Raw genomic sequence first — 57,671 nt, 5'->3', positions numbered from 1 at the left:
TCGGCGCAATCCCCGAATCGGGTACGGATGACCGCCCGGGTGATTCGAACTGCGCATCACGGCCGCCTCACCCGGACCCTGCGGGCACACCGGCCGCGTGATCGAACTTTTGCTCGGCATGCACCCCGTTACGCCTCGCTGATCAGCAGCGTTGGTCAGACTCCAGCGCAGCACCCGACAGCCGAGGAGAGTTGATGCATCCCTCTACCCCTGTGATCGGCGTTCACCTGGCGTTCGAGTGGGACAGAAAGGAACTCCTGGGAGCGGGGTGGCGCGCATGAGGCGCCGCTCGCCCCGCACGACGGACACATCGACGAACACATCGACCGACACGTCGGACACCACGGGCACCACCGACTCGACGGACGGTTCATCGGACACCTCGACAGACGCGTCGGCGGCGGGCGCGGAGGACGTGTCGGAGTCCGAACGCCTCCTCTTCGGCGGCCCCCTCCGCTACGACATGGGCTGGAACCAGCATCACGGCTCCTTCCTGGAACTCGACCTGCGCACGATGGTGGCGCGCATGCCCCGGCTGATCGCCTCCACGATCCGGCTGGCCCACCGGGCCGACCCGCGCGCCCTGCGCTGGGTCGCCGGCGCGGAACTCGGAGGCGGCATCGCCCAGGCTGTCGGGCTCGTCGCGGTCAGCCAGGTCCTCACGCACGTCCTGAACGGCGGCAAGACCAGTGAACGGCTCACCGATGCCCTGCCCGCGTTCCTCGCCGTCGCGGTCACGGCCCTGATCGGCGCACTGCTGCGGTCCGCCTCCACCGCCGGCACGGGCCGCCTGGAGCCCAAGGTCTACCGGGTGGCCACCGAGGAGTACCTGGAGCGGGTGGCGCGCGTCGAACTGGCCGCCGTCGAGGACGAGGAGTTCCACAAGCTGCTGGACTCGGCGCAGTGGGGCGCCGAGTCGGCCCGCCGGATGATCAAGTTCTGTACGTCGGTGGTCACCGCGGCCATCTCGTTCATCGCCGCGGCGGGCGTACTGACCGTGCTCCACCCGGCCCTGCTCCCCCTCCTCGCCCTCATGACCCTGCCCAGCGCCTGGAGTTCACTGACGATCGCGCGCCGGCGCTACATCTCCTTCCACACCTGGATCCAGCACGCCCGCGCCGGCCAGCTCCTCGGCCGTCTGCTCATCGACGCCCAGGCCGCGGCCGAGGTGCGCGTCCACAACATCGGCCCGTTCCTGCTCAGGCACTTCCGGACGATGGCCGAGACGGGTGAGAAGGAGCAGACCCGCCTGGCCTCGCTCGCGGCCCGCACCGGCCTGGTCGCCTCCGGCTGGACGGGCGTCACCACCGCGGCGACGTACGCCACCCTCGGCGCACTGCTGTGGACCGGAGCCATGGACCTGGCCGTCGCCGGCACCGCGGTCATCGCCGTCCGCACGGGCTCCGCCAACCTCGAAGGGCTGGTCGTGCAGCTCAACTTCCTCTACGAGGAGAGCCTGTTCGTCGCCGACCTCGACCGCCTGTGCCGGGAGGCCGACCGCCGCCTGATCCCCGTGTCCGGAGTCCCACTGCCGGAGAAGGTCCACACGATCCGCTTCGAGAACGTCTCGTTCACCTATCCCGGCACCACCGATGACAAGCCGGCACTGACGGACGTGGACGTCACGATCCCCGCCGGCCGGATCGTCGCGCTGGTCGGCAACAACGGCAGCGGCAAGTCCACCCTGGCCAAACTGCTCTGCGGTCTGTACGCACCCGACTCGGGCCGCATCCTGTGGGACGACGTGGACACCACCGAGGCCGACCGGACCGCACTGTTCGACCGTGTGGCCGTGGTAGCCCAGGACTTCTACCGCTGGCCGTTCACGGCGCGCATCAACGTGGCCATCGGCCGCCCCGAAGCCCCGCACGACGAACCGCTGCTGGACGCGGCGGCCGAGTACGCGGGCGCCGACGAGACGGTGGCCTCGCTCCCCCGCGGCTGGGACACCCTGCTCGCCCGCGGCTACAAAGGCGGCCACCAGATCTCGGGCGGTCAGTGGCAACGCCTCGGCATCGCCCGCGCCCGCCACCGCGACGCCCAGATCCTGGTGGTCGACGAACCGACGAGCGCACTGGACGCGGAGGCGGAGCAACGGGCCTTCGACCAGATCCGCGCCCTGTCGGCGGAGGGCCAGACGGTCATCCTGATCACCCACCGCCTGCACAGCGTCCGGCACGCGGACGAGATCTACGTCCTGGACGAGGGCAGCGTGACGGAACACGGCTCGTTCGACGAGCTGATGGCGGTGGAGGAGGGGGCGTTCCGGAGGATGTACCTGATCCAGTCGAGGCAGTACGTGCACGAGGGCCCGGCACAGGTCCCGGGGCAGCGGGGGGAGGGTGTGCGGGAGACGCCGGGCCGGGGGGACTGAGCCCGGCGGGGGCTGAGCAGGCTGGTCCGGCCTCAGGCTGTGATGTGCTGCTGCGCGCGGGAGGACGCCGAGCGCCGGAGCCGCAGAGCCCGGACCAGCCGTCGGCACCCCGCTTCAGGCGCTCGCGGGCTGCTCCAGCGCGACCCCGGCCATGACCGGGCGCCCACTCCTGGGCCGTGAATCTCGCCGCCGCGCCCTCGGGGGTCGGCGGGGCAAGGGAGTCAGCGGGACAAGGGCTCCGGGCTCTTCCCGCATCGTGTTCACGGCAGCCATGAGCCAGTCGTCCGTCAGTTGTAGTACCGCTCGCCGGCGACCAGGACCGAGGTGACGTGGATCGGAAGCCCTTGTGCAGTGCGGGGAACCTCTTGGCTGGTCTGCCGGGTGAAGCCGAGGGAGACGCCGGGAATGAAGGGGTACTCGGCCTCGGAGGTGTTGACGGTCCAGCCACGCTCGGCCGCCCGGCGGAGCAGGTCCTCGGCGGGCGTGGCGAAGACGTCGTCACCGTCGAGCAGGACTCGCACGTCCGCCTCCCGGCCCTCACCCGGCCACCACAACTCGACCGCGGTGACTGCCTTGCCCGACTCCTCCAGCAGGATGTTGACGCGCACGTTGCCGCAGGAGGTGTAGATCGTCCTCTCGTCGTCGTCCTGCTCGACCTCGTGGGACCCCCACGGGGACACCGCCGCGACCGCTTCGTCGAGGGACATTCCCAGCCGTACAGGGCCGGCGCCGTGGGGCGGGTCCAGAACGCCCCGCGTCGATCAGCGCTCTCTGACCGGCCCGCGCCACTTGATCGACTTGTGGCACAGGAACCCGCCTCGCTGGCGGAGTGCGCGCCCCTTCATCCCGATGGTCGACGCGACTGCACGAGAGCTCAACTCGTTTGCGTGGCAGTGAGGTTGGTGCGCCGGGGAGCCCGGTCTGCGGGCGAAGTGTACCCAGCAGCCAGCAGCGGCCGAGGAGTTGGCGACCGTGCCGTGGAAGGGCAGCGAGAACCGGCACCGCCGCAAGGCGAGGAAGGTGGCGATCGACGCGGTGTGCTCCGCTCGGGGATCCTCCGGCATACCCGGATCACCCGGATCCGGCGATGGATGCGGGGCGGATCACACCTGCCGAGAGACGCCCTGCGGGGCAAAGGGCGAGTGCTTCGTACCCGCTCCCCGGACCCGTCCCGGGCCCACTGGGACCAGAACTGAGACTGGGGACCGGCGCACGGCCCGTGCACGGCGCCGCCGTCGTATCCAGTAAAAGCAAAAGCCCCAGGTCACGGCGAGTGAGTCCTGGGGCTTCCACAGAGCCGCCTTCGGGATTCGAACCCGAGACCTACGCATTACGAGTGCGTTGCTCTGGCCAACTGAGCTAAGGCGGCAAGCTGCCTGCAGCGATACCTGTCCTGGCGAGAACACGTTCGCATCAGCAGCGGCGCCAAGTCTACAGGGTTGTTTCGGGTGCCCCGAACCACCTCCCGGGAGCCCCCGCCGAGGCCCCCGGGTCACTCGCCACGCGTCAGCTGCAGGTCTTGTTCTTCGGCGGGGTGGTGCCCTCCAGCAGGTAGGTGTTGATCGCCGTGTCCACGCAGTCGCTGCCCCGCCCGTACGCCGTGTGACCGTCGCCCTCGTACGTCAGCAGCGTGCCCGACGAGAGCTGGCCGGCCAGGCCCTGCGCCCACTTGTAGGGGGTCGCCGGGTCGCGTGTCGTGCCGACGACCACGATCGGGGCCGCTCCCTTCGCCTCGATGCGGTGCGGCTTGCCCGTGGCGGGGACCGGCCAGTACGCGCAGTTCAGTGAGGCCCAGGCGAAGCCGCGGCCGAAGACCGGGGACGCCTTCTCGAACTCCGGGAGGGCGGACTGGACCGCCGACGGGCCGCCGAAGGCCGGCGGCAGGTCCACGCAGTTCACGGCGGCATTGGCGTACATCAGGTTCGCGTACGAGCCGTCGCCCTCACGCTCGTAGTAGCTGTCCGCCAGGGACAGGAGCGGTGCGCCCTGGCCCGCCATCGCGTCGGTCAGGGCCTGGCGGAGCTGCGGCCAGGCCGCCTCGTCGTACATCGCGGCGATCACACCCGTCGTCGCCAGCGACTCGCCCAGCGCGCGGCTCTCGCCGGTCGGGACCGGCTGGGCGTCGAGCTTGGTGAAGAAGGCCTTGAGCCGGGTGGACGCGTCCGCCGCGGACGTGTTGCCGAGCGGGCAGTCCGGCTGCTTGACGCAGTCGGCTGCGAAGGACTGGAACGCCGTCTCGAACCCGGCGGTCTGGTCGCGGTTCATCTGCCGCGACGGCAGCGACGGGTCCATCGCGCCGTCGAGGACGAGACGGCCGGTGCGGTCGGGGAACAGCTCGGCGTACGTGGCGCCGAGGAAGGTGCCGTACGAAGCGCCGACGTACGAGAGCTTCTTGTCGCCCAGTACGGACCGCAGGATGTCCATGTCACGCGCCGCGTCCACCGTGGACACATGCGGAAGGATCTTGCCGGAATGCTGCTCGCAGCCCGCCGCGAAGTTCTTGAGCGCCCCGGACAGCTTGGTGGCCTCGGCGGCGTCGTCGGGGGTCTGGTCCACCTGCGTGTACGCGTCCATCTGCTTACCGCTGAGGCATTCGACCGGTTCGCTGCGGGCGACCCCGCGGGGGTCGATGGCCACCATGTCGTACTGGGCGCGGACCGGCGCGGGGTAGCCGACGCCCGCGTAGCTCTGGAGATAGCCGATCGCCGAGCCGCCGGGCCCGCCCGGGTTGACCTGGAGCGAGCCGAGACGCTTGCCGGGGCCGGTGGCCTTCTTGCGGGCGACGGCCAGCTTCACGGAGTCGCCGTCCGGCTTCGCGTAGTCGAGGGGGGCCTTCATCGTGGAGCACTCGAAGCCCTCCACTCCGCAGGCCCGCCACTTCAGCTTCTGCGCGTAGTACGGCTGCAGGGCGGTGCTCGGGGCCGGGCCGCCGCCCGGTGTGGACCCGGCGGCGCTGGAGGACGAATTCCCGTCCGTGCAGCCGGAGATCAGCAGGCCGGCGGTCGCCAGCGCGAGAGCGGACTTGCGGAACCAGCGCCTTGTGTCCATGCCCGGAGCGTAGGCGACGAGACCGGAAGATGCCCGTCCGCGCGCGTACGAGTGAGCCGGTCAACCACGGACGGCCCCACCGTCCGGGACTCGTCGTCCGGTGCGATGAAAGAGACCGCCGGTGCGCCCGGTCAGCCCGCCCGCAGCGCCATCGTCATGGCCTCGACCGCCAGCAGAGGCGCCACATTCGCCTCCAGCGCCTCACGGCACGCGGTGATCGCGTCTATACGGCGCAGGGTGCGCTCGGGGGTGGACGATCCGGCGATCCGGTCCAGCGAGTCCTGTACGTCGCCGTTGGCGATCGCGATCCCGGAACCGAGCTGGAGCGCGAGGACATCGCGATAGAAACCGGTCAGGTCGCTGAGGGCGAGGTCCAGGGTGTCGCGCTGCGTACGCGTCTTGCGGCGCTTCTGCCGGTCCTCCAGGTCCTTCATCACACCCGCGGTCCCGCGTGGCATGCGTCCGCCCTGCGCCGCGCCGAGGGCGGCCTTCAGCTCCTCGGTCTCCTTGGTGTCGACCTCGTCGGCGACCTGCCTGGCGTCCTCGGCCGCGGCGTCGATCAGTTCCTGCGCGGCCTTCAGACAGCCTCCGACATCGTCCACGCGCAGCGGCAGCTTGAGCACGGTGGCCCTGCGCGCCCGGGCCTTCTCGTCGGTCGCGAGGCGGCGCGCCCGCCCGATGTGGCCCTGTGTGGCCCGCGCGGCCGCGGCCGCCACGTCGGGCTCGATGCCGTCCCGCCGGATCAGCACGTCGGCGACGGCGTCGACCGGCGGTGTCCGCAGGGTGAGATGCCGGCAGCGTGAGCGGATGGTCGGCAGCACGTCCTCCAGCGACGGCGCGCACAGCAGCCACACGGTGCGGGGCGCGGGCTCCTCCACGGCCTTCAGCAGGACGTTGCCGGCGCCCTCGGTGAGCCGGTCGGCGTCCTCCAGGATGATCACCTGCCAGCGGCCGACCGCAGGGGAGAGCTGGGCCCGGCGGACGAGCTCGCGGGTCTCCTTGACGCCGATGGACAGCATGTCGGTGCGGACGACGTCGACGTCGGCATGCGTCCCCACGAGGGCGGTGTGACAGCCGTCGCAGAAACCGCATCCGGGCGCCGCGCCGAGGGCACGGTCGGGACTGACGCACTGGAGCGCGGCGGCGAACGCCCGCGCCGCGGTGGACCGCCCCGATCCCGGCGGCCCGGTGAACAGCCAGGCGTGGGTCATCTTCGAGGCGTCGGGGGCGGCTTCGCCGCGGGACTCGGCGCTGACCAGGGTGTCGGCGTCCTGCGCGGCGGCACCGAGCTGCACCTGCACCCGGTCCTGTCCGACCAGTTCGTCCCACACGGTCATGCGCCGTCACCTGCCTTTGTCCTGGGGCTCCCATTGTGGGGCAGGGGTCCGACACTCAGCGCACGCGCTCGATCGCGTGAGTGCGTGAAAGCGGGCTTCGAGGGAGCCAAGACCCTGGCACCGGGCCGTCCGGGGGCCGGGCCGAGCCCGGCCCCCGGACGGAGATGGCGACAACTCGCCTCAGCGGCCGCCGCGCCCCCGGCGCCCGTCGTCGTCCTCGTCGTGCGGACCCAGCAGTTCGTCGGCCAGCGTCGGCAGATCGTCCAGCGGGGTCTCCTCCGCCCAGTCCGAACGCCTTCGCGGACGGCCCGTCGCCGGGTCGACCTGCGGCAGTTCACGCGTACGGTCCGACCCACCCTCGCGCGCGGGCCCGCGGTCCCGCACCGGCTCCTGGTCCCGCACCGGGGGAAGCACGGCCGTCTCGTCCGCGTCCCGCACCGGCGGAATGACCGCGGTCTCGTCCGCGTCCCGCACCGGCGGCACCGGCGGAATCACGGCGGTCTCCTCCGCGTCCCGCACCGGCCGCAGCACAGCGGTCTCGTCGCTGTCCCGCACCGGCGGAAGGACCGCCGTCTCGTCCGCCGCGGCCGCCGGAGGCTGCGGCACCTCCTGCGTCACCTCGTCCGGCCGCACCACCGGCGTCGCAACCGTCACCTCGGCGGCAGGCGCGGCAGCCGCGGCCGCCGCCTCCGCCAGCCGGCGCGCTTCCTCCGCCCGCAGCAGGGCCTCCTCGGCCTTGCGCTGCTTCTCCAGACGACGCTCGTCGGCCTCGGCGCGCAGCCGGGCCTCCTCCTCCGCCTGCTTGCGCCGACGCTCTTCCTCCTCGCGGCGGGTCTTCTCCTCGGCCTCGCGGCGTCGGCGTTCCTCCTCCGCGAGGCGTCGCGCCTCCTCGGCCCGCTGCCGGGCCTCCTCCGCCTGCCGTTCGGCCTCGCGCTGCCGCGCCTCCTCCAGCTCGCGGCGCTTGCGCTCCTCCTCCTCGGCACGGAGCCTGGCCAGCTGTTCCTGGCGCTCGCGCTCGAGCCGCTCCTCCTCCGCCTTGCGCGCGGCCTCTTCCTCGGCCTTGCGGCGGGCTTCCTCCTCGGCGGCCTTGCGGGCCTCCTCCTGCGCCTTGATCTCGGCGTCGGACAGGGGCAGCAGCTGGTCGAGGCGGTGGCGTACGACGGTGGTGACGGCCTCCGGCTCCTGGCCGGCGTCCACCACCAGATAGCGCCCCGGGTCGGCGGCGGCGAGCGTCAGGAAGCCCGACCGCACCCGCTGGTGGAACTCCGCCGGCTCGGACTCCAGCCGGTCCGGCGCCTCCGTGAAGCGTTCCCGCGCCGTCTCCGGCGAGACATCGAGCAGCACCGTCAGATGCGGCACGAGCCCGTCCGTGGCCCAGCGCGAGATCCGTGCGATCTCCGTCGGCGACAGGTCGCGGCCGGCGCCCTGGTAGGCGACGGAGGAGTCGATGTAGCGGTCGGAGATGACGATGGCGCCGCGCTCCAGGGCGGGCCGGACGACCGATCCGACGTGTTCGGCGCGGTCCGCGGCGTACAGCAGCGCCTCGGCGCGGTTCGACAGACCGGCGGACGAGACGTCGAGCAGGATGGACCGCAGCCGCTTGCCGACCGGTGTCGCGCCCGGCTCGCGGGTGACGACGACCTCGTGGCCCTTGGCGCGGATCCACTGGGCGAGGGCCTCGACCTGGGTGGACTTCCCGGCTCCGTCTCCGCCCTCTATGGCGATGAAGAACCCGGTTCCGGCGGGTGCCACGGCCGGGTCGGCCCCGCCGCGCAGCGCGTCGCGCAGATCGCGGCGCAGCGGCACGCCGGAGCGGTCGTCGGTCTTCGCGAGGACGATCGCGGCGACGGGCAGCAGCAGCGCGCCCACCAGCATCAGGGTGAATCCGGCGCCGCCGTGGGCGAAGACGAAGTCTCCGCTCGCCAGCCGGTGCGGCCCGATGGCCGCGGCGAGCAGCGGGGCCGCGACCGCGCCGACGGCGACGGCGACCCGGACGACGGCCTGGAGGTGCTCGGTGATCCGGGCCCGGCGGAAGTCCTCCGCCTCCTGGTCGATGAGCGTGTGGCCGATGTTGGCGGCGACTCCGGCCGAGAAGCCCGCGAGCAGCGCGAGCAGCAGCACGGTCGCCGTGTCCGGCACGAGTCCCATCGCCAGCAGCGCCACTCCGGTCACCGTGAGGGCCAGGACGAGGAGACGACGGCGCGAGAGCGACGGCAGGACCGACGCGGCGCCCCGGATGCCGAGCCCGGTGCCGCCGGTCAGCACGAGGACCAGCAGGGCGAAGGCGACGGGTCCGCCGCCGAGGTCGACGGCGTGCAGGACGGCGACGGCGACGGACGACGAGATCGCAGCGGCGACCGCCGCACAGGCGATGACGAACAGCGGTATGGCTCCGGTGCGCCCCTTGTCGAGGGCGCCCCCGGTGGACGGCCGTCGCAGCCCTTCGAGCGGCGAACGCGGCCTCGGCGTCGGGGAGCCGGGCAGCTCGATGAAGTAGAGCGTCGACACGGAGGCGGCGAAGAGTCCGGCGGCGACGTACGACCCGAGGGCCGCCTGGTGCAGCGAGAACCATTCCAGGCCGGTCGCGAGGAGGTTGCCGATCAGGGTGGCGACCAGCAGCACCGCGGCGCCGAGGGGGATGACGGCGAAACCGGTGCGCTGCCAGAGCCTGCGCAGCGCGTCGAGGTGGTCGGGCAGCGGGCGTACCGCCGCGCCTTCCGGCGGCGGGGCGGGCAGCAGCGCGGGCGCGGCACCGTCGCGGGCGACGGTCCAGAAGCGCTCGGCAACTCCCGTGACGAACACCGTGATCAGCAGGATCGCCGCCGCGTTGTCGAGCGTCCAGTCCACCCACAGCGGGGCGACGATCAGCAGAACGGCCCGCAGTCCGTCCGCCCCGATCATGGTCCAGCGGCGGTCGAGCGGGCCCTTGGCCGAGGTGAGGGTCGTGAGCGGACCCAGCAGAACGGCTCCGAAGAGCAGCGTGGCGAGGACGCGGGCGCCGAGGACGGCGGCGACGGCGAACGCCGCGCCGCGATAACCGTCGCCGAACGTGCCCGCCAGCACCGCTGCCTGAAGGGTCAGCAGCAGAAGGACGAACACGGAAAGGGCGTCGCCGATGCCGCCGACGATCTGCGCGTTCCAGAGTCTCCTCAGCGGAGGGAAGCGCAGGAGAGCGCGCACCGCGCGCTCACGGGAGTCTGCGGCAAGGGTGTCGGAGTCTGAGGCAGTCTCTGAGGCGGTGCTCACGACCACCTGCTGCTCGGCTGGCTGCTCGGCTCGCGTCATCCGCCCAGCCTATCCGGAGCGTACGAGTCCCCGGAGGCCCGTCCGAACAAACGGGCGCTTTGTACGGAGGGGTCGGCATCCACCTGCCGAACCCCCGCACAAAGCGCCCCTGCGAATCCGTACGGAAACCACACGAAGCCGAACGAACCGGATCAGGCCCCGGTCCTCGACCGACGGCCTACGCGTCCTACTCGTCCGAAGAAGCGGCCGGCCCGGACGTCGTCCTCGCCATCGCCGCCGACTTCTTGGCGACCGTCTTCTTGGCCGCCGTCTTCTTCGCGGTGGTCGTCTTCTTGGCCGCGGTCTTCTTCGCGGCCGTCTTCTTCGCCGGCGCCTTCTTGGCCGGGGCCTTCTTCGCCGTCTTCTTGGCGGGACCCTTGGCACGCTTCTCGGCGAGGAGCTCGTAGCCGCGCTCCGGCGTGATCTCCTCGACGCTGTCGCCGGTCCGCAGGGTCGCGTTCGTCTCGCCGTCGGTGACGTACGGGCCGAAGCGGCCGTCCTTGACCACCACGGGACGCTCGCTCACCGGGTCGGTTCCCAGCTCCTTGAGCGGCGGCTTGGCGGCGGCGCGGCCACGCTGCTTCGGCTGCGCGTAGATCGCGAGAGCCTCCTCCAGCGTGATGTTGAAGAGCTGGTCCTCGGTCTCCAGGGAGCGCGAGTCCGTGCCCTTCTTCAGATACGGGCCGTACCGGCCGTTCTGCGCGGTGATCTCCACGCCCTCGGTGTCGGCGCCGACGATCCTCGGCAGCGACATCAGCTTCAGCGCGTCCTCGAGGGTCACGGTGTCCAGCGACATCGACTTGAAGAGCGAGGCGGTGCGCGGCTTGACCGCGTTCTTGCCGGTCTTCGGGGTGCCCTCGGGCAGGACCTCCGTCACGTACGGGCCGTAGCGCCCGTCCTTCGCGACGATCTCGTGGCCGGTCGACGGGTCCGTGCCGAGCGCGAAGTCACCGCTGGGCTTGGCCAGCAGCTCCTCCGCGTACTCGACGGTGAGCTCGTCCGGCGCCAGGTCGTCGGGGACGTCGGCGCGCTGGTGCCCCTCGGAGTCCTTCTCGCCGCGCTCGATGTACGGGCCGTAGCGGCCGACACGCAGCACGATCGCGCTGCCGACCGGGAAGCTGGAGATCTCCCGGGCGTCGATGGCGCCGAGGTCGGTCACCAGTTCCTTGAGGCCGCCGAGGTGGTCGCCGTCGCCGTTGCCCGCGGCGGACGCGGCACCCTTGTCGTCGCCCTCGCCGAAGTAGAAGCGCCTCAGCCACGGCACGGCCTGCGCCTCGCCCCGCGCGATGCGGTCGAGGTCGTCCTCCATGCGGGCGGTGAAGTCGTAGTCGACGAGCCGGCCGAAGTGCTTCTCCAGCAGGTTGACCACGGCGAAGCTCAGGAACGACGGCACGAGCGCCGTCCCCTTCTTGAACACATAGCCGCGGTCGAGGATGGTGCCGATGATCGAGGCGTACGTCGACGGGCGGCCGATCTCGCGCTCTTCCAGCTCCTTGACCAGCGAGGCCTCGGTGTAGCGGGCGGGCGGCTTGGTGGCGTGGCCGTCGACCGAGATCTCCTCGGAGGTGAGCGCGTCACCCTCGGCGACCTGCGGCAGCCTGCGCTCGCGGTCGTCGAGCTCGGCGTTCGGGTCGTCGGCCCCTTCCACGTACGCCTTCATGAAGCCGTGGAAGGTGATCGTCTTGCCGGACGCGGTGAACTCGGCGTCCCGGCCGTCGGCGGCGACCCCGCCGATCTTCACGGTGACGGAGTTACCGGTCGCGTCCTTCATCTGGGAGGCGACGGTCCGCTTCCAGATCAGCTCGTAGAGCTTGAACTGGTCGCCCGTCAGGCCGGTCTCGGCCGGGGTACGGAAACGATCGCCCGAAGGGCGAATCGCCTCGTGCGCCTCCTGCGCGTTCTTGACCTTGCCGGCGTACACCCGCGGCTTGTCGGGCAGGTAATTGGCGCCGTACAGCTGCGTGACCTGCGCCCGGGCCGCCGACACGGCGGTGTCCGAGAGCGTGGTGGAGTCCGTACGCATATAGGTGATGAAGCCGTTCTCGTACAGCTTCTGCGCGACCTGCATGGTGGCCTTGGCCCCGAAGCCGAGCTTGCGGGAAGCCTCCTGCTGCAGCGTCGTCGTACGGAAGGGGGCGTACGGAGACCGGCGGTACGGCTTGGACTCGACCGAGCGGACCGCGAACGTGGCGTTCTCGAGGGCCGCGGCCAGCGAACGGGCGTTCGCCTCGTCGAGGTGGAGCACCTGCGCCGACTTGAGGCGGCCGTCCGAACCGAAGTCGCGGCCCTGGGCGACACGCTGCCCGTCGACCGTGTTCAGGCGGGCGGTGAGCGTCGAGGGGTCGGAGGCGTCACCGGCGCGGCCGGTGGAGAAGGTGCCCGTCAGATCCCAGTACTCGGCGGATCGGAAGGCGATGCGCTCGCGCTCCCGCTCGACGACGAGGCGGGTGGCGACGGACTGCACACGGCCGGCGGACAGCCGGGGCATGACCTTCTTCCACAGGACCGGCGAGACCTCGTAGCCGTAGAGGCGGTCGAGGATGCGGCGGGTCTCCTGGGCGTCGACCATGCGCTGGTTGAGCTCGCGCGGGTTGGCGACGGCGTCACGGATCGCGTCCTTGGTGATCTCGTGGAAGACCATCCGGTGGACGGGGACCTTGGGCTTGAGGACTTCCAGCAGGTGCCAGGCGATGGCTTCGCCCTCGCGGTCCTCATCGGTGGCGAGGTAGAGCTCGTCGGATTCCGCGAGCTGCTCCTTGAGCTTTCTGACCTGGGCCTTCTTGTCGGCGTTGACGACATAGATCGGCTGGAAGTCGTGCTCGACGTCGACTCCGAGGCGACGGACCTCACCGGTGTACTTCTCGGGGACCTCGGCCGCGCCGTTCGGGAGGTCGCGGATGTGCCCGACACTCGCCTCGACGACATAGCCGGGGCCGAGATAGCCCTTGATCGTCTTCGCCTTGGCAGGCGACTCGACGATCACGAGTCGGCGGCCGCCCTGTGCGGTCTCGCTGGTCGGGGACAACTTCGCTCTTCTCTCCGGTCGACGCTCGATGGGCGCTCACGGCGGTACGGCACGGTCGGCGCACTGCTGTGGCGCTGCTGTCGCTGCGGAGTGTGACGGTACAACCCGCCCCCGTGTCAAACGGCAAAAGCCCGCAACGGCCACTCGAACGGTAACCCGACTCCGGCCATTCCTGCCGCCCGGACCGGCACGAGGTCGCCAGGGGCCCCCGGTCAGACGCGGCCGAAGCACCAGACCCCGAGGGCCAGGGAGAGGGCCCCGAAGAGTGTTGCGAGGGTGGCTGCCGTGGCGGGACTCACTCCGTGGGCGACCGGTGCGCGGTGCATCACACGCAAGCCCGTCCACACCAGGAGTCCGGCTCCGAACAGCGTGAACGCCGCTCCGGCGAAGATCGCCGGCCCATTCTCCATATCCGTGCCCCGCCCTTCCCTGACGCCGAACCGGTGCGGCGTCGCTCCCGAAGGCCGAGGCTGGCACCTCCGGGAGTCAGTGGGGCGAATTCCGGGTGAACGCGGCGTGGGTTCACCCGGCCGGTGGCATTGGCCGATTTCACCTCATGGTGCGGCCGGGAAGTCCGCTTTCGGCCGCCGGGCGGGGCAGCCGAGGGCTCAAGCCCGCGGTCGGCCGCCCGGAGACACCGGCTCCCGTCAGACGGCCGGCGGCACGGGCCCTTCTGGCACCGGTTCCAGAAAGCCCTCCTCCACCAGCAGCCGCAACGCCTGCGGGGTGCGGTCCCGCAGCAGCACCGGGTCCTCCTCGATCAGCTGGGCGATCGCGTCGAGGATCCGCCCGGCGCTCAGCGTGCCGTCGCAGGCCCCGGCGAAACCGGCTCCAACGGTGTCGACCTTGGTGGCCCGCCGCATCCCACGGTGCTGGCGCAGCACCACATGCTCGGGGTCCTCCGCTCCCGGCAGACCGACCTGCTCCTGGACGACTTCCCGAGCGAGCGTGAAGTGGTCGGCGAGGAGGGCCGCGTCGTCATGCGTCCGCAGATAGTCCTGGCGGTCGAAGTGCGCCCGCACGGTCGCGCCGAGCGGCTGCTCCACAGGGTGCGGCCACTCCTCGGTGACGATCGAGGGCGCGGCGGACCCGGACTTGTGGAGCGTGATCCAGCCGAAGCCGATCGCCTGGGTCTTCCGCGCCTCGAACTCATCCAGCCATGCCTCGTACAGCTCGGCGTACTTCCCGGGGTCGCCGCGGTGGTCACCGCTGTCGCGCAGCCACAGCTCGGCGTACTGCGTGACGTCCTGCACCTCGCGCTGCACGATCCAGGCGTCACACCCGCGCGGCACCCAGGAGCGCAGCCGCTGCTGCCACTCCTCGCCCTCCACGTGCTGCCAGTTGGCGAGGAAGTGGGCGTAACCCCCGTCGTTCAGCCTCTCCCCCGCCTGCTGGACGAGCGAGCGGCACAGGTCGTCCCCGCCCATCCCGCCGTCGCGGTAGGTCAGCCGCGCGCCGGGAGAGATGACGAAGGGAGGGTTGGACACGATCAGGTCGTACGTGTCGTCACCCACCGGCTCGAAGAGCGAACCCTCCCGCAGATCGGCCTCGGGGGCCGCGGAGAGGGCGAGCGTGAGCCGCGTGAAGTGCAGGGCGCGCGGGTTCAGGTCGGTCGCCGTGACGCGGGTGGCGTGCTGGGCCGCGTGCAGCGCCTGGATGCCCGAGCCGGTGCCGAGGTCCAGGGCGGAGGACACCGGCGTACGGACCGTGATGCCGGCCAGCGTGGTGGACGCGCCACCGACACCGAGGACGACTTCCTCGGCCCGCCCGGCCGCTCCGCCCGCGCCACCGACCGCGCATCCGAGGTCGGAGACGACGAACCAGTCCTGCCCGTCGGGCCCGCCGTAGGGCCGCACGTCGACGGTGGCACGGACGTCGTCGCCCTCACGCACCACCCAGCCGTCGGCGAGGCACTCCTCCAGCGGCAGGGCGGTCAGGGCCCGTTCGTACGCCACGGGCTGTTGCAGCAGGAACAGCCGCACCAGCGCGGCCAGATCGCCGTCCTCGCGGGTGGCCCGGAGCGCGGGGACGGTCTCGCTGCGGGCGAGCGCGGCGTAGGCGGACGCGCCGAGGAGGTCGAGCAGCCCGTCAACGGTGAAGGCGCGGGCCAGCAGCGCCTCGCGCAGCGGGAGCGCACGGTCGGGCGAGGGGAGGCCTGGGGCAACGCTGGTCGTACTCACCAGTCCATTGTGGCCGCCGCCACTGACAACCGCCGCCCCCGGCCCGCACGGGCGAGGCGCGGCGCTCGGCCAGGAGCTGCCGGGAGGGACAGGGTGCGGCTCAGGCGGCCGAACCGCCGGACGGGGCGGGCGCCTTCAGCGGCTTGCAGCCCGGCTGCTTAGCCATGGCATTGCCGGTTTCCGCCTTCCGCAGCTTGTTCCGCGCGGTCTGGTTCTTCTCGATCTTCTCCAGTCCGGCGGCGACGGGCTGGAGGCCGTCCGCGAACTTCTGCTGGTCCTTGGCGTTCAGCGCGTCGATCTGCTTCTTCAGATCGAGGTAGGACTTGGAGTTGGCGTCGAGTTCGGCCGCGGCGTCCTTGACCAGCTGCTCACCGGCGTCGACGGGCGGCGTCCCGGCGCCTCTGAACGCCGTCGCCAGTGCCTTGTTCACGTCCGCGAGGTCCTGGAAGGCCTTCGAGTCGGCGGCCTGGATGTCGGCGGGCTTGCCGTCCGAGGCGGTCGAGCGGATCAGCTGCTCCGCGTCGAACTGCTTCTTGATCTGCGGCTGCGCCTGGTCGCAGTACTTCTTGGCCCAGTCGTCGACGGAGAATTTGTCCGCGTCGCCTTCGCCGGAGCATCCCGACAGCGCGAGTGCGAGCACCGCACCGCCGGACAGTGCGGCCGCAAGCTTCTTGTTCACCGGTTTGGTCCCTTCCAAGGCTTCTCGGCCCCGGAACATACACGGCACGTGGTCCACATTCGCGAGTCTTGTGTCCTGTTCATATTCTTTTATCACTTTTTGCACCAGAGAGAGAAGGCTCACGGCGGACGGACGACAGACGAACGGGCGGGCAGCACGCCACTGCGCGCCGCCCGCCCGTCGATGTGACCGGTACTACGAAACCACCGCGGGGTCGGGTGACTTCGAACTCCGCTCCGCCGTCCCCGGATCGTCCCCGACGGCGATGCCCCGCCGCTTGGAGATGTACACGGCGCCGACGATGACGAGGATCGCGACAACTGCGATCACCGCCCGGATCCCGGCGCTCGCGTCGTCCCCGTAGCTGAACTGGACCACCGCGGGTGCGATGAGCAGTGCCACCAGGTTCATGACCTTCAGCAGCGGGTTGATGGCAGGACCGGCGGTGTCCTTGAACGGGTCGCCGACGGTGTCGCCGATGACGGTCGCGGCATGGGCCTCACTGCCCTTGCCGCCGTGATGACCGTCCTCCACGAGCTTCTTGGCGTTGTCCCACGCGCCACCGGAGTTGGCGAGGAAGACCGCCATCAGCGTGCCCGTGCCGATCGCGCCCGCGAGGAACGAGCCGAGGGCGCCGACACCGAGCGAGAACCCGACCGCGATCGGGGTCAGCACCGCGAGCAGGCCCGGGGTGGTGAGCTCGCGCAGCGCGTCCTTGGTGCAGATGTCGACGACGCGCCCGTACTCCGGCTTCTCGGTGTAGTCCATGATCCCGGGGTGCTCGCGGAACTGCCGCCGCACCTCGTAGACCACGGCTCCCGCCGACCGGGAGACCGCGTTGATCGCGAGCCCCGAGAAGAGGAAGACGACCGCCGCGCCGAGGATGAGTCCCACCAGGTTGTTGGGCTGGGAGATGTCCATGACGAGGTTCATCGGAGCACCGTCGCCGAGTTTCGCACCGACATCCCTGGCCGCGGTCGCGATGGCGTCGCGATACGAGCCGAAGAGCGCGGCCGCCGCGAGTACGGCGGTCGCGATGGCGATGCCCTTGGTGATGGCCTTGGTGGTGTTGCCCACGGCGTCCAGGTCGGTGAGCACCTGCGCGCCCGCGCCCGTGACGTCGCCGGACATCTCGGCGATGCCCTGGGCGTTGTCGGAGACGGGACCGAAGGTGTCCATGGCGACGATGACGCCGACGGTCGTGAGCAGGCCGGTGCCGGCCAGAGCGACCGCGAACAGGGCGAGCATGATCGACGTACCGCCGAGCAGGAACGCCCCGTACACGCCCAGACCGATCAGCAGCGCCGTGTAGACGGCGGACTCCAGACCGATGGAGATGCCGGCCAGCACAACGGTCGCGGGCCCGGTCAGCGACGACTTGCCGATGTCCTTCACAGGACGCCGGGTGGTCTCGGTGAAGTACCCGGTCAGCTGCTGGATCAGAGCCGCCAGCACGATGCCGATGGCGACGGCCACGACCGCGAGGACACGTGGGTCCCCGCCGTGCGACCGGATCGCCGCCTCGGTGACGCCGTCCAACTTGGCGTAGGACGACGGCAGATAGACGTAGACCGCGACGGCCACGAGCGCGAGCGAGATCAGCGCGGAGATGAAGAATCCGCGGTTGATGGCGGTCATCCCGCTGCGGTCGGCGCGCCGCGGGGCGACCGCGAAGATACCGATCATCGCGGTGACCACGCCGATCGCCGGAACGATCAGCGGAAAGGCGAGTCCGGCGTCGCCGAATGCCGCCTTGCCGAGGATGAGCGCCGCGACGAGCGTGACCGCGTACGACTCGAAGAGGTCGGCGGCCATGCCGGCGCAGTCGCCGACGTTGTCGCCCACGTTGTCGGCGATGGTCGCGGCATTGCGCGGGTCATCCTCCGGGATGCCCTGCTCGACCTTGCCGACGAGGTCGGCGCCGACGTCGGCCGCCTTGGTGAAGATGCCGCCGCCGACACGCATGAACATGGCGATCAGTGCGGCGCCGAGTCCGAAGCCCTCCAGGACCTTGGGGGCGTCGGCTGCGTAGACGAGTACGACGCAGGAGGCACCGAGCAGGCCGAGGCCCACCGTGAACATGCCGACCACGCCTCCCGTCCGGAAAGCGATCTTCATGGCCTTGTGCGAGACGGCCGTCAGATCCTTTTCGGGCTCGCCCTCGGCCGGTGTCGCTTCACGCGCGGCCGCCGCCACGCGCACATTGGCCCGTACGGCAAGACGCATGCCGATGTATCCGGTGGCTGCCGAGAAAAGCGCACCCACCAGGAAGAACACCGAGCGTCCTGCTCGCTGTGACCAGTCGTCGGCCGGAAGAAGCAACAGCAGGAAGAACACCACGACGGCGAAGATGCCGAGGGTGCGCAACTGCCGGGCCAGGTAGGCATTCGCGCCTTCCTGGACCGCTGCCGCGATCTTCTTCATGGAATCGGTGCCCTCGCCGGCGGCCAGTACCTGGCGCACCAGCAGCTGGGCGACGACGAGTGCTGCCAACGCCACGACGGCGATGACAATAACGATCACCCGGTTGTCGTCTGTCAGTACTGCGGCTGCAAGGGAAGTGGGGTGGTTGGTCAGTTCTGGGTTGAAGAGCCCCGCCATTCGTCCTCCTTGACGCTCAGAGCTCAAGATGTGGACGGATTGTAGGGAGCGGAACCTGATCAAAACAGAGCGCGACAACTGGATTTGACCTTCAGTTGCTACTCAGCAAATGATCGGGTTCCGAAAATCCCACCGAAAGAGGTAATGGGGCAAAACCATTGACCCTTGATCAATGATCTAGAAAAAAGAAAAGAGGCCCTGCTCAGCAGGACCTCTTTTCACGATCATGACGGTTGACGATCAATGGGCCGGCGGGCCGGAACCTCCGATCGTCACACCGCGTCAGGGCAGGACGGAGACCGGCATCGACGGCCAACTCATCCGGATCACGCCCCCCTGATCGGTGGAACTGACCTCCACGTCGTCCACGAGGCCGCTGATGACGGCGAGACCCATCTCGTCCTCGCCGTCGGCGTCCGCGTCCTCGTCGGAGCCGCCTCGCGCGCCGGGAACGGCATGTGAGCCGTTCGCCCCCGCGCTCGGCACCTCGTCGATGACCTCGATGGAGAAAGTCTTCTCCTCCTCGGAGAGCACCACGGTGACGGGCTCGGTGATGCCATGACTGCGGTGCAGCCCGACAGCACGACTGCATGCCTCGCCGACCGCGAGCCGGACCTCGTCCAGCACGGCCTCGTCGACCCCCGCCCTGCGCGCCACGGCAGCCGCCACCAACCGGGCGGTCCTGACATGCTCGGGCTGGGCACTGAATCGAAGCTCGACGGTGGCCATGTGCTCCCCCTCGGACGTACGGGCGTGCATCTCAGAGGCCCGGGCTGGATGCCCGGTACCCCTCACTTCTTCCGGCGTGTTCGGCCGACCGTCAGTCGGTCGCCGCAACCGCTTCCTCGACCGTGGTGTGGATGGGGAACACCTTGGTCAAGCCTGTGATCCGGAAGATCTTGAGAATGCGCTCCTGGTTGCAGACCAGGCGCAGCGACCCTTCATGCGCGCGCACGCGCTTCAGGCCGCCCACCAGCACTCCGAGCCCGGTGGAGTCGAGAAAGTCCACGCCCTCCATGTCGACAACCAGGTGGTAGTTGCCGTCGTTCACCAACTCGACCAACTGCTCGCGCAGCTTGGGCGCGGTATACACATCAATCTCGCCACCGACCTCGACGACCGTACGGTCGCCACCAGGGCCGGACACATTGCGAGTCGACAGGGACAGGTCCACGGATCCTCCAGCACCTTGCTATCGAGCGGCCGCCCAGCAGGTCTCCCCGGCGGAGCCGGAGGACGGTCGCCAGCCGCGATGGCATTCAATCACTTACCAGCAGCCATGCACGACGCCTTGAGACCATTGTCCGCCACGCCGGTGACACACTCGGTGCCGATGGCCAAGAATCTCCGTCCCAGACGACCTCCCGAGAGCGGGGACACCCGCCCCTCCCCCGGTACGGTCCTCGACCGGCTCACCGCAGGGGCGAACCGGGCTGCGCGCATCACTCATACGGAGCACTTGCCCCCAAGGCCGGGCCGCCATGCCGTCTGGCCCGACCGCATCCGGCCGGAAGTGATCAACGCCATTCAGCAGGCCGGCATCGAACATCCCTGGGCCCACCAGGCAGCCGCCGCCGAGTACGCCCTCGACGGCGAGTCGGTGGTGATCGCCACGGGCACCGCCTCGGGGAAGTCGCTGGCCTATCTCGCGCCGGTGCTGAGCGCCCAGCTCGACGGGTCCGAGGCCCCGAACGGCCGCGGCGCCACGGCCCTCTACCTCGCCCCCACCAAGGCCCTCGCCGCCGACCAGTGCCGCGCGGTGAAAGAACTCGCGGCGCCATTGGGCCATCGGGTGCGCCCGGCCGTCTACGACGGCGACACACCCGTCGAAGAACGCGAGTGGGTCCGGCAGTACGCCACGTACGTCCTCACCAACCCGGACATGCTCCACCGCGGGATACTTCCCTCCCACCCCCGCTGGGCCTCCTTCCTGCGCTCCCTGCGCTATGTCGTGATCGACGAGTGCCACACCTACCGCGGCGTCTTCGGCTCCCACGTCGCCCAGGTACTGCGCCGCCTTCGCCGGCTGTGCGCCCGCTACGGTGCGAATCCGGTCTTCCTCCTCGCCTCCGCCACCGCGGCGGAACCGTCCGTGGCCGCCGGCCGGCTCACCGGCCTGCCGGTCCAGGAGGTCTCCGACGACGCCTCCCCGCGCGGCGAGCTCGTCTTCGCCCTCTGGGAGCCTCCGCTCACCGAACTCCACGGCGAGAAGGGCGCACCGGTCCGCCGTACCGCCACCGCCGAAACCGCCGACCTCCTCACCGATCTGACCGTGCAGGGCGTCCGCACGGTCGCCTTCGTACGCTCCCGGCGCGGCGCAGAGCTGATCTCCGTGATCACCAAGGAACGCCTGGCCGAGGTGGACCGCTCACTGCCCCAGCGGGTCGCCGCCTACCGCGGCGGCTACCTCCCGGAGGAGCGCCGCGCCCTGGAGCGGGCGCTGCACTCCGGCGAACTCCTCGGACTCGCCGCCACCACGGCCCTGGAGCTGGGTGTCGACGTATCCGGTCTGGACGCCGTCGTCATCGCCGGCTACCCGGGCACCCGGGCGTCGCTGTGGCAGCAGGCGGGCCGGGCCGGGCGCTCGGGCCAGGGCGCCCTGGCCGTCCTCGTCGCACGTGACGACCCACTGGACACCTTCCTCGTCCACCATCCCGAGGCGTTGTTCCACCAGCCGGTGGAGTCCACCGTGCTCGACCCCGACAATCCCTACGTCCTCGCCCCCCATCTGTGCGCGGCCGCCGCCGAGCTGCCCCTCACGGAGGCCGACCTGGAACTGTTCGGCCCGGCCACCGGCGAACTGATGCCCCAGCTGGAATCCGCGCGACTGCTGCGCCGCAGATCCTCCGGCTGGCACTGGACACGACGGGAGCGGGCCGCCGACCTCACCGACATCCGGGGAGAGGGCGGCCGCCCGGTCCAGATCGTCGAGGCCGCCACCGGCCGGCTGCTGGGCACGGTCGACGAGTCCGCCGCGCACTCCGCCGTCCACGACGGAGCCGTCCACCTCCACCAGGGCCGTACGTACCTGGTGAAGCACCTGGACCTGGAGGACTCAGCCGCCCTCGTGGAGGAGGCGAACCCGCCCTACTCCACGACCGCCCGCGACACCACGGCCGTCTCCGTGCTGGAGACCGACATCGAGATCCCGTGGGGCGACGGCCGCCTCTGCTACGGCTCCGTCGAAGTCACCAATCAGGTCGTCTCCTTCCTGCGCCGCAAACTGATCACCGGTGAGGTGCTCGGCGAGACCAAGCTCGATCTGCCGCCGCGCACCCTGCGCACCCGGGCCGTGTGGTGGACGGTCACCGAGGACCAGCTGGACGCGGCGCGGGTGAACCCCGAGCAACTGGGCGGAGCCCTCCACGCCGCCGAGCACGCCTCCATCGGGATGCTGCCGCTGTTCGCGACCTGTGACCGCTGGGACATCGGCGGAGTCTCCGTGCCGCTGCATCCGGACACCCTGCTGCCGACGGTCTTCGTGTACGACGGCCACCCAGGAGGCGCCGGCTTCGCCGAGCGCGCCTTCCACACCGCCCGTGAGTGGCTCACCGCCACCCGTGAGGCGATCGCCTCCTGCGAGTGCGAGGCGGGCTGCCCGTCCTGCATCCAGTCCCCCAAGTGCGGCAACGGCAACGACCCGCTCCACAAGCGCGGCGCGGTCCGCCTGCTCACGGAACTGCTCAGGGGGGCACCGGAGGGCGCGGGGGCGGCACCGGAGGACGCGATGGCAGGACGGGAGGGGGCCCGGCGGGCCGCGGAGGCACCGGACCAGGGCTCACGGCCTCCAGGGCCTCAGGAGGCCGCCTCTGCCCCTCGTCGGGCAGCTGAGGCGCCCACGCCGGGTGGGCCTCGTGAGGTGACTGAGGCTCCTGTTCCGACGAAGCCGCTTCCGGAGGACCGGCCCTCGACCTGACCTTCGGGCCGTACGGTCCGAAGCGGACCTGCGCGGTCACCTCGGCGATCTCGCCCTGCACGGCGCACCGCACCACGGCCGCGCCCTGTGCCCGGGCCACCGTGGCAGCTTTCTCGCAGGCGGGTCCGGCCCCTTGGAGGGCATGATCCGCCGCGGCGAGCGCCGCCAGATCGGCCGCCGAGCCGGCCCGATGGCGAGCCACGACGGCCTGTCCCATGGCCAGCACGGCGGCGAACACGACGCACAGCACGGTGGCCGCCATGGCGACCCAAACGGTGGCCGACCCCCGGTCGCGAGCCCCGCTCATGGGATGACCTCCTCAGGAGGGCCGAGTGCGACCGGGCCCGGGTCCGGTGCCGCCGGAACGAAGGGAGCCCCCACGCGAGCAGGCTGAGCCGGGGCCGGGACCCCCAGCCCCCTTGAGCCGGCGCGGGTGGGTGCGTGGGCGTGTGCCCTGGAGCCGAGGGCCGTCGCCGCGGCCGGAGCAAAGCCCCCGCCCGACGCGGCGGTTGGACCTGGCTGAGCGACCCGGTCCGGCTCCGGTGCCCCACCCGACGCCGCGGCCGCCGCAGGGCTGGATCCCGAGCCACCGCCTGTGCCCGAAGCCGCAGCCGGTCCCGAGCCACCACCCGGCGCGGCATCGGAGCCGGAACCACCACCCACCGCGTCCTCCGCGAACGCCACCGCCTCCGCGCTGAGCGTCAGGGCCAGCGTGCCCGGCCCCGGCGCCGCCGCCTCCACGCGCACCCGCCACAGATCCCCAGCCCGTGTCACCGTGACCCTGGCGCCGTCCGGAGCCGCCGAGCGGGCGGCTGCCATCGCCGCCGCCGACGGTTCGGACCGGGCTGCCGCCCGTGCCCCGGCCCGTGCGGCGTCCACGCACTGGATCTGTGCCGAGGCCGCCATCAGCGCCCAGACCAGGGCCATCGCGAACACCACCAGGGCCGGTACGGCAACGGCGGCCTCCGCCGTCACCGATCCGCGGTCATCTCGGCCGCACTTCCCGCGCCGTGCCTCAGAACTGCGCATTGAGCGCTTTTCCGATCACTGCTTCGAGCGCGCCCGAGACCGTCCCGCTCGTGACGACCTTGTAGAGCACCGCCGCGAATGCACATGCGGCGATCGTCCCCATCGCGTACTCGGATGTCGTCATTCCCGAGTCCTTGCGCATTCTGCGCACCATTCCACGCAGCCATGCCCTCATCGGATTCCACATGCCAGACCCCCATTGATCGACCACAAGTGATCTCGTTCAGTTCGGTCAGTTGCTGTTGAGCAGTCCATCGGCGAGCCCGATCACGACCGGCGCCACGCCGACGGCGAGGAACGCGGGAAGGAAGCACAGCCCCACGGGGGCCGTGATCATGACCTGTGCCCTGCGGCCTTCCGCCGCTGTCCTGCGGAACCGGTCGGCCCTCAGGCGTCCGGCCAGACGGGACACCGGTTCCGCCGCGGGAGCGCCGGTTGAGTCGGCCCGCTCCAGGCAGCGGGCCAGCTCCTCCGCGCCCGATATCCGCGCGAACGCCCCCCACGCATGCGCCGGTTCACTGCCGAGCCGCAGCTCGGCCGCCGCGCGGACCAACCGCTCGCCGACCGGCCCGCCGAGTGATTCGCCGACCGCCTCGGCCGCTTCGCGTGGCCCCGCTCCTGCCGAGATGCACGCGGCCAGCAGGTCCGCCGCCAGCGGCAGTTGCCGCACATCGCAGAGGTCCTCGGCGTCGGGGGCCGGTGCGCGATTCAGCTGTATGCGCCGGACGCCACCAGCGGCTGCCAACCCGACGACACCGCCGAGCCACCCGCCGACGAGGACATATCCGGTGATCAGCGCACCCAACGGAGCCGCCCAACGCCTCGCCCACACCATGTCCTTCGGCCACCGGCTCCGGCGTTCGCGCTCCAGAGCCAGCAGTCCTTCGATCCGCCGGCGCATCCTGTGCTCATGGCGTCGGCCGGCCACCGTGAATCCGAGGAACGCGGCCGCGGAGAGGACGCACATCACTGCCCCCAGCCTGTGGACAACGTCCGCGGTCATGCGGCCTTCCCCTTCCGCACGATCCGTGCGGCCCACCAGAGCCCGGCCGCTTCCAGCAGCCCGCCGACGAGCAGGCACATCAGACCGGCCGGGGTGTGGAGCAGCACCCGCAGCGGATCGGCACCCAGAGCCCAGCCCATGGCCAGGCCCACGACGGGCAGCAGTGCCAGCAGTCCGATCGTCGACCGAGCGCCCGCCAACTGAGTGCGCACGTCCTCCCGTTGGTCCCGCTCCGCCCGCAGAGCGGCTTCCAGCCGGTCGAGACCCGCCGCCAGGCCCGCACCGCTGTCCACTGCCACCCGCCAGCAGGCAGCGACCCCTGCCAGCCCGTCCGCCCCGGGCTCACGCGCCGCCTCCCGCAAGGCCTGCGGCACGTCACCGCCGAACCGCGCCGCCGCCACCACCGCGCCCTCCGAAGCACCCAAGGCATCGGTGGACCTCGTACCGAACAACAGCGCCTGCCCCGGCTGCATACCGGCCCGCAGTTCCCCTGCCACCGCGCCGCACAGCGTGATCACCCCCTCGGCCCGCAGCTCTCGCGCCCTCACCCGCTCTCTGGCCGCCAGGTGCTTCCTCACCAGTGGCACAGCCGCCGCGCCCGCGAGCAGCGGCAGTACCGACTCCCCCAGCACGGCCAGCAGCATCGCCACCGGCAGACACAGCCACTCGCGACGCAACCGCGGTACAGGCAGCAGTCGTTGCCGCGCCCACCACGACGGCTCCGGCGCTCCGCCCCCGGCGAAGAGCAGCCGTGCCCGTGTCGGTCCCCGCCCCCGGTCCGCCGTGAGCCAGGCCGCCGCCCCGACGCACACCGCCGCCGCGTACATCGGCTCGCCCGTGATCACACCGCACCACCGATCAGCGGCCGCAGGCGCTCCCAGCCCCGGTCGTACACGAACGCCTCGGCGCCCCACCGCAAGGCGGGCACCGTCCTCACCAGACCCGCGGCGTCCCGCTCCAGCACATGCACCTCCGCGATCCGCCGGAGCCCGCCGCGGTCCCGCACGAGATGGATCACCACCGAGAGTGCGGCGGCCAACTGGCTGTGCAGCGCCGCCCGGTCGAGCCCCGCAGCCGTACCAAGCGCCTCCAGCCGGGCCGGGACGTCCGACGCCGCATTCGCGTGGACGGTCCCGCAGCCGCCTTCGTGTCCGGTGTTCAAGGCCGCGAGCAACTCGGTGACCTCCGAGCCACGGACCTCCCCCACGACCAACCGGTCCGGCCGCATGCGCAGGGCCTGGCGGACCAGGTCCCGCAACGTGACCAGGCCCGCGCCCTCCTGGTTCGCCGTACGGGATTCGAGGCGCACCACATGCGGATGGTCGGGCCGCAGTTCGGCCGAGTCCTCCGCCAGCACGATCCGCTCACGCTCCCCCACCAGCCCGAGAAGGCTGGACAGCAGCGTGGTCTTCCCCGTGCCCGTACCGCCGCTGATCAGGAACGACAGGCGGGCATCGACCAGGGCCCGCAGCAGCCGGTCGCCTCCCGGCGGCACGGTCCCCGCGGCGACCAGTTCCTCCACCGAGAACGCCCGCGGACGCACGACCCGCAGCGCCAGACATGTCGAACCGACCGCAACTGGCGGGATCACGGCATGCATCCGCGTCCCGTCGGGGAGCCGGGCATCGACCCACGGCCGGGCGTCGTCCAGCCGCCGCTCCGCCACCGCCGCGAGCCGTTGCGCCAGCCGGCGCACCGATGCGGCGTCCGCGAACGTCACCCCGGTGAGTTCGAGACCGCATCCCCGGTCCACCCACACCCGGTCGGGGGCGGAGACCAGCACATCCGTGACGGCAGGGTCCGCCAGCAGGGGCTCCAACGGCCCGGTCCCCACCAGCTCGCAGCGCAATGTCTCGGTGCCGCCGAGCACTTCGGTGTCTCCCAGCAGTCGTCCCTGCGCCCGCAGGGCAGCCGCGACCCTGGCCGGGGTGGGCTCGGCGCCGCTCTCCGCGAGCCGCTGTCGTACGGCGTCCAGCAGTCCGGTGCTCATGAGACACCCCCCGCCAGCGCCCGGTCCCAGAAGGCCGCGCAGAAGCGCGACAGCGGGCCACGGCCACCTCCGGGCGGTGCGCCCTGGTCCTGGGCTGCGAACAGTCCGGCGTCCAAGGGCAGTTCACCGGCGAGAGGCAGGCCCAGCGCGTCGGCCACCCACTGGTCGTCCAGTCCCGACGCGTACGGTCCGCGCACCACGACCCTCAGGTCCTGGAGCACCATGCCCACCGCCGACGCCACGCGGTTCGCCGCGGCGACCGCCCGCAGCTCGCCCGGAACCACCAACAACCCGAGATCCAACTGGGCCAGGGCCTCCGCCACGGCTTCGTCGACGCGGCGCGGGAGATCCACGACCACCACACCGCCCCGTCTGCGGGCCGCGGCGAGAACGGAGCGCATGGCCTCCGGCGGGACCACCACGGAGTCGCCGCGATCCCAGCTCAGCACCCGGAGCTGGTGGAGCTCCGGCAGCGACTCCTCCAGCGCGCCGCCCGCGACCCGTCCCTTGGACGCGGCGAAATCAGGCCACCTCCTGCCTTCTGCCTGTTCTCCACCGAGCAACACATCGACGCCCCCGCCGAGCGGATCGCCGTCGACGAGCATGGTCCGCCGGCCGCTCCTGGCCGCGGACACCGCCAGTGCGCAGGCCAGCGTGGACGCCCCCGCGCCTCCCCGGCCGCCCATGACGCCGACGGTCAGAGCCTGCTCCCCGACGCCCTCGACGACGTCCGCGATCCGGTCCAGGAGCCAGCTCTCGGCGTCCGGCAGCCGCAGCACGCAGTCGGCTCCGATCTCCACCGCCCGCCGCCAGACGTCCGGGTCGTCCTGGTCACGCCCGACGAGCAGGACGCCCTGCCGTCGGGTGGCGCCCCGACAGCGCGCCGCCGCGTCGTCGCCGACGAGGACCAGCGGGGCGCCTTCCCAGCCGCCCCCGCGTTCCGGCACCGAGTGGTGGACGGCGGGCTCGGCTCCGGCGGCGGCGCACAGCCGCAGCAGATCGTCGAGCAGTTCGACGTCCTCGGTGACGATCAGAGGTCCGTCCCGCCGGCCTTCAGCGCCGGGCGTCCTTCGCGATGTGATGGATCCAGCCACGATCTCCACTCCTTCTTCCTTCGATCTCGCTTGCTTACGAGATCTGTGATTCCGGCCACCCGCGAAGAGCGCGGGTGGAATCACAGTGGAGCGCGCTGGAAAAACGTGTGGATCTCGCTGAAAAACTGTGGACAACTAGCCACTTGTGAATATCCCCGTAGCTCATACCGGTGACTCCCGGGAGCAGCTCTTCCGCTACGCAGAGTGACGGTTCAGAGTGGTGTGAAGCCGCCGCCGACGAAGCCGTCAGGAAGGGAGAAGGATCATCATGAGCTCTGTCCGAGAGCCGAAAATGCGTCCGGACATGCGACGACCCCCGCCGGGGGGGAGAGCGGGGGTCGTCTCTCCGGCCGACTCGGGGGGGGAGGAGCCGGACCGGGTTAGCACGGTCGCGAACGATCCGTGACTTCCATGGTGTACCCGAGAGCCTTCTCAGGCAAACCCACACGCCCGAGCGTACGCCGAATGGCGGGCACCTATGCTCTGCTCGTGGAAAACCACTCCTTGCCTCGCGCAGCTGCCTTCTTTGATCTGGACAAGACGGTCATTGCGAAGTCGTCGACGCTGACCTTCAGCAAGTCCTTCTACCAAGGCGGCCTGATCAACCGACGGGCCGTACTGCGGACCGCCTATGCCCAGTTCGTTTTTCTCGCCGGCGGCGCCGACCACGACCAGATGGAGCGGATGCGGCAGTACCTGTCCGCGCTCTGCAAGGGGTGGAACGTGCAGCTGGTGAAGGAGATCGTCGCGGAGACCCTCCATGACCTGATCGACCCGATCATCTACGACGAAGCGGCGTCCCTCATCGAGGAACACCACACCGCCGGCCGTGACGTCGTGATCGTGTCCACTTCGGGCGCGGAGGTAGTCGAACCGATCGGCGAGCTGCTCGGTGCCGACCGGGTGGTGGCCACCCGCATGGTGGTCGGCGAAGACGGCTGCTTCACCGGTGAAGTGGAGTACTACGCCTACGGGCCGACCAAGGCGGAGGCGGTGAAGGAGCTCGCCGCCTCCGAGGGGTACGACCTCGACCGTTGCTACGCCTACAGCGACTCGATCACCGATGTGCCGATGCTGTCGTCCGTCGGCCATCCGTACGCCGTGAACCCGGACCGGGCGCTGCGGCGTGAAGCCGTCAGCCGGGGCTGGCCCGTTCAGGTCTTCAACCGGCCGGTCCGGCTGAAGCAGCGGATCCCCGCCTTCTCCCTGCCGCCGCGTCCGGCCCTCGTCGCCGCGGCGGCGGTGGGTGCGGCGGCCGCAACCGCCGGTCTCGTCTGGTACGCCAGTCGGCGCCGCAGTGCGGCAGCCGCGGCTGCCGAGTCCGCCGCGGCCGGAGTGATGGAGCGAGTCATCGACCGCGCCACAGAACGCTTCGCCCGTATTTGAACCCAAAAGTAAAGAACCGCAGCTGGGGGTTCCGCTTCCTTGCGGGCAGGAGTAAAAAGGAGTCAACGGCCCGCGAGACCTAGGACATCCGAGAGGATCACCTAAGAACGCATAAAGGCCCCACGGACCGAGCATGAAAACTGAGCACCCACGCGACGTCGACCCGTCGATTACGGGCCAGCCGCACCAGGTGACGGGCAAAAGTTCCCGACCTGATGGGCACTATCTCGAGGACGCTTGGTAACTCGGTGGACATGCCAGCGGCGGTACCAATTCTGGTACCGCCGCAACCCTGTTCAGGGTCTTTCGAACCCGCACCCATGGACGCCGCAGCGTCCGGGATCCCTCAAGCCCGGCAAGCTCTCAAGCCTGCGCCCATCAGATCACTCAAGCCCCCGTGGCCGAACCCTCAAGCCGCGCCTCGCTGAAGCGCCTCGCACACCGCTGTGGACTCCCTGACGCCCAGCTCCACGGACCGCCCACAGTGGGCGATCCAGGCCGCCATGCCCTCGGGTGTACCGGAGCGATAGCCGTCGAAGGCCGCGGCATAGGCCGCACGACCCTGTTCGGCATGCCCGACCTCCGCCGGGCAGATCGACTTGGGATCAAGTCCACTGCCGATCAGCACGATCCGTTCGGCGGTGCGAGCCACCAGGCCGTTGAAGGTGCCGAAGGGGCGCAACGCCAGGAGTTCGCCATGCACGACGGCGGCGGTCACCAAGGCCGGCGCCGAGCTGCCGGCGATGATCAGTTCGGCAAGTCCGTCCAGTCGCCCGTTCACCTCGTCCGCATCCGGCAGCGGGGCCTCGATCAGCGGCTCGTCCACCGGTTCGCCGGCCAGCCGAGGCCGCCCCACGGTCTCGTCGTCTCCGGCGCCACTCGCCGCGACCAGATGCAGCCGCGCCAGCACCCGGAGCGGCGACTGCCGCCACACAGAAAGGAGTTGACCCGCTTCGGCGGTCAGCCGCAGTGCGGCACCGACCGTTCGCGCCTCGGGCTCGACACCGAAGTCGGTGCGCCTGCGGACCTCTTCGAGCGCCCAGTCGGCGCCGGAGAGCGCCGCAGAGGCACGCGCACCGCGCAGCGCGGCCTCCGAGGTGACCTCGTTGCTGCGCCGCCGCATGACCCGGTGGCCATAGACCCGGTCGACGGCCTTGCGTACGGAATCAACGGCGTCGGGGACACCCGGCAGGGAGCCGAGAGCGGCAAGGGGGTCGACCGACGAGGCATTCGTACTCATAAGTAGCGAGGCTACGCGCCATCGGCGTACGCCCCCATCTTGGAGTGGTCTTCTTCACGCACTTCGACCACAGCGAGCGATGGAACCGCTACGGTAGGTGAACATGAAGATCGCTTTCGTAGGGAAGGGCGGCAGCGGAAAGACCACGCTGTCCTCGCTGTTCATCCGCCATCTGGCCGCCAACGAGGCTCATGTGGTGGCCGTCGACGCCGACATCAACCAGCATCTGGGGGCCGCGCTCGGTCTCGACGAGGCGGAGGCGGCCGCCCTGCCCGCCATGGGAGCGCACCTCCCCTTGATCAAGGACTATCTGAGGGGCTCCAACCCCCGCATCGCCTCCGCGGAGACGATGATCAAGACCACGCCCCCGGGAGAGGGTTCGCGTCTGCTGCGCGTGGACGAGGACAACCCCGTCTACGACGCCTGTGCCCGGGTCGTGCATCTCGACGACGGGGACATCCGGCTGATGGCGACCGGCCCGTTCACGGAGTCGGACCTCGGGGTGTCCTGCTACCACTCCAAGGTGGGCGCGGTGGAGCTGTGCCTCAATCACCTCGTCGACGGTCGCGACGACTATGTGGTGGTCGACATGACGGCCGGGTCGGACTCCTTCGCCTCCGGGATGTTCACCCGCTTCGACATGACGTTCCTGGTGGCCGAACCCACCCGCAAGGGCGTGTCCGTCTATCGCCAGTACAAGGAGTACGCACGGGACTTCGGCATCGAGCTGAAGGTCGTGGGCAACAAGGTGCAGGGCCCGGACGATGTGGACTTCCTGCGGAACGAGGTGGGCGACGACCTGCTGGTCACCGTCGGCCATTCGAACTGGGTGCGCGGTATGGAGAAGGGCCGGCCGTCTCCCTTCGAACTGCTCGAGGCGGACAACCGCATGTCCCTCCAGGCCCTGCAGAACGCCGCGGAGGACACGTACGACAACCGCGACTGGGAGCGCTACACGCGCCAGATGGTGCACTTCCATCTCAAGAACGCGGAGAGCTGGGGGAACGCGAAGACGGGGGCCGACCTGGCCGCGCAGGTCGACCCCGCCTTCGTGCTCGGCGAGCACGCAGCCGACGTCAGTGCTGCCCTGCCTGCTTGACCTTGACGACGGGTGAGGCTTCGGCGGAGGGCTGGGCGGCCAGGAAGGCCGCCCAGCCGTTCTTCGGCTTCTGGCCGACCTGAAGGGTGCGCATCCTCTTCAGGACCTCCGGGTCCTGGACGTCCAGCCAGTCCGCGAGCTGGCGGAAGGACACGCACCTCACGTTCTTCTTCACACAGACCGTGGCGATCGTGTCCTCGACGGCACGCATGTAGGTGCCGCCGTTCCAGGACTCGAAGTGGTTGCCGATGATCAGCGGGGCACGGTTGCCGTCGTAGGCGCGGTCGAAGGCCTTCACCAGGCCGTCACGCATCTGCTTGCCCCAGTACTCGTGCTTGGCGGGGTCGCCCTTGGATGTCGTCCCCGACTGGTTGACCATGAAGTTGTAGTCCATGGCCAGCGTCTCGAAGGCGCGGCCGGGGACCGGGACCATCTGGAGCGAGAGGTCCCACAGACCGAGTTCCTTCTTGGGCCAGATCTGGTCGTTGATCCCACTGGTGTCGTAGCGCATACCCAACTGGCCGGCGGCTCGCACGAAGTTCTTCCGGCCCTCCAGGCAGGGGGTGCGGGCGCCGATGAGCTCCTTGTCGTAGTCGAAGGGCAGCGGGGGCTCGTTCTTCAGGCCCGCGTTGGTCTTCCAGTTCTTCACGAACGACCTGGCCTGGCTGAGTTCGCTCTTCCATTCGGCGACGGACCAGTTGCCCACACCGCCGTCCTTGCCGCAGAAGTGGCCGTTGAAGTGGGTGCCCACCTCATTGCCCTCCAGCCAGGCACCGCGCAGTTCACGCACGGTGTCCTTGATGCCCTCGACGTCATTGAAACCGATGTCGGAGCGCCCGGCCGCGTGCTGCGGCGGGTCGTACATCGTCGACTTCTCCTCCGGCAGCAGGTACACGCCGCTGAGGAAGTAGGTCATCGTGGCGTCGTACTTCTTGGCGACACGGCGGAAGTGGGAGAACAACTTCTGGCTGTCCTCCCCCGCCCCGTCCCACGAGAACACCACGAACTGCGGCGGCTTCTCACCGGGCTTCATCCGCTCCGGCTTGAGCAGACCTGGCTGGGTGCCGGTGAAGGCCGTGGAGCCGTCGCCGATCAGGCGCACCGCGTTCTTGGGGGCAGGGGCGGCCTTCTTGGCGCCGGGCGCACCGTGGTGCGCGCCCTCGTCGGAGCCGGAGCAGCCCGCGAGTCCCGCGATCAGCGCCGTGACGGCTGCGCCGACGGCGACCCGCTGTGTGGCGGCCTTCATCCGTCCACCCTCTTTCGTATGACTTTGTGTTTTTACGACCGGCGTCGATGGCGCCGACAAAGTCGCATCGGGGTGGCGATGGGGAGGGTGCGACGAGCCGCATTCAAAGGAGCAATCACCAGCACGGGTGAAAGATTGCCCTATTTGCCCCGGAAATAATGCCGCAGTCTTTACTCTCCATTACGATCCATTTACCGAGAGTTGAGAATCCCGCCACTGCACGCCGTGACCCACGGCCGCGTCCCCACATTCCGCGACCGCGCTGCCCCGGAGGAGACGGGAAACCATGTCTGCCTGCGTCCCCACTCGCACCGACGACCCTTCTCGCAAGAAGCCGAAGAACCGCAAGAACAGGAAGTCCCGCACCACACGGGAGAAGCCCGTGTCCCACGAATCCGTCCACGGCGGCGGGTCCGCACCCGCCGGCCCCGAAAGCCCGCACAGCCTGCCCCCGCCCGAGGAAGGCGGCCGCCGCTTCCGCATCGCGGGCGCCGATCTGTCCGCCTCGGTCTCCGTGTTCCTGATCGCGCTGCCACTCTCGCTCGGCATCGCACTCGCCACCGGCGCACCCCTCCAGGCCGGTCTCGTGGCGGCTGCCGTCGGTGGCCTCGTGGCGGGACGACTGGGCGGAGCGCCGCTCCAGGTCAGCGGGCCCGCCGCCGGCCTGACCGTCGTCACCGCCGATCTGATCCACCAGTACGGCTGGCGCGTCACCTGCGCCATCACCGTCGTCGCCGGCTTCGCCCAAGTCGGCCTGGCCGCTCTGCGCGTGGCCCGCTCGGCGCTCGCCGTCAGCCCCGCGATCGTGCACGGCATGCTCGCCGGCATCGGCGTCACGATCGCCCTGGCACAACTGCACATCGTGCTCGGCGGCACACCGCAGAGCTCCGCCATCGCCAATGTCGGTGCGCTGCCGGCCCAGTTGGCCGACCTCCGTCCGGCCGCGCTCTCCGTGAGCGTCCTGACCGTCATCATCCTGCTCGCCTGGCCACGGATCCCCGGGCGGACGGGCCGGATCGTCCGGAAGATCCCGGCCGCTCTCGCCGCCGTCGCGGCAGCCACCGCCCTCGCCGTGGTCGCGGGGCTGCGCCTGCCGCTGGTGGACCTGCCGTCGTGGAGCAGTCATGCCCTGCCCGCACTGCCGGACGGGCCCGTGCTGGGCCTCATCGCCGCCGTCCTGACCATCACCCTGGTCGGCAGCGTGGAGTCGCTCCTCTCCGCCGTCGCGGTGGACAAGCTGGTGGCCGCCCGCAAGCAGCCCACCGTCCGCATCCCGCGCGCCGACCTCGACCGGGAGCTGGCCGGCCAGGGCGCTGCCAATGTCCTGTCCGGGGCCCTCGGCGGGCTGCCGATCACCGGAGTCGCGGTGCGCAGTTCGGCGAATGTGTCCGCCGGCGCCGTCAGCCGCAACTCCACGATGCTGCACGGCCTGTGGATCGTGCTCGCGGCCCTGCTGCTCGTGCCCGTGCTCGACCTGATCCCTCTGGCCGCCCTGGCCGCGCTGGTGATGGTCGTGGGTGTCCAGATGGTCAAGGTCACGCATCTGCGCAGCGTGCGGCAGAACCGCGAAATGCTGGTGTACGCGGCGACGTCGATCGCGGTCGTGCTCACCGGAGTGCTGGAGGGTGTCGCGATCGGGATCGCCGTGGCGGTCGCGGTCGCACTGCACCGGCTGACCAGGACCCGTATCACGGTCGAGGAACAGGGCGAAGAGCATGCGCGGGTGCACCGGGTGCGGGTACGCGGGCAGTTGACCTTCCTCGCCGTGCCCCGGCTGAGCCGGATGCTGGGCCAGGTACCGCACGGGGCGCCCTGTGTGGTCGAGCTGGACGGGTCGTACATGGACCACGCCGCGTACGAGGCCCTGCACGACTGGCAGGCCTCCCATGTCGCGCAGGGCGGCTCGGTGGAGTTCACCGGCCGGGCCGGGGGCCGGATCAGCGAAGCCGCCTCCCAGACCCATGGCTGCTGCCGGCCCTGGACACCGTGGCGCAATCACCACTGCGACACCCGCACCCGGCGCGCCTCGATGCACCAACTGGCGCACGGCCTCAGCTCGTTCCAGCGCGACACGGCTCCGCTGGTACGCGACGAGCTGGCCCGGCTGGCCCGCGAGGGTCAGCAGCCCTCGCAGCTCTTCCTGACCTGCGCGGACTCCCGTCTGGTGACCAGCATGATCACGGCCAGCGGGCCGGGTGACCTGTTCACCGTGCGCAATGTCGGGAACCTGGTGCCGCTGCCCGGCGACGAGGGCGGGGACGACTCCGTGGCGGCCGCCATCGAGTACGCCGTGGACGTGCTGAAGGTCAGCTCGATCACGGTCTGCGGACACTCGGGCTGCGGTGCGATGCAGGCCCTGCTGAGCGCTACGGACGAAGAAGGACGCACACCGCTGCGGCGGTGGCTGCGGCACGGTCGGCCGAGTCTGGAGCGGATGCGCAGCCGGCACCGCACCTGGGCGCGGATCTCCGGGCGGCTGCCCGCGGACGCGGTCGAGCAGCTGTGTCTGACCAATGTGGTCCAGCAGTTGGAGCATCTGAAGGCCCATGAGGGTGTGGCGCGGCGTATCGCCGAGGGTGCGCTGGAGCTGCACGGCATGTACTTCCATGTCGGCGAGGCACAGGCGTATCTGCTCGCCAGCAGTGACGACCACGAGGTCGAGGCGGTCTTCGACCGGGTCGCCCCCACTCCGTCCTCGCTGACCGAGGCGCGCGCCTGAACCGATCCCCCACCGCGTCCGTGAGAACGTATGGCCCCTCCTTCCCGCCGCCCGGGGAGGAGGGGCCGCCCAATAGGCGCCCCAGGCCCAATAGGTCTAAACCAATCTCCGGAAGGCCCTTGTCACCCGGCCATCTGGCTGATGAGCTATGGCCTGGGACACATAGGCACATAGGACGCCCTGGGAAAGGGAGATGTCGTGAGCAACGAAAGCCTGGCCAACCTGCTCAAGGAAGAGCGGCGGTTCGCGCCGCCGGCCGAGCTGGCCGCGCACGCCAACGTGACGGCGGAGGCGTACGAGCAGGCCGAGGCGGACAGGCTTGGCTTCTGGGCCGAGCAGGCACGGAGGCTGACTTGGGCCACCGAGCCGACCGAGACCCTCGACTGGAGCAACCCGCCCTTCGCGAAGTGGTTCGCGGACGGCAAGCTCAACGTCGCATACAACTGCGTGGACCGTCATGTCGAAGCCGGCAACGGCGACCGTGTCGCTCTCCACTTCGAGGGCGAGCCGGGTGACAGCCGTTCCGTCACCTACGCGGAGCTCAAGGACGAGGTCTCGCGCGCCGCCAACGCGCTCACCGAGCTGGGCGTGCAGAAGGGCGACCGCGTCGCCGTCTACCTTCCGATGATCCCCGAGGCCGTCGTGGCCATGCTGGCCTGTGCCCGCATCGGCGCCGCGCACTCGGTGGTCTTCGGTGGTTTCTCCGCCGACGCCGTCGCCTCCCGCATCCAGGACGCGGACGCGAAGCTGGTCATCACCTCCGACGGCGGCTACCGCCGGGGCAAGCCGAGCGCGCTCAAGCCCGCCATCGACGACGCCGTCGCCCGGTGCCCGCAGGTCGAGCATGTGCTGGTGGTGCGGCGTACCGGCCAGGACACCGACTTCACCGAGGGCCGGGACGTGTGGTGGCACGACATCGTCGGCCGTCAGTCCGCCGAGCACACCCCGGAGGCGTTCGACGCGGAGCACCCGCTCTTCATCCTCTACACCTCCGGCACGACCGGTAAGCCGAAGGGCATCCTGCACACCTCCGGCGGCTACCTCACCCAGGCCGCGTACACCCACAACGCCGTCTTCGACCTCAAGCCGGAGTCGGACGTCTACTGGTGCACCGCGGACATCGGCTGGGTGACCGGCCACTCGTACATCGTGTACGGGCCGCTGGCCAACGGCGCCACCCAGGTGATGTACGAGGGCACGCCCGACACCCCGCACCAGGGCCGGTTCTGGGAGATCGTGCAGAAGTACGGCGTCACGATCCTCTACACCGCGCCGACCGCGATCCGGACGTTCATGAAGTGGGGCGAGGACATCCCCGCGAAGTTCGACCTGTCGAGCCTGCGTGTCCTCGGATCGGTCGGCGAACCGATCAACCCGGAGGCGTGGATCTGGTACCGGGAGAACATCGGCGCCGGCAAGACCCCCATCGTCGACACCTGGTGGCAGACCGAGACCGGCGCGATGATGATCTCGCCGCTGCCCGGCGTCACCGAGACCAAGCCCGGATCGGCGCAGCGCGCTCTGCCCGGCATCTCCGCCACCGTCGTCGACGACGAGGCCAACGAGGTGCCGAACGGCGGTGGCGGCTATCTCGTCCTCACCGAGCCGTGGCCGTCGATGCTGCGCACCATCTGGGGCGACGACCAGCGGTTCATCGACACGTACTGGTCGCGTTTCGAGGGCAAGTACTTCGCCGGTGACGGAGCCAAGAAGGACGACGACGGCGACATCTGGCTGCTCGGCCGGGTGGACGACGTGATGCTGGTGTCCGGCCACAACATCTCGACCACCGAGGTGGAGTCGGCTCTGGTCTCGCACCCGAAGGTCGCCGAGGCGGCGGTCGTGGGCGCGAAGGACGAGACGACCGGACAGGCGATCGCGGCGTTCGTGATCCTTCGCGGTACGGCGAGCGTGGACGAGGGCCTGGTCAACGAGCTGCGCAACCACGTCGCGTCGGTGCTCGGCCCGATCGCCAAGCCGAAGCGGATCCTGCCGGTGGCGGAGCTGCCGAAGACCCGTTCGGGCAAGATCATGCGCCGCCTGCTGCGTGATGTCGCCGAAAACCGTCAGCTCGGCGATGTCACGACGCTGACCGACTCGTCGGTCATGGATCTGATCCAGACGCAGCTGCCGAGCGCACCCTCCGAGGACTGATCCACGCTCGACCCACCGCATGACACCACCGCGCCACGCTCCAATGCGGCGCGGACCGCACCACGACGGGCACCCGGCGACAACGCGCCGGGTGCCCGTTCTGCGCTTAAGGTGCACTTCACCGGATAGAGCCCCGGGGCCATACGGGTAAGGTGAAGGACGCGTCAACGACGCGACAAGAAAGACCCAGGTGCGCCGGGAAGTCTGGTCGGCAAGTGATGAGTCCTGCCCGCCCGACCGGAGGTCCCCCCACGTGTCCGCGCCCCGCTCCCGCAAGTTCCTCGGTCTGCTCCCCCTGCCCGAGCGCACCTATGTGGCGGACGCACTGCGAGCCGAGACCGTCGGCGGCGTGCTGCTCCTGGCCGCCGCCGTCGCCGCCCTGATCTGGGCCAACACACCTCTCGGCGACAGCTACGAAGCCGTACGGGACTTCCATCTGGGCCCCGCCTCGCTCGGCCTCGACCTCTCCGTCCAGCACTGGGCCGCCGACGGACTTCTCGCGATCTTCTTCTTCGTCGCCGGCATCGAGCTCAAGCGGGAACTCGTGGCCGGGGAACTGCGCGATCCCCGCGCCGCCGCCCTCCCCGTCATCGCCGCGCTGTGCGGAATGGCCGCTCCCGCCGCCGTGTATCTGATCGTCACCACGTCCACCGGCGGATCCACCGACGGCTGGGCGGTCCCCACCGCCACCGACATCGCCTTCGCGCTCGCCGTCCTCGCGGTCATCGGCACCGCACTGCCCTCCGCGCTGCGCGCCTTCCTGCTGACGCTCGCCGTCGTCGACGACCTGTTCGCCATCCTCATCATCGCGATCTTCTTCACCAGCGATCTCGACTTCGCCGCGCTCGGCGGCGCGGTGCTGGGACTGGCCGTCTTCTGGCTGCTGCTGAGGACGGGCGTACGGGGCTGGTACGTGTACGTACCGCTGGCCCTGGTCATCTGGGGGCTGATGTACAACAGCGGAGTCCACGCCACCATCGCCGGTGTGGCCATGGGCCTGATGCTCCGCTGCACCCGGCGCGAAGGGGAGGAGCAGTCCCCCGGCGAGCACATCGAGCACCTCGTGCGCCCGCTGTCGGCAGGACTCGCCGTGCCGCTGTTCGCGTTGTTCGCTGCGGGCGTGTCCGTCTCCGGCGGCTCACTCACCGAGGTCTTCACCCGGCCCGAGACCCTCGGTGTCGTGCTCGGACTGGTGGTCGGCAAGGCGCTCGGCATCTTCGGCGGCACCTGGCTCGCCGCCCGCTTCACCCGGGCCGAACTCAACGACGACCTCGCCTGGCCGGACGTCTTCGCGGTGTCCGCCCTCGCCGGAATCGGCTTCACCGTCTCGCTGCTGATCGGTGAACTCGCCTTCGCCGACGACCCGGTGCTCGCCGACGAGGTGAAGGCCGCGGTCCTGGTCGGCTCCGTGATCGCCGCCATCCTGGCAGGAGTACTGCTCAAACTGCGGGTACGCACATACCGCGCCCTGTACGACGAGGAGGAGCGTGACGAGGATCAGGACGGCATCCCCGACATCTACGAACAGGACAATCCGGCCTACCACTTGCGCATGGCCGAGATCTACGAGAAGAAGGCCGCCGAACACCGTCGTCGCGCCGAAGCGGCGGGGGTGTCGCGCGGCGACGGCGACAGTCCGGCATGATCTGTGTCGGACCACAGGAGAGAGGGAGCAGCGATGAGCGACCCCGGCAGCAGTGCCGAGCGCAGTCTCGGCCAGCTGGTCGCCTCGGCGACCGCCGAGATGTCCGCGCTGGTGCACGACGAGATCGCCCTGGCCAAGGCGGAACTGAGGCAGGACGTCAAGCGAGGTGCGGTCGGCGGCGCGGCCATCAGCGTGGCGGGCGTCTTCGCGCTCTTCTCGCTGCCGGTCTTCAGCTTCGCGGCCGCCTACGGGATCCACAACTGGGGGCTCGGCCTTGCCTGGTGCTTCCTGATCGTGGGCGGAGCGTTCCTGCTGCTCGCGGGAATCCTGGCGCTCCTGGCCGTCACCAAGTTCAAGAAGGTCAAGCCGCCGGAGAGGTCGATCGCCTCGGCCAAGCAGACGGCGGCCGTACTCCAGAGCGTCAAGCCGCATCCGCGCGTGTCGCAGGACCAGATCTCCGCCTGATCCGGGCCGCCGCGGGACCGCTCAGAACGGGTCTCGCGGCGGAGCGGGCCGTCGCGGGCGCCGCTCCCGGGGAGGGCATGGCGAACGTGCCGTACGCGGGTATGGGACGCTCGTCTGCATGACGGCCCCTGACACCGGTACGGGCAGCCCCGTACGCATCGACGGTCCCTGGACCCATCGCGACGTGGCAGCCAATGGTGCGCGCTTCCACATCGCCGAGGTCGGCGACGGGCCGCTGGTGATGTTCCTCCACGGCTTTCCGCAGTTCTGGTGGACGTGGCGGCACCAGATGACGGCCCTCGCGGACGCGGGGTACCGGGCGGTGGCCATGGATCTTCGGGGCGTGGGAGGCAGCGACCGCACGCCGCGGGGCTACGACCCCGCGAACCTCGCGCTCGACATCACCGGGGTGGTGCGCTCCCTCGGTGAGCCGGACGCGGCACTGGTCGGACACGATCTCGGCGGGTACCTCGCGTGGACCGCCGCGGTGATGCGGCCGAAGCTGGTGCGCAGGCTCGTCGTCTCCTCGATGCCCCATCCCCGCCGGTGGCGTTCGGCGATGCTGTCCGACTTCTCGCAGAGCCGGGCCGGGTCCTACGTCTGGGGCTTCCAGCGGCCGTGGCTGCCGGAGCGTCAGCTCGTCGCGGACGACGCGGCTCTGGTGGGCAAGCTGATCCAGGAGTGGTCCGGCCCGCAGCCTCCCGACGCGGACACGCTCGACGTGTACCGCCGGGCGATGAGCATTCCGTCGACGGCGCACTGCGCGGTCGAGCCGTACCGGTGGATGGTGCGGTCGCTCGCACGGCCCGACGGGATCCAGTTCAACCGCCGGATGAAGCGGCCGGTCCGGGTTCCTACCCTGCACCTGCACGGCTCCCTGGACCCGGTGATGCGCACACGCAGTGCGGCGGGCTCGGGTCAGTACGTCGAAGCCCCGTACCGCTGGCGGCTGTTCGACGGCCTCGGCCACTTTCCTCACGAGGAGGACCCCGTGGCCTTCTCCTCCGAACTCATCAACTGGCTGAAGGACCCCGAGCCCGACCGGTAGTCCGCCCGCGCTCGGCCTCGCACTCGTCGGAACGCTTGTCTGACGAACAGCCAAATGCCTGGCGCATAGGCCAATTGGCCGCTCCTGACACGGTTACCGACCATGGGGCACGGGCAGACGTCCCGGTATGGGCTGGACGCACGACTACGGTGACGCAGCACGCAACCGTCGCTCGGCCAATGGGCCGAACATTCATGACAGGGGTGGCCTGCAAGCTCAGGGCCATGATCACGCGGTACAAGGGATCGGGATTCCCCGCATCCTCCGGCGCCGCGCACGCTGGATGTCCGCCCGGCTGCGGCATACCCGCGGCTGACGCCGGCTCCACCGACACCGCTCCACCAACACCGCTCCGCCGGCATTGCTCTGCCGACACTGCTCTGCCGACACTGCTCTGTCGACATGGCTCTGTCGGCACGTTCGCGGCTACAGGCGCCTGCGCCCCGCCGCCGCAGCGCCACAGCGCCCCGCCGCCCCGGATGCGGGCAGCTCGCAGCCACACCGCTCGCCGCTACAGCGCGCAGTTCTGGCTGTCGACCTGCTGGTTGGCGGCCAGACCGGCCCTGATGTCCGGGGCGATCTCGTCCACGGTCAGGGCGTATCCGGTGTTCGGGTCGTCCAGCGACCTGGCGAAGATGACACCGGACACCTTGCCCTCGGGCGTGAGCAGCGGTCCGCCCGAGTTGCCCTGGCGGACGGTGGTGAACAGCGAGTACACATCGCGGTGCACCGTGCCGCGCCGGTAGATGTCGGGGCCGTTGGCGTTGATCCGGCCGCGGACGCGGGCCGAGCGGACGTCGTACGCACCGTTCTCGGGGAAGCCTGCGACGATCGCGCTGTCGCCGCTGCGCGCGTCGGCGTCGGCGAACTGCAGTGGCTTGGCCTTCAGATCGGGCACGTCCAGGACCGCGATGTCGCGCTCCCAGTCGTAGAGCACGACGCGCGCGTCGTAGAGCCGGCCCTCGCCGCCTATCTGCACGGTCGGCTCGTCCACGCCGCCGACGACGTGCGCGTTGGTCATGACCCGCCGCTGCCCGAAGACGAAGCCCGTGCCTTCGAGCACCTTGCCGCAGCTCTGCGCCGTCCCGACGACCTTGACGATGGACTGCTGGGAGCGCGCGGCGACCGGGCTGCCCGCGAGGGCCGGGTCCGGCGGACGGACCTCGGTGATGGGCTCGTTGGCGAACGGGCTGAAGACCTGCGGGAAGCCGTTCTGCGCGAGGACGGAGGAGAAGTCCGTGAACCAGGTGGATGCCTGGGTCGGCATCACTCGGGACACGCCGAGCAGCACCTTGGAGCTCCGGACTTCCTTGCCGAGCGTGGGCAGGGAGGTCCCGGCGAGCGCGGAGCCGATCAGCCAGGCGACCAGCAGCATCGCGACCACGTTGACCAGCGCGCCGCCGGTGGCGTCCAGGGCCCGGGCGGGCGACCAGGTGATGTACCGGCGCAGCTTGTTGCCGAGGTGGGTGGTGAAGGCCTGACCGACCGAGGCGCAGACGATCACGATGATGATCGCGACGATCGCGGCGGTGGTGGACACCTCGGAGTCGTTCGTCAGCTCCCCCCAGATCACGGGCAGCAGATACACCGCCACGAGTCCGCCGCCGAGGAAGCCGATCACGGACAGGATGCCGACGACGAAGCCCTGGCGATACCCGACGATTGCGAACCATACGGCGGCGACCAGCAACAAGATGTCGAGCACGTTCACCGTCATTAGCCTCGCAAGCCTCGCAATTTCGTCGCCGGGTGGTCCGCCCCGGCACTGATGTCCCAGGGTCAGCCTGTCATGAGCGCCAGTCCAGAGGGACCTGCTTGCCGCGGTCCCACGGTCGTTCCCAGCCGGCGAAGTGCAGGATGCGGTCGATCACGCCGGCCGTGAAACCCCAGACCAGGGCCCCTTCGACCAGAAATGCCGGACCTCGGTGCCCGCTGGGGTGCATCGTCGTCACGCGGTTCGCCGGGTCCGTGAGATCCGCCACGGGCACGGTGAAGACCCGGGCCGTCTCCGCGGGATCGACCGCGCCGACGGGACTCGGGGTGCGCCACCAGCCCAGTACGGGTGTGACGACGAAACTGCTCACCGGGATGTAGAGCCTCGGCAGCACGCCGAAGATCTGGACACCTGACGGATCGAGACCGGTCTCCTCCTCGGCCTCGCGCAGGGCCGCCCACAGCGGGCCGGTGGTCGCCGGATCACCGTCCGCCGCGTCCAGGGCACCGCCCGGGAAGGAGGGCTGTCCCGCATGCGAGCGCAGGCTGCCCGCCCGCTCCATCAGCAGCAGCTCGGGGCCCGCCGGGCCCTCGCCGAAGAGGATGAGGACGGCGGACTGCCGCCCGCTCCCGCTCTCGGGCGGCAGAAAGCTGCTGAGCTGCTCGGGCCGGACCGTTTCGGCGGCGCGCACGACGGGGTCCAGCCACTCCGGCAGGCCGTCGCTGGTGACGGTCACATCGCCGCCGGACACACCGCTCTCGTACACGTCCTGGCCCCGGGTCCTGTCGTACGTATCTTCTCCTGCGCGCATCCGTCGCACCCCCTCGGTCACAACGCCCCGGGACGCTCGGATCGTTCCGCCGGTTGCCCGGCGCAGCGGACGGGCGGTGGCGTCACCCGCTCGCCCCCAGCGGCGGGGCCGGCCTACCCGGATAGTCGGGCGGCGGACTCAGCCGCTGGCCGGGCTGACCGCCCATCTCGTACTTCAGAAGCTTCTTCGCCTTCTCCGGGTCGGTCTCGCCCTCCCCGTACGACGGGCACAGATGGGCGATCGGGCAGGCGCCGCAGGCCGGCTTGCGGGAGTGGCAGATACGGCGGCCGTGGAAGATCACCCGGTGCGAGAGCATCGTCCACTCGGACTTCGGGAAGATCTCGGCGATCTCCGCCTCGACCTTCTCGGGGTCCTCCTGCTCGGTCCACTTCCAGCGCCGCACGAGCCGGCCGAAGTGGGTGTCGACGGTGATGCCGGGGACACCGAACGCATTGCCGAGGACCACGAACGCGGTCTTGCGGCCGACGCCGGGAAGGCTGACGAGATCCTTGAGGTTGCCGGGGACCTCTCCGCCGAAGTTGTCCCGGAGCGCGACGGACAGGCCCATCAGAGCCTTGGTCTTGGCCCGGAAGAAGCCGGTGGGGCGGAGGATCTCCTCCAGCGCCTCCGGCTCGGCGGCCGCGATGTCCTCGGGGGTCGGGTACTTCGCGAAGAGCGCGGGCGTCGTCTGGTTCACCCTCAGGTCCGTCGTCTGCGCGGAGAGGACGGTGGCGACCAGCAGTTCGAAAGGATTGCGGAAGTCCAGCTCCGGATGGGCGTACGGATAGACGTCGGCGAGCTCCCGGTTGATCCGGCGCGCGCGGCGGACCATCGCCAGCCGTGATTCCGGTTTGGGTGGCTTTACGGCTTTCCGGGTGCCGCTCGGCGACTGTTCGCCCACAGCGGAATTTTGCTTTCCGGACACTCTTCAAGCCCCCTTGGCCTGCGCTCTCACCGGCGAATTGGACACCCGGCCAGCCTACGGGCCACCACTGACATCCGCCCCGCTCCCCGGTAATCAGACCCAATCGGGCCCCTGCCGCACGAACAGACGCTCCAGTGCGTCAAACTTGTTGTGACTGATCGCACGAATATTTACTTGCCAGGGGCCGGTCGCGACGACGCCGTCGTACGCGGGTGTCCCCCGGGTAGGCGGAGTGCGGTCCGGCATCATGGGGGCCACGGTCCCTGAGCAGGTCGACAAGGAGAGAACTCGTGGACGACGTTCTGCGGCGCGCCCCGCTCTTCGCGGCGCTCGATGACGAGCAGGCCGCGGAGCTCCGCGCCTCGATGAGTGAGGTGACGCTCGCACGGAGCGACGCCCTTTTCCACGAGGGCGACCCCGGCGACCGCCTCTACGTGGTCACCGAGGGGAAGGTCAAGCTCCACCGCACATCCCCCGACGGCCGCGAGAACATGCTCGCCGTCCTCGGCCCGGGCGAGCTCATCGGCGAACTGTCGCTGTTCGACCCGGGACCGCGCACCGCGACCGCCAGCGCGCTGACCGAGGTGAAGCTTCTCGGCCTCGGCCACGGCGATCTCCAGCCCTGGCTGAACGCCCGGCCCGAGGTGGCCACCGCGCTGCTGCGCGCCGTGGCCCGCCGGCTGCGCAAGACCAACGACCAGATGTCCGACCTCGTCTTCTCCGACGTGCCGGGCCGCGTGGCCCGCGCGCTCCTCGATCTGTCGCGCCGCTTCGGTGTGCAGTCGGAGGAGGGCATCCACGTCGTCCACGACCTGACCCAGGAAGAGCTGGCCCAGCTGGTCGGCGCCTCCCGCGAGACGGTGAACAAGGCCCTGGCCGACTTCGCGCAGCGCGGCTGGCTGCGGCTCGAGGCCCGCGCGGTGATCCTGCTGGACGTGGAGCGGCTCGCCAAGCGCTCTCGCTGACGCCGGCGGATACGCGGTACAGCCACACAGCAGCCGAAGGGCCGCCTCCGCACGTGCGGGGGCGGCCCTTCGCGTATGTCGATCCCGCGCACGCGGCGGTTCACCGGCTCCGCGTACGCAGGGCGGCGGCCGTTCGCGTACGTCGCCCCCCCGGCGAACAGGGGCTCCGCGTCCGCCGCCCGCCCAGGAGGACGCGGGGCGGACCCGTACATCCGCCCCGCCGTCGTCAGTTCTTCGTGCCGTCCACGATCAGCGGGTTGCCCGTCCCTCCGCCGCACGGCACGGCGTAGACCGGGTGCTTGGCCGCCGCGTCCTTGAACGCGTCGATGCACTGGTTCATCAGGACCTTGTCGCTGAGCGAGTTGTTGAGAATCTTGTTCGCCCGGGCGATGCCCTCGGCCTCGATCCTGCGCCGCTCTGCCTCCGCCTTCGCCGTACGGGCCGCCTCGGTCGCGCGCTCGGTGGCCTGCTGCTGCTGGATCTTGCGGTCGATCTGGTCCTGAAGCCGGTCGGACGGCTTCACATTGCGCAGATTGACCGTGGTGACGTCGATGCCCCGCGGGGCAAGCCGCTCCTTGATCAGGTCACCGATCTCGGTGTTGATCTGCTCGCGGGCCGAGGTGTAGCCCTCCTCGCTGGTGTGCCGGGCGAAGACATTGCGGATGATCTCCCGGCTGTCCGGGAAGACCAGCCGCTGCTGGATGGCGTCCTCGCTGCCGGCCAGCCGGTACAGCTCTACGGCCTTGGCCGGGGTGACCGCCCACTTCACGGTCAGCTCCACGTACATCACACCGCCCTGCGAGGACCGCACCTCGACGACGTCCTTGTCGGAGAGGTTGAGGTCGACGGGACGGGTCGAGAAGGTGGTGACGTTGGTGAAAGGCGAGGTGATGTTCAGTCCCGGTGTCATCGGCGCACCGACCTTGCCGAAGGTGACCGGGACACCCACCTCGTAGGCGCTGACGATGTGCACACAGCTCGCTGTGCCGGCGAACAGGCCGGCCAGCAGCGCACCCAGCGCGCCGAGCCTGAGCCCGGTGCGGCCCTGGCTGCGGCCGACGAAGAACAGGACGGCCGCAGCGATGACGAGCAGCACGAAGAGCACGAACACGTCGGTTCCCCCCAGGAACGAATGTCAGAAGTAAGCGGAGCGTAAGACACAGGTCAACGCCTCCGACGCCAGGGGGCACGTCGGCGGTTTCCGTTCAGGGGTTTCCGTACAAGGGTTTCGGTTCAGGGGTTTCCGTTCAGGGCGCGAGTGCCCCGGACCGTCAGATCAGGCCGTGTTCGCGCAGGTACTCCAGCTGCGCGCGTACCGACAGCTCGGCGGCCGGCCACAGGGACCGGTCGACGTCCGCGTACACCTGCGCCACCACCTCGGCGGGGGTGCGGTGGCCGTTCTCGACCGCCGTCTCCACCTGGGCGAGCCGGTTGGCGCGGTGGGCGAGATAGAACTCGACCACCCCCTGGGCGTCCTCCAGCACCGGGCCGTGGCCCGGCAGGACGGTGTGCACCCCGTCGTCGACCGTCAGGGACCGCAGCCGGCGCAGCGAGTCGAGATAGTCGCCGAGCCGTCCGTCGGGGTGGGCCACCACCGTGGTGCCCCGCCCGAGGACCGTGTCCCCGGTCAGGACGGCCTGGTCCGCCGGCAGATGGAAGCAGAGCGAGTCCGCTGTGTGCCCGGGGGCGGCGACGACCAGCATCTCCAGACCGCCGACGCGGATGACGTTCCCCGGTGTCAGGCCCTCGTCGCCGAGCCGCAGCGCCGGGTCGAGCGCACGGACCTTCGTGCCCGTGAGCTCGGCGAAGCGCCCGGCACCCTCGGCGTGGTCGGGGTGGCCGTGGGTGAGGAGGGTCAGCGCGATGCGCTTGCCGGCCTTCTCCGCGGTGTCGACGACCTGCCTCAGGTGGGTGTCGTCGAGCGGTCCGGGGTCGATGACGACCGCGAGCTCGGAGTCCGGCTCGGAGACGATCCAGGTGTTGGTGCCGTCGAGTGTCATCGCGGAGGCGTTGGGCGCGAGGACGTTGACGGCCCGTGCGGTGGCGGGCCCGGAGAGCACACCGCCGCGGGGCTGCCCGGGCAGCGCGGCGGCGTCGGTCATCGCGGGCCCCCGGGAGCGATGCGCTTGGTGAACTCGCCGTGGCCGGGCCAGCTCAGCACCAGCTCGCCGTCCACCAGCTCGGCCATCGCGAGGACGGGTGTCATGTCCTGCCGCCGCGCCGCCGCGAGGGCGTCGGCGGCGCTGCCGCACGGCTCCAGCGCGCGCAGGGTCGACACGGTCGGCGGCATCATCAGCAACTCGCCACGGTCGTAGCCCGCGGCGGCCTCGGCGGGCCGGATCCACACCGTGCGGTCCGCCTCCGTCGACGCGTTCCGGGTCCGCTGGCCCTCGGGCAGGGCGGCCACGAAGAACCAGGTGTCGTAGCGGCGCGGCTCGAACTCCGGGGTGATCCAGCGCGCCCACGCGGCCAGCAGATCGGAGCGCAGCACCAGGCCGCGCCGGTCGAGGAAGTCCGCGAAGGACAGCTCACGGTCGACAAGCGCCTGCCGGTCGGCCTCCCAGTCGTCGCCGGTGGTGTCGCTGACGACGGTGTCCGGGGTGGGGCCCGCGAGCAGCACGCCCGCCTCCTCGTACGTCTCCCTGACCGCCGCGCACACGACGGCCTGCGCGGACGCCTCGTCGAGACCGAGCCGTGCGGCCCAGTCCCCCAGCGAGGGGCCCGTCCAGCGGACCGGCCGGGAGTCGCGTGCGTCGACGCCGCCACCCGGATAGGCGTACGCGCCGCCGGCGAAGGCCATGGAGGCGCGTCGGCGCAGCATGTGCACGGCAGGGCCGTCCGCCCCGTCCCGCAGCAGCATGACGGTCGCGGCCCGCTTCGGCGGCACGACGGTGAGCTCACCGCTCGCGAGCGCGCGAATGCGGTCCGGCCACTCCGGCGGGTACCACTGACCATTGGACATGGGCGGATGCTATGCGTTCGCGCGCGGATGTTCGAGGGCGGCCGGTGATCACCGGCCGCCCCTCGCCCCCCGTCCGCCCGGTGTCCGGGGCGTCCAGGGTCTGCCGTTCGGATCGGGCCGGGGCACGCGAGCCCGGCAGGATCCGAACGAGAGGCCCTGGGACACGACCTAGGTGCGGGCGTTCGAGTTGCCGCGCAGCTTCACGTTCGCCGTGCTCTCGTGCTTGATCGCCCAGTGCAGCTTGTTGCCGCTGTTCGCGACGTCCGCGAACACGAGCGCGCAGCTTCCGGCCGCGGTCGCGCCCGCGCCGCAGGCCGACGGTGGCGACGGATCCTGGCCCGCCGTCCCGTCACCGGCGCAGGTGAACCAGGCCGGAAGGGAGGCGTTGTCGTTGAACGCGCTGCTGGTCGGCTTGAACTCACCGGGCTGCGGCCCGCCCGAGTACACGATGTCGATCAGCAGGATCCGGTCGTTGTTGCTGGTGCCGTCCTTGTCGGTCGACGTGGTGAGCCAGATGTCGCCGTCGTGGTCGACCTCGACCGTGCGCAGCCGGTTGTAGGTGCTCTGGAAGTACGTCTTCTGCTCGACCAGGTTGGACGAGGCGTCGATCCGCAGGCGGTAGACGCGCTGCCCGACGGTCGTGGCGACGAAGACGTGGTCGTTGATGATCGTCAGCCCGCTGGGAGAAGCCTGGTTGGTCGGCCAGGTCTTCTTGGGGGCGATGAAGCCGGAGCAACTGCCGCTGGTGCCTTCACAATTGGGCCAGCCGTAGTTGCCGCCCCGCTGGATGAGGTTGACCTCGTCCATGTTGCTGTTGCCGAACTCGGCCTGCCACAGACGGCCCTTCGAGTCGAAGTCGAGGCCCTGCGGGTTGCGGTGGCCCATCGACCAGACGGCGTTGCCGAAGGGGTTGTCCGAGGGGATGCTGCCGTCCTGGTTGATGCGCAGGATCTTGCCGTTGAGCGAGTTCTTGTCCTGCGCACGGCTACTGCTCTGGGCGTCGCCCATGGAGGCGTAGAGCTTGCCGTCGGGACCGAAGCGCAGCCGGCCGCCGTTGTGGAAACGGCTCTCCTCCATGCCGTCGAGCAGCACGGTGTAACCGCTGAGCGCGTTGTTCTCGAGCTTCATGCGCGCGATGCGGTTGCCGTCGGTCGAGGTGTGCAGGAAGTACACGAAATGGTCGGTCGCGAAGGTCGGGCTGACCTCGACGCCCATCAGGCCGCCCTCGCCACCCGTGGTCTGCGAGTTGGGGACCTTGCCGAGCAGGGTCTTCTGGCCGGACTTGGTGAGCCGGTGGACGTTGAAGGTGTTGCGCTCGGTGAAGATGCCCGCGCCGTCCGGCAGGAACGCCACGCCCCAGGCCACGTCCACACCCGAGGCGAGGGTGGAGACGGCGCCCGGGTCGGGGGTGCCGCCGGGCTGGGTGCCGGCGGTGGTGACGGTGATCTCGGGACCGAACGCGGACTTGTTGCCCTTGAGGTCGAAGGCCCTGACCTTGAACCGGTACGCGGTGTCGGCGGCCAGACCGGCGACGGTGGTCGCGGTGGAGTCGGCGGTGCCGGCGAGCGCTCCGTCGCGGTGGATCTCGTACCCGGTGACCTTCACATTGTCCGTGGAGGCGTTCCAGGCGAGGTCGACGCTGGTCGCGGTGCGGCCGCTGGAGCGCAGACCGCCGGGGACGCTGGGCGCCTCGCTGTCCGGCGGTGCGGGCAGTGTGGCGATCGTGACGGCGTTGCTGGTGACCGAGACGTTCGCGGCGGCGTCCCGGGCGAAGACGGTCCAGTCGTACGTGGTCTGCGGGTCGAGGCCGTCCACAGTGGCGGCCAGGGTGTTCCCGTCCACCTGCTTCATCAGCTGGCCGTGTTGGTAGATGTCGTAGCCCACGACACCGACGTTGTCGGTGGAGGCGTTCCAGGCGAGCGAGACGGAGGATGCCGTGGGCTCCCTGTCCTTGCGCAGAGCGCCGGGGGCACTGGGCTTCTCGGTGTCGGCGGGGCCGCTCGCGGTGACGGTGAGCTTGTCCAGGTTGGGCCCGTCCCCGGCCGCGGTGCTGGCGCGGACGGTGTTGCTGCCGGCCTTGAGGTTCGCGGTGGCGGTCGCCGTCGCCCAGGTGGTCCAGGCACCGGTGCCGGGGAAGGCGAGACGGTCGGCGACCGAGGTGCCGTTCACCGTGATGTCGAGGGGCCGGTCGGCCGCGGTGCCGTTGGCGTAACGGAAGTCGAGCCGGGCGGCGGACGCCTGCGCGGAGGCGACGGTGAACTCGACGTACGCACCCGTCACGGCCTGGTAGTTGACGAAGCCGGTGCCGGAATGGCCGGCGTGGTTGGACTCGACGGCGCCTTGGGAGATCGTCCCGGCCTCCGCCTCGTGGTCCGTGCCGGCGGAGCCGTCGGCCGGTGTGACGTCGATGTAGTCGAGGTTCGGACCGCCCTCGGGCGCGGTGGCCGTGGCCCGGACGGTGTTGGCGCCCGCCTTCAGGGTCACCGTGGTGGTCACGGCGGACCAGGTGGTCCAGGCGCCGGTGGGCTGGAACGCGAGGCCGGTGGGGGCTGCGCCGTTGACGGAGATCTCCAGCGGGCGGTTGCCGGTGGTGCCGTTGGCGAAGCCGAGGGCCAGGGTGGCGCTCCCGGCGGCGGGGGCGTTCACCGTGAACTCCACGAAGCCGCCGGCGACGTTGGTGTAGTTGACGAAGCCGGTGCCGGAATGGCCGGCGTGGTTGGACTCGGCCAGGCCCTGCGCGATGGTCGCGGATTCGGCCTCGTACCGGACGGGGTCGGCCTCGACGGCCCCTGACCGCGCCGCGGAGCCTGTCACGGGCTGGGCGGTGCTCGGGGTCGGCAGGGCCACGGTTAACGCTGCTGTGGCCGCGGCCACGAGGACGCCGATCGCCCTGCGCGAGCGGCGGCGGGGGGTTGGTGCCACGGATCCCTCCCACGTTCAGACCGTTAGGAAACATTCCTAACGGTGGACAGATCACACCTGTCGACGCGTTCACGTCAAGAGCAGTGCAAGCGTTTACCACGCATGAGTCAGGCCCCGGCCCGCCGACGAATCGGCAGGCGCGGGGCCGTATACGCGCTGACCGGCGGTTCAGTCCCGGAGGGGGCCGCCGTTACGCGTGAAGCGTGCGGGACGAAGAGGCGTACGGAAACGGGAGGCGGGCCGGACGTGAAGCCGGAGCATGAAGCGCCTGGGACCTCACCCGCGGGGCACAGTCACCCCGCCGGTTCCGGACCTCAGCTCCGTGGCCTCAGCTCTGGAGCAGCTCCACCTGGAGCTCGACCTCGACCGGAGCATCCAGCGGCAGCACCGCGACGCCCACCGCGCTGCGCGCGTGCACGCCCTTGTCACCGAACACCTCGCCCAGCAGCTCGCTCGCGCCGTTCAGCACGGCGGGCTGGCCGGTGAAGTCCGCGGCGGAGGCCACGAAGCCGACCACCTTCACCACACGGGCGACCCGGTCCAGATCGCCGACGACGGACTTGACGGCCGCCAGGGCGTTCAGGGCACAGGTGCGCGCGAGCTGCTTGGCCTCCTCGGGGGTGACCTCACCGCCCACCTTGCCGGTGACCGGGAGCTTGCCCTCGACCATCGGCAGCTGGCCGGCGGTGTAGACGTACGCACCCGTGATCACGGCCGGCTGGTAGGCGGCCAGCGGCGGCACGACGTCCGGGAGCGTCAGGCCGAGCTCCGCCAGGCGCGCCTCGACGACGCCCGTCATGAGCTCTTCTCCCGCTTCAGGTACGCCACGAGCTGCTCGGGGTTGTTCGGTCCGGGAACGACCTGGACGAGCTCCCACCCGTCCTCGCCCCAGGTGTCCAGAATCTGCTTGGTCGCGTGCACGAGAAGGGGCACGGTCGCGTATTCCCACTTGGTCATGGGCCGACTGTAGCCGCACCGGCCCCCCGCCCCGTGACGCAGCCCGCACACGGCCTCGTGCGTAGCCCGGGGCCTTACTGGTTAGGCTCGAATACGTGAGCAGGCTCCAGGTCGTCAGCGGCAAGGGCGGTACCGGTAAGACGACGGTCGCCGCCGCCCTCGCGCTCGCCCTCGCGACGGAGGGAAAGCGGACCCTCCTCGTCGAGGTGGAGGGCAGGCAGGGCATCGCGCAACTCTTCGAGACGGAGGCGCTTCCGTACGAGGAACGGAAGATCGCCGTCGCATCCGGCGGCGGGGAGGTGTACGCCCTGGCCATCGACGCCGAGCGCGCCCTCCTCGACTACCTCCAGATGTTCTACAAACTCGGCAGCGCCGGCCGCGCCCTCAAGAAGCTCGGCGCGATCGACTTCGCGACCACCATCGCCCCCGGAGTACGGGACGTCCTGCTGACCGGCAAGGCCTGCGAGGCCGTGCGCCGCAGGACGAAGCAGGGTGACTACACCTATGACTACGTGGTGATGGACGCCCCGCCCACCGGACGCATCACCCGCTTCCTCAATGTGAACGACGAGGTGGCCGGTCTGGCGAAGTTCGGCCCGATACACAATCAGGCCCAGGCCGTCATGCGGGTGCTGAAGTCCCCCGAGACAGCGGTCCACCTGGTGACCCTGCTCGAGGAGATGCCGGTCCAGGAGACGGCGGACGGCGTCGCCGAGCTGCGCGCCGCCGAGCTCCCCGTCGGCAGGGTGATCGTGAACATGGTGCGCCCGCACCTCCTCGACGAGGAAGCGGTACGCCACGCGGCGGACGACCGGCGCGCGGAGATCGCCAGGACCCTCGCGGCTGCCGGTGTGAGCGGCGGCACGAAGCTCGTCACCCCGCTGCTGGATCAGGCGGCCGACCATGCGCAGCGCGTCGAGCTGGAGCGCGAGCAGCGATCCCTGCTGAGCGGCCTGGGGCTGCCCTCGTACGAACTCCCGCTGCTCAGCGAGGGGGTCGACCTCGCCGGGCTCTACCGACTGTCGAAGGAACTGCGGAAGCAAGGGACCGGCTCATGACCCTGGACGCGTCGGCGCCTCTCGAAGTCGACCCGCTCATCGACGATCCGGCCACCCGCATCATCGTGTGCTGCGGCTCGGGCGGCGTCGGCAAGACGACCACCGCAGCGGCCCTCGGCGTACGCGCGGCGGAGCGCGGCCGGCGGGTCGTCGTCCTCACCATCGACCCGGCGCGCAGGCTGGCCCAGTCCATGGGCATCGACTCCCTGGACAACGTGCCACGCCGGGTGAAGGGCATCGACGACAGCGCCGGCGGTGAACTGCACGCCATGATGCTCGACATGAAGCGGACCTTCGACGAGATCGTCGAGGCGCACGCGGACTCCGAGCGCGCCCGGGCGATCCTGGAGAACCCCTTCTACCAGTCCCTGTCGGCCGGTTTCGCCGGTACGCAGGAGTACATGGCGATGGAGAAGCTGGGCCAGCTGCGCGCTCGCGAGGACTGGGACCTCATCGTCGTCGACACCCCGCCCTCCCGCTCCGCGCTCGACTTCCTCGACGCGCCGAAGCGGCTCGGATCGTTCCTGGACGGCAAGTTCATCAAGCTGCTGATGGCCCCGGCGAAGATGGGCGGCCGCGCGGGGATGAAGTTCCTCAATGTCGGCATGTCGATGATGACCGGGACGCTGGGCAAGCTGCTGGGGGGTCAGCTGCTGCGGGACGTCCAGACGTTCGTGGCCGCGATGGACACGATGTTCGGCGGTTTCCGCACCCGGGCCGACGCCACCTACCGGCTCCTCCAAGCGCCCGGGACCGCCTTCCTCGTGGTGGCGGCACCCGAGCGGGACGCCTTGCGGGAGGCCGCGTACTTCGTGGAGCGGCTGGCCGCGGAGGAGATGCCGCTGGCCGGTCTGGTCCTCAACCGCGTCCACGAGAGCGGAGCCGCCCGGCTGTCGGCCGAGCGGGCGCTTGCCGCCGCAGAAAATCTTGAGGAGGGTCGCATTGTGGATCAGACGTCCGGGAAGACTGGTGTTCGTGACGCCACGGGCGCCTCTCCCGAATCCCCGTCCGTGGACCACTCTCCCGAGAATCGCGACCCCGCGGAGCACGCCGAACCGACGGAACGCGCCGGCGCCACGGCCGGCGCCGACCCCGCGGAACAGTCCGGATCCGCGGACCGCACCGGCACCACCGGCTCGACCGAGCACACCACCGAACAGCTGACGGCGGGACTGCTGCGCCTGCATGCCGAACGGATGCAGGTCCTCGCGCGTGAACAGCGAACGCGCGACCGCTTCACAGCACTCCACCCCGAGGTGGCGGTGACCCAGGTCGCCGCCCTGCCCGGCGATGTCCACGACCTCGCAGGGCTGCGGGCCATCGGCGACCGGCTCGCGACCGGGGGTGCGGCCGGAGCTCGGTGAGCGGCGGCGGGCGTCCCGCCGCCGCGGTGGCTGTCCCACCTCGGCTGTCTCCGCGGCGGGTGTCTCCCACCTCGGCACATCCAGCAGCGGCTGTCCCGCCGCGTCCGTCCTGTGCGGCTGTCCTGCCGCGTCTATCCCGCCGCCGCGTACGTCTCGTACGTCTCGTCGTCGTCGAGGCCCACGGGCAGGATGCCCGCGCTGCGCTCGTACTCGGTGCGAGCGGTCTCGAGCAGTCTGCGCCAGGACGTGACCGTTGGTCGTCGGCGCAGCAGTGCACGCCGCTCCCGTTCGGTCATTCCGCCCCACACACCGAACTCCACGCGGTTGTCGAGCGCATCGGCCAGGCACTCGGTCCGCACCGGACATCCGGTGCACACCGCCTTGGCCCTGTTCTGCGCTGCCCCTTGTACGAACAGTTCATCCGGATCGGTAGTGCGGCAGGCTGCCTGCGCACTCCAGTCGGTTACCCAGCCCATGCCGGCGCCGTCCTCTCCCGAATCGAGGCTCCCCCACGGCGGCAGCGGCATATTCACCGCTGCCAGTTGAGGACGTTACGGAAGGTGGGCACAGCGCAACACCCCCTTCGGGCCCAATCTTGAATGGCCCGAACGGACTATGCGTACGCGGCAGATCACCCAGGGGAGTGACCTGGGGGCATACGTGATCATCCTGGGCAAACCGGGGTATTCCAGGGGAGTCACAACGGGCGCCGAATGACGCATGAGGTGGAATCGGACACGGACTACCAGATTCCGGAACTGCGGGATTCCGAGGCGGACTTGATGCGAGACCACACTGCTGTGACAGTTGAGAGCAGCTTAGGCCAAGGCCTGTCCGCGTGTCCGGCGAATGACAACGTAGGCAGCGCCGGCCGCTGCGCCCTCACGTTCCCCGGGGTCCCTGCGCTCACCGCGCGGTCGTGGATCCGGGCCGTGACGAGCCGGCAGCGGTCGAGCCGGACGATCATGCCGTCGTCGAGGCCGCCCTCGTCGCGGTCCCCTCAGGTGGATGTCACGGTCTGGTACGCGTACTCCCCCGTAAGCCCCCGCTCCTACGGAACACCCGTACCAACGGATTAGGCTGCCCTCATGCCAAAGAAGCGCTCGGGCGGAGGTCTGACCGGGACCCAGCAAGCCGCCAAGTTCCTCGGTGTCAGTGTGCTCGCGGGAGCCGTGCTGGCGGGTATCGCCCTGCCCGCCGCCGGAGCGCTGGGACTTGCGGCCAAGGGGACGGTCAAGGGATTCGACGAGATCCCCGCCAACCTGAAGACCCCCCCGCTGAGCCAGCGCACCACGATCCTGGACGCGAAGGGCGGCCAGATCGCCACGGTGTACTCGCGCGACCGCACGGTCGTGTCGCTCAAGGACATCTCGCCATACATGCAGAAGGCGATCGTCGCCATCGAGGACTCGCGCTTCTACGAGCACGGCGCGATCGACCTCAAGGGTGTCCTGCGCGCGCTCAACCGCAACGCCCAGTCCGGCGGGGTCGCCCAGGGCGCTTCGACGCTGACCCAGCAGTACGTGAAGAACGTCTTCGTGGAGGAGGCCGGTGACGACCCCGACAAGGTCGCCCAGGCCACCCAGCAGACGATCGGCCGCAAGATCCAGGAACTGAAGTACGCGATCCAGGTCGAGGAAGAGCTCGGCAAGAAGAAGATCCTGGAGAACTACCTCAACATCACCTTCTTCGGTCAGCAGGCATACGGCATCGAGGCCGCCTCGCAGCGCTACTTCTCCAAGCAGGCCAAGGACCTGAAGCTGGAGGAGGCGGCGATGCTCGCGGGCATCGTGCAGTCCCCCAGCCGTTACGACCCGGTCAACGACACGGAAGAGGCGACGAAGCGCCGCAACACCGTGCTCCAGCGCATGGCCGAGGTGCACGACATCTCGCAGACCGAGGCGGACCGGGCGAAGGCCGTCCCCGTCAAGCTCAAGGTCAGCAAGCCGAAGAACGGCTGCATCACCGCGGTCAGCGGCGCCGGCTTCTTCTGTGACTACGTGCGCGAGGTCTTCCTGTCCGACCCGGTCTTCGGCAAGACCAAGGAGGCCCGGGCCAAGGTCTGGAACCAGGGCGGCCTCACGATCCGGACGACCCTGGACCCGCGCGCCCAGGAGTCGACGCAGGAGTCGATCAAGGACCACGTCTACCAGACGGACGACGTCGCCACCGCCGTGACGATGGTCCAGCCGGGGACGGGCAAGATCCTCGCGATGGGCCAGTCGCGGCCGTACGGCTTCGGCAAGCACGAGACGCAGATCAACTACTCGGTCAACCAGAAGATGGGCGGCTCGAACTTCGGCTTCCCGGTCGGTTCGACCTTCAAGCCGTTCGTGGCGGCCGCGGCCATAGAGCAGGGCAAGCCGCCGACGCAGTCGTACCCGGCGCCGTACAAGATGCCGTACCCCGACTCGATCCCCACGTGCACCGACAAGCCGTGGCGCAACCAGGGCTTCAACCTGGAGAACGAGAACGAGTCCGAGGTCGGCCCGTACGCCCTCAAGGACGCGATGGCGAAGTCGGTCAACACCTACTTCGTGCAGATGATCGGGGACATCGGGCTCTGCCCCGTCGTGGAGATGACCGACAAGCTCGGTGTCGTCCAGGGCAACGGAGCGAAGCTGCCGGTGTCGCCGTCGCCGCTCACCCTGGGCTCGACGGGTATCTCCCCGCTGGTGATGGCGAGCGCGTACGCGACCTTCGCCAACCGCGGCACGTACTGCACGCCGACCGCGATCGAGTCGATCCGCACGGCCGACAACAAGAGCCTGGAGGTGCCCAAGAGCACCTGCGAGAAGGCGATGACCGAGCGGACGGCCGACACGATCAACGAGCTGCTGCGCGGTGTGATCGACTCCGGTACGGGCCAGGAGGCCGGTCTGCAGAGCCGCGACAACGCGGGCAAGACCGGTACGACGGACGAGCGGCGGAACGCCTGGTTCGTCGGCTACACGCCGAACCTCTCCGGAGCCGTCTGGGTCGGCAGCCCCAGCCAGCAGGTGAAGATGGAGAACATCCGCATCGGCGGCACCACGTACGGCAAGGTCTTCGGCGGTCAGGTCCCCGGACCGATCTGGCGGGACGCGATGACCGGTGCGCTGGACGGGCAGGAAGCACCGCCGTTCAACAGGGTGCCGATCCCGGACGCGCCGAAGGCGCCGGAGAAGCCCGGCAAGCCGGGGGACGGCAAGCCAGGCGACCACCGCGGCCAGGGCAACGGCGGCGGCAACGGGAACGGTGGACACAATCCCTTCCCCGGTATCTCGATCCCGCCGGACCTGATCGGTGGCGGCAACAACCGCGGCCAGGGGAACGGCGGGAACGGCGGCGGAGGCAACTTCCCGTAGAGGTCGCCCGCATCACTGCTGAATGGGAGAGGGGCCCGGCGCGCCCCGCGCGCCCCTCGACGTAGTAGCGAGCCGCGTTCGAG

Annotated in this window: 42 protein-coding genes, 1 tRNA gene and 2 pseudogenes; 14 read left to right on the top strand and 31 right to left on the bottom strand. The window is 70.3% G+C overall.

Annotated features, from left to right (window positions below):
• Positions 1–463: 463 nt before the first annotated feature.
• Complete coding sequence (locus tag ACFWU3_RS05875) at positions 464–2,374, top strand: ABC transporter ATP-binding protein (RefSeq protein ID WP_384431726.1); 1,911 nt, start codon at positions 464–466, stop codon at positions 2,372–2,374.
• Positions 2,375–2,661: 287 nt separating this feature from the next.
• Here ACFWU3_RS05875 and ACFWU3_RS05870 read toward each other — a convergent pair whose 3' ends face one another.
• The 12 genes from ACFWU3_RS05870 to ACFWU3_RS05815 form a co-directional block, all read right to left on the bottom strand.
• Positions 2,662–3,081, bottom strand: coding sequence for a hypothetical protein (locus ACFWU3_RS05870; protein WP_384431679.1), 420 nt, complete (start codon positions 3,079–3,081; stop codon positions 2,662–2,664).
• A 588-nt stretch (positions 3,082–3,669) separates the two neighbouring features.
• A tRNA-Thr gene (locus ACFWU3_RS05865) sits at positions 3,670–3,743 on the bottom strand.
• A 137-nt stretch (positions 3,744–3,880) separates the two neighbouring features.
• The gene (locus ACFWU3_RS05860; protein ID WP_384431676.1) at positions 3,881–5,422 is read right to left on the bottom strand and encodes an alpha/beta hydrolase; all 1,542 of its coding nucleotides are present in this window, start codon (positions 5,420–5,422) and stop codon (positions 3,881–3,883) included.
• 131 nt (positions 5,423–5,553) lie between these two features.
• Entirely contained in the window at positions 5,554–6,759 is a 1,206-nt protein-coding gene (locus ACFWU3_RS05855) for a DNA polymerase III subunit delta' (protein WP_384431674.1), read from the bottom strand.
• Positions 6,760–6,939: 180 nt separating this feature from the next.
• Entirely contained in the window at positions 6,940–10,044 is a 3,105-nt protein-coding gene (gene tmk / locus ACFWU3_RS05850; RefSeq protein ID WP_384431671.1) for a dTMP kinase, read from the bottom strand.
• Between the two features lie 187 nt (positions 10,045–10,231).
• Positions 10,232–13,069 carry a type I DNA topoisomerase gene (topA, locus tag ACFWU3_RS05845; RefSeq protein ID WP_384431668.1) on the bottom strand — a complete coding sequence of 946 codons (2,838 nt, stop codon included), beginning with the start codon at positions 13,067–13,069 and terminating at the stop codon, positions 10,232–10,234.
• Between the two features lie 212 nt (positions 13,070–13,281).
• Positions 13,282–13,479: a hypothetical protein gene (locus ACFWU3_RS05840; protein WP_384431665.1), complete on the bottom strand. Its 198-nt coding sequence runs from the start codon at positions 13,477–13,479 to the stop codon at positions 13,282–13,284.
• A 237-nt stretch (positions 13,480–13,716) separates the two neighbouring features.
• Positions 13,717–15,249, bottom strand: coding sequence for a methyltransferase (locus ACFWU3_RS05835; RefSeq protein WP_384431662.1), 1,533 nt, complete (start codon positions 15,247–15,249; stop codon positions 13,717–13,719).
• 100 nt (positions 15,250–15,349) lie between these two features.
• On the bottom strand, positions 15,350–15,928 hold the full coding sequence (locus ACFWU3_RS05830; protein WP_384431659.1) for a small secreted protein: 579 nt from the start codon (positions 15,926–15,928) through the stop codon (positions 15,350–15,352).
• A gap of 195 nt (positions 15,929–16,123) precedes the next feature.
• Complete coding sequence (locus ACFWU3_RS05825) at positions 16,124–18,529, bottom strand: sodium-translocating pyrophosphatase (protein WP_384431656.1); 2,406 nt, start codon at positions 18,527–18,529, stop codon at positions 16,124–16,126.
• Between the two features lie 282 nt (positions 18,530–18,811).
• On the bottom strand, positions 18,812–19,258 hold the full coding sequence (locus ACFWU3_RS05820) for an ATP-binding protein (protein ID WP_384431653.1): 447 nt from the start codon (positions 19,256–19,258) through the stop codon (positions 18,812–18,814).
• Between the two features lie 91 nt (positions 19,259–19,349).
• Complete coding sequence (locus ACFWU3_RS05815; protein WP_215097290.1) at positions 19,350–19,703, bottom strand: STAS domain-containing protein; 354 nt, start codon at positions 19,701–19,703, stop codon at positions 19,350–19,352.
• A 78-nt stretch (positions 19,704–19,781) separates the two neighbouring features.
• On the opposite strand from ACFWU3_RS05815, the gene ACFWU3_RS05810 reads away from it, so the two are divergent.
• Entirely contained in the window at positions 19,782–22,445 is a 2,664-nt protein-coding gene (locus ACFWU3_RS05810; RefSeq protein ID WP_384431650.1) for a DEAD/DEAH box helicase, read from the top strand.
• 43 nt (positions 22,446–22,488) lie between these two features.
• Here the strand turns inward: ACFWU3_RS05810 and ACFWU3_RS05805 are convergent.
• The 7 genes and pseudogenes from ACFWU3_RS05805 to ssd all read right to left on the bottom strand — a co-directional run.
• Positions 22,489–22,752: pseudogene (locus ACFWU3_RS05805) on the bottom strand (Rv3654c family TadE-like protein); the annotation flags it as partial.
• A gap of 344 nt (positions 22,753–23,096) precedes the next feature.
• Positions 23,097–23,474: pseudogene (locus ACFWU3_RS05800) on the bottom strand (TadE family type IV pilus minor pilin); the annotation flags it as partial.
• Positions 23,461–23,661, bottom strand: coding sequence for a DUF4244 domain-containing protein (locus tag ACFWU3_RS05795; RefSeq protein WP_384431723.1), 201 nt, complete (start codon positions 23,659–23,661; stop codon positions 23,461–23,463). The pseudogene ACFWU3_RS05800 and the gene ACFWU3_RS05795, both read right to left, overlap by 14 nt.
• 45 nt (positions 23,662–23,706) lie before the next feature.
• Positions 23,707–24,477: a type II secretion system F family protein gene (locus tag ACFWU3_RS05790; protein WP_384431647.1), complete on the bottom strand. Its 771-nt coding sequence runs from the start codon at positions 24,475–24,477 to the stop codon at positions 23,707–23,709.
• Entirely contained in the window at positions 24,474–25,304 is an 831-nt protein-coding gene (locus ACFWU3_RS05785) for a type II secretion system F family protein (RefSeq protein WP_384431720.1), read from the bottom strand. Before ACFWU3_RS05785 ends, ACFWU3_RS05790 begins: the two co-directional genes overlap by 4 nt.
• A 14-nt stretch (positions 25,305–25,318) precedes the next feature.
• On the bottom strand, positions 25,319–26,467 hold the full coding sequence (locus ACFWU3_RS05780; RefSeq protein ID WP_384431644.1) for a TadA family conjugal transfer-associated ATPase: 1,149 nt from the start codon (positions 26,465–26,467) through the stop codon (positions 25,319–25,321).
• Positions 26,464–27,561 carry a septum site-determining protein Ssd gene (ssd, locus tag ACFWU3_RS05775; protein ID WP_384431641.1) on the bottom strand — a complete coding sequence of 366 codons (1,098 nt, stop codon included), beginning with the start codon at positions 27,559–27,561 and terminating at the stop codon, positions 26,464–26,466. The genes ACFWU3_RS05780 and ssd overlap by 4 nt, the downstream gene beginning before the upstream one ends.
• A gap of 465 nt (positions 27,562–28,026) precedes the next feature.
• Here ssd and ACFWU3_RS05770 point away from each other — a divergent pair, with 465 nt between their 5' ends.
• Positions 28,027–28,947 (top strand): HAD family hydrolase, encoded by a 921-nt coding sequence (locus tag ACFWU3_RS05770; protein WP_384431638.1) that lies wholly within the window; start codon positions 28,027–28,029, stop codon positions 28,945–28,947.
• Between the two features lie 409 nt (positions 28,948–29,356).
• On the opposite strand, the gene ACFWU3_RS05765 is transcribed toward ACFWU3_RS05770, so the two are convergent.
• Complete coding sequence (locus ACFWU3_RS05765; protein WP_384431635.1) at positions 29,357–30,187, bottom strand: oxidoreductase; 831 nt, start codon at positions 30,185–30,187, stop codon at positions 29,357–29,359.
• Between the two features lie 103 nt (positions 30,188–30,290).
• Here ACFWU3_RS05765 and ACFWU3_RS05760 point away from each other — a divergent pair, with 103 nt between their 5' ends.
• Entirely contained in the window at positions 30,291–31,286 is a 996-nt protein-coding gene (locus ACFWU3_RS05760) for an ATP-binding protein (protein WP_384431633.1), read from the top strand.
• Here ACFWU3_RS05760 and ACFWU3_RS05755 read toward each other — a convergent pair.
• On the bottom strand, positions 31,264–32,532 hold the full coding sequence (locus tag ACFWU3_RS05755) for a hypothetical protein (RefSeq protein ID WP_384431630.1): 1,269 nt from the start codon (positions 32,530–32,532) through the stop codon (positions 31,264–31,266). The two genes, ACFWU3_RS05760 and ACFWU3_RS05755, sit on opposite strands and share 23 nt — an antisense overlap.
• Before the next feature lie 286 nt (positions 32,533–32,818).
• Between ACFWU3_RS05755 and ACFWU3_RS05750 the strand changes: the two genes are divergently transcribed.
• From ACFWU3_RS05750 to ACFWU3_RS05725, 6 genes are all read left to right on the top strand, one after another.
• Complete coding sequence (locus ACFWU3_RS05750) at positions 32,819–35,251, top strand: SulP family inorganic anion transporter (RefSeq protein WP_384431627.1); 2,433 nt, start codon at positions 32,819–32,821, stop codon at positions 35,249–35,251.
• Positions 35,252–35,449: 198 nt separating this feature from the next.
• Positions 35,450–37,405, top strand: coding sequence for an acetate--CoA ligase (gene acs, locus ACFWU3_RS05745; RefSeq protein WP_313945010.1), 1,956 nt, complete (start codon positions 35,450–35,452; stop codon positions 37,403–37,405).
• A 253-nt stretch (positions 37,406–37,658) separates the two neighbouring features.
• Positions 37,659–39,050, top strand: a complete 1,392-nt coding sequence (gene nhaA, locus ACFWU3_RS05740) for a Na+/H+ antiporter NhaA (protein WP_384431623.1) — start codon at positions 37,659–37,661, stop codon at positions 39,048–39,050.
• A gap of 33 nt (positions 39,051–39,083) precedes the next feature.
• A complete protein-coding gene (locus ACFWU3_RS05735) occupies positions 39,084–39,515 on the top strand; it encodes a phage holin family protein (RefSeq protein WP_313945012.1) in 432 nt (143 codons plus the stop codon).
• Between the two features lie 118 nt (positions 39,516–39,633).
• On the top strand, positions 39,634–40,563 hold the full coding sequence (locus tag ACFWU3_RS05730) for an alpha/beta fold hydrolase (RefSeq protein ID WP_384431620.1): 930 nt from the start codon (positions 39,634–39,636) through the stop codon (positions 40,561–40,563).
• A gap of 127 nt (positions 40,564–40,690) precedes the next feature.
• The gene (locus ACFWU3_RS05725; protein WP_313945014.1) at positions 40,691–40,879 is read left to right on the top strand and encodes a hypothetical protein; all 189 of its coding nucleotides are present in this window, start codon (positions 40,691–40,693) and stop codon (positions 40,877–40,879) included.
• Between the two features lie 195 nt (positions 40,880–41,074).
• On the opposite strand, the gene ACFWU3_RS05720 is transcribed toward ACFWU3_RS05725, so the two are convergent.
• The 3 genes from ACFWU3_RS05720 to nth all read right to left on the bottom strand — a co-directional run bounded on the left by ACFWU3_RS05720 (position 41,075) and on the right by nth (position 43,989).
• Positions 41,075–42,274, bottom strand: coding sequence for a MarP family serine protease (locus tag ACFWU3_RS05720; RefSeq protein ID WP_384431616.1), 1,200 nt, complete (start codon positions 42,272–42,274; stop codon positions 41,075–41,077).
• A gap of 76 nt (positions 42,275–42,350) precedes the next feature.
• Positions 42,351–43,088 carry an NUDIX hydrolase gene (locus tag ACFWU3_RS05715; RefSeq protein ID WP_384431613.1) on the bottom strand — a complete coding sequence of 246 codons (738 nt, stop codon included), beginning with the start codon at positions 43,086–43,088 and terminating at the stop codon, positions 42,351–42,353.
• Between the two features lie 82 nt (positions 43,089–43,170).
• Positions 43,171–43,989, bottom strand: coding sequence for an endonuclease III (gene nth / locus ACFWU3_RS05710; protein ID WP_384431610.1), 819 nt, complete (start codon positions 43,987–43,989; stop codon positions 43,171–43,173).
• A 314-nt stretch (positions 43,990–44,303) separates the two neighbouring features.
• On the opposite strand from nth, the gene ACFWU3_RS05705 reads away from it, so the two are divergent.
• A complete protein-coding gene (locus tag ACFWU3_RS05705; RefSeq protein WP_384431607.1) occupies positions 44,304–44,978 on the top strand; it encodes a Crp/Fnr family transcriptional regulator in 675 nt (224 codons plus the stop codon).
• 226 nt (positions 44,979–45,204) lie between these two features.
• Here the strand turns inward: ACFWU3_RS05705 and ACFWU3_RS05700 are convergent, their stop codons facing one another.
• The 6 genes from ACFWU3_RS05700 to ACFWU3_RS05675 all read right to left on the bottom strand — a co-directional run bounded on the left by ACFWU3_RS05700 (position 45,205) and on the right by ACFWU3_RS05675 (position 51,819).
• Positions 45,205–46,089, bottom strand: a complete 885-nt coding sequence (locus tag ACFWU3_RS05700; RefSeq protein ID WP_384431604.1) for a prohibitin family protein — start codon at positions 46,087–46,089, stop codon at positions 45,205–45,207.
• Positions 46,090–46,249: 160 nt separating this feature from the next.
• On the bottom strand, positions 46,250–47,080 hold the full coding sequence (locus tag ACFWU3_RS05695) for an MBL fold metallo-hydrolase (RefSeq protein WP_384431601.1): 831 nt from the start codon (positions 47,078–47,080) through the stop codon (positions 46,250–46,252).
• A complete protein-coding gene (locus ACFWU3_RS05690) occupies positions 47,077–47,940 on the bottom strand; it encodes an NUDIX hydrolase (RefSeq protein WP_384431598.1) in 864 nt (287 codons plus the stop codon). The genes ACFWU3_RS05695 and ACFWU3_RS05690 overlap by 4 nt, the downstream gene beginning before the upstream one ends.
• A 168-nt stretch (positions 47,941–48,108) precedes the next feature.
• Positions 48,109–50,862 carry a PQQ-dependent sugar dehydrogenase gene (locus ACFWU3_RS05685; protein WP_384431595.1) on the bottom strand — a complete coding sequence of 918 codons (2,754 nt, stop codon included), beginning with the start codon at positions 50,860–50,862 and terminating at the stop codon, positions 48,109–48,111.
• A gap of 328 nt (positions 50,863–51,190) precedes the next feature.
• Positions 51,191–51,661 (bottom strand): RidA family protein, encoded by a 471-nt coding sequence (locus ACFWU3_RS05680; RefSeq protein ID WP_340474409.1) that lies wholly within the window; start codon positions 51,659–51,661, stop codon positions 51,191–51,193.
• Entirely contained in the window at positions 51,658–51,819 is a 162-nt protein-coding gene (locus ACFWU3_RS05675) for a DUF4177 domain-containing protein (protein WP_005314434.1), read from the bottom strand. Before ACFWU3_RS05675 ends, ACFWU3_RS05680 begins: the two co-directional genes overlap by 4 nt.
• 95 nt (positions 51,820–51,914) lie before the next feature.
• Here ACFWU3_RS05675 and ACFWU3_RS05670 point away from each other — a divergent pair, with 95 nt between their 5' ends.
• On the top strand, positions 51,915–52,877 hold the full coding sequence (locus ACFWU3_RS05670) for an ArsA family ATPase (RefSeq protein WP_384431592.1): 963 nt from the start codon (positions 51,915–51,917) through the stop codon (positions 52,875–52,877).
• Positions 52,874–54,241, top strand: a complete 1,368-nt coding sequence (locus tag ACFWU3_RS05665; protein WP_384431589.1) for an ArsA family ATPase — start codon at positions 52,874–52,876, stop codon at positions 54,239–54,241. The genes ACFWU3_RS05670 and ACFWU3_RS05665 overlap by 4 nt, the downstream gene beginning before the upstream one ends.
• Positions 54,242–54,372: 131 nt before the next feature.
• On the opposite strand, the gene ACFWU3_RS05660 is transcribed toward ACFWU3_RS05665, so the two are convergent.
• On the bottom strand, positions 54,373–54,717 hold the full coding sequence (locus tag ACFWU3_RS05660; RefSeq protein WP_327681873.1) for a WhiB family transcriptional regulator: 345 nt from the start codon (positions 54,715–54,717) through the stop codon (positions 54,373–54,375).
• A gap of 612 nt (positions 54,718–55,329) precedes the next feature.
• On the opposite strand from ACFWU3_RS05660, the gene ACFWU3_RS05655 reads away from it, so the two are divergent.
• Positions 55,330–57,588, top strand: a complete 2,259-nt coding sequence (locus ACFWU3_RS05655) for a transglycosylase domain-containing protein (protein ID WP_384431586.1) — start codon at positions 55,330–55,332, stop codon at positions 57,586–57,588.
• The last annotated feature ends 83 nt before the right edge of the window (positions 57,589–57,671 follow it).

Source organism: Streptomyces sp. NPDC058685, from assembly GCF_042714725.1.
Classification (GTDB): domain Bacteria; phylum Actinomycetota; class Actinomycetes; order Streptomycetales; family Streptomycetaceae; genus Streptomyces.
Note: the sequence above shows the minus strand (reverse complement) of the source record. Positions and strands in the feature narration are given on the sequence as shown.

What these genes read in the sequence shown, in the direction of transcription:
- ACFWU3_RS05675 (WP_005314434.1), bottom strand. Translation starts at nt 51,819, where the DNA reads ATGACCAAGTGGGAATACGCGACCGTGCCCCTTCTCGTGCACGCGACC.
- ACFWU3_RS05735 (WP_313945012.1), top strand. Translation starts at nt 39,084, where the DNA reads ATGAGCGACCCCGGCAGCAGTGCCGAGCGCAGTCTCGGCCAGCTGGTC.
- ACFWU3_RS05750 (WP_384431627.1), top strand. Translation starts at nt 32,819, where the DNA reads ATGTCTGCCTGCGTCCCCACTCGCACCGACGACCCTTCTCGCAAGAAG.
- ACFWU3_RS05795 (WP_384431723.1), bottom strand. Translation starts at nt 23,661, where the DNA reads ATGTGGAATCCGATGAGGGCATGGCTGCGTGGAATGGTGCGCAGAATG.
- ACFWU3_RS05755 (WP_384431630.1), bottom strand. Translation starts at nt 32,532, where the DNA reads ATGAAGGCCGCCACACAGCGGGTCGCCGTCGGCGCAGCCGTCACGGCG.
- ACFWU3_RS05825 (WP_384431656.1), bottom strand. Translation starts at nt 18,529, where the DNA reads ATGGCGGGGCTCTTCAACCCAGAACTGACCAACCACCCCACTTCCCTT.
- ACFWU3_RS05760 (WP_384431633.1), top strand. Translation starts at nt 30,291, where the DNA reads ATGAAGATCGCTTTCGTAGGGAAGGGCGGCAGCGGAAAGACCACGCTG.
- ACFWU3_RS05840 (WP_384431665.1), bottom strand. Translation starts at nt 13,479, where the DNA reads ATGGAGAATGGGCCGGCGATCTTCGCCGGAGCGGCGTTCACGCTGTTC.
- ACFWU3_RS05790 (WP_384431647.1), bottom strand. Translation starts at nt 24,477, where the DNA reads ATGACCGCGGACGTTGTCCACAGGCTGGGGGCAGTGATGTGCGTCCTC.
- ACFWU3_RS05875 (WP_384431726.1), top strand. Translation starts at nt 464, where the DNA reads ATGGGCTGGAACCAGCATCACGGCTCCTTCCTGGAACTCGACCTGCGC.
- ACFWU3_RS05680 (WP_340474409.1), bottom strand. Translation starts at nt 51,661, where the DNA reads ATGACGGGCGTCGTCGAGGCGCGCCTGGCGGAGCTCGGCCTGACGCTC.
- ACFWU3_RS05655 (WP_384431586.1), top strand. Translation starts at nt 55,330, where the DNA reads ATGCCAAAGAAGCGCTCGGGCGGAGGTCTGACCGGGACCCAGCAAGCC.
- ACFWU3_RS05870 (WP_384431679.1), bottom strand. Translation starts at nt 3,081, where the DNA reads ATGTCCCTCGACGAAGCGGTCGCGGCGGTGTCCCCGTGGGGGTCCCAC.
- ACFWU3_RS05810 (WP_384431650.1), top strand. Translation starts at nt 19,782, where the DNA reads ATGGCATTCAATCACTTACCAGCAGCCATGCACGACGCCTTGAGACCA.
- ACFWU3_RS05780 (WP_384431644.1), bottom strand. Translation starts at nt 26,467, where the DNA reads ATGAGCACCGGACTGCTGGACGCCGTACGACAGCGGCTCGCGGAGAGC.
- ACFWU3_RS05715 (WP_384431613.1), bottom strand. Translation starts at nt 43,088, where the DNA reads ATGCGCGCAGGAGAAGATACGTACGACAGGACCCGGGGCCAGGACGTG.
- tmk (WP_384431671.1), bottom strand. Translation starts at nt 10,044, where the DNA reads ATGACGCGAGCCGAGCAGCCAGCCGAGCAGCAGGTGGTCGTGAGCACC.
- ACFWU3_RS05860 (WP_384431676.1), bottom strand. Translation starts at nt 5,422, where the DNA reads ATGGACACAAGGCGCTGGTTCCGCAAGTCCGCTCTCGCGCTGGCGACC.
- ACFWU3_RS05690 (WP_384431598.1), bottom strand. Translation starts at nt 47,940, where the DNA reads ATGTCCAATGGTCAGTGGTACCCGCCGGAGTGGCCGGACCGCATTCGC.
- ACFWU3_RS05820 (WP_384431653.1), bottom strand. Translation starts at nt 19,258, where the DNA reads ATGGCCACCGTCGAGCTTCGATTCAGTGCCCAGCCCGAGCATGTCAGG.
- ACFWU3_RS05730 (WP_384431620.1), top strand. Translation starts at nt 39,634, where the DNA reads ATGACGGCCCCTGACACCGGTACGGGCAGCCCCGTACGCATCGACGGT.
- ACFWU3_RS05725 (WP_313945014.1), top strand. Translation starts at nt 40,691, where the DNA reads ATGGGCTGGACGCACGACTACGGTGACGCAGCACGCAACCGTCGCTCG.
- ACFWU3_RS05660 (WP_327681873.1), bottom strand. Translation starts at nt 54,717, where the DNA reads ATGGGCTGGGTAACCGACTGGAGTGCGCAGGCAGCCTGCCGCACTACC.
- ACFWU3_RS05855 (WP_384431674.1), bottom strand. Translation starts at nt 6,759, where the DNA reads ATGACCGTGTGGGACGAACTGGTCGGACAGGACCGGGTGCAGGTGCAG.
- ACFWU3_RS05665 (WP_384431589.1), top strand. Translation starts at nt 52,874, where the DNA reads ATGACCCTGGACGCGTCGGCGCCTCTCGAAGTCGACCCGCTCATCGAC.
- ACFWU3_RS05770 (WP_384431638.1), top strand. Translation starts at nt 28,027, where the DNA reads ATGGCGGGCACCTATGCTCTGCTCGTGGAAAACCACTCCTTGCCTCGC.
- ACFWU3_RS05765 (WP_384431635.1), bottom strand. Translation starts at nt 30,187, where the DNA reads ATGAGTACGAATGCCTCGTCGGTCGACCCCCTTGCCGCTCTCGGCTCC.
- ACFWU3_RS05695 (WP_384431601.1), bottom strand. Translation starts at nt 47,080, where the DNA reads ATGACCGACGCCGCCGCGCTGCCCGGGCAGCCCCGCGGCGGTGTGCTC.
- ACFWU3_RS05785 (WP_384431720.1), bottom strand. Translation starts at nt 25,304, where the DNA reads ATGTACGCGGCGGCGGTGTGCGTCGGGGCGGCGGCCTGGCTCACGGCG.